This window comes from Enterococcus sp. CR-Ec1 (assembly GCF_002850555.1).
GTDB classification, from domain to species: domain Bacteria; phylum Bacillota; class Bacilli; order Lactobacillales; family Enterococcaceae; genus Enterococcus_D; species Enterococcus_D entomosocium.
Genome location: NZ_CP025223.1, coordinates 2,966,294 through 3,022,252, shown reverse-complemented (window position 1 = coordinate 3,022,252; position 55,959 = coordinate 2,966,294). Strand labels below are relative to the sequence as shown.

Annotated in this window: 59 protein-coding genes (2 of these 59 only partly in view); 41 read left to right on the top strand and 18 right to left on the bottom strand. The window is 43.7% G+C overall.

Annotated features, from left to right (window positions below; all coding sequences use genetic code 11):
• From CXM95_RS14425 to CXM95_RS14390, 8 genes are all read left to right on the top strand, one after another.
• Positions 1–272: the 3' portion of a PTS lactose/cellobiose transporter subunit IIA gene (locus CXM95_RS14425; protein ID WP_005234093.1), read on the top strand. The gene continues 70 nt to the left of window position 1, outside the view; 272 of the gene's 342 nt are visible here — the last part of the coding sequence; the start codon falls outside the window, past its left edge; it ends in the stop codon at positions 270–272.
• A gap of 156 nt (positions 273–428) precedes the next feature.
• Positions 429–1,769 (top strand): hypothetical protein, encoded by a 1,341-nt coding sequence (locus CXM95_RS14420; RefSeq protein WP_086297968.1) that lies wholly within the window; start codon positions 429–431, stop codon positions 1,767–1,769.
• Positions 1,770–1,989: 220 nt separating this feature from the next.
• Complete coding sequence (gene guaD, locus CXM95_RS14415) at positions 1,990–3,354, top strand: guanine deaminase (protein WP_101699314.1); 1,365 nt, start codon at positions 1,990–1,992, stop codon at positions 3,352–3,354.
• A gap of 40 nt (positions 3,355–3,394) precedes the next feature.
• A complete protein-coding gene (locus CXM95_RS14410; RefSeq protein ID WP_086317423.1) occupies positions 3,395–4,678 on the top strand; it encodes a uracil-xanthine permease family protein in 1,284 nt (427 codons plus the stop codon).
• Between the two features lie 328 nt (positions 4,679–5,006).
• Positions 5,007–5,624: a LysM peptidoglycan-binding domain-containing protein gene (locus tag CXM95_RS14405; RefSeq protein WP_034878363.1), complete on the top strand. Its 618-nt coding sequence runs from the start codon at positions 5,007–5,009 to the stop codon at positions 5,622–5,624.
• Positions 5,625–5,911: 287 nt separating this feature from the next.
• Positions 5,912–6,313, top strand: coding sequence for an MmcQ/YjbR family DNA-binding protein (locus CXM95_RS14400; protein ID WP_008380641.1), 402 nt, complete (start codon positions 5,912–5,914; stop codon positions 6,311–6,313).
• A 229-nt stretch (positions 6,314–6,542) separates the two neighbouring features.
• Complete coding sequence (locus tag CXM95_RS14395; RefSeq protein ID WP_005234099.1) at positions 6,543–8,252, top strand: ABC transporter ATP-binding protein; 1,710 nt, start codon at positions 6,543–6,545, stop codon at positions 8,250–8,252.
• Between the two features lie 2 nt (positions 8,253–8,254).
• Positions 8,255–10,024 (top strand): ABC transporter ATP-binding protein, encoded by a 1,770-nt coding sequence (locus CXM95_RS14390; protein ID WP_086297962.1) that lies wholly within the window; start codon positions 8,255–8,257, stop codon positions 10,022–10,024.
• Positions 10,025–10,231: 207 nt separating this feature from the next.
• Here CXM95_RS14390 and CXM95_RS14385 read toward each other — a convergent pair whose 3' ends face one another.
• Positions 10,232–10,549, bottom strand: coding sequence for an RNHCP domain-containing protein (locus CXM95_RS14385; RefSeq protein ID WP_008380645.1), 318 nt, complete (start codon positions 10,547–10,549; stop codon positions 10,232–10,234).
• A gap of 514 nt (positions 10,550–11,063) precedes the next feature.
• Here CXM95_RS14385 and CXM95_RS14380 point away from each other — a divergent pair.
• A complete protein-coding gene (locus CXM95_RS14380) occupies positions 11,064–11,381 on the top strand; it encodes a hypothetical protein (protein WP_008380648.1) in 318 nt (105 codons plus the stop codon).
• A gap of 107 nt (positions 11,382–11,488) precedes the next feature.
• On the opposite strand, the gene CXM95_RS14375 is transcribed toward CXM95_RS14380, so the two are convergent.
• Positions 11,489–12,280: an L-threonylcarbamoyladenylate synthase gene (locus CXM95_RS14375; RefSeq protein ID WP_016612737.1), complete on the bottom strand. Its 792-nt coding sequence runs from the start codon at positions 12,278–12,280 to the stop codon at positions 11,489–11,491.
• Between the two features lie 325 nt (positions 12,281–12,605).
• Between CXM95_RS14375 and CXM95_RS14370 the strand changes: the two genes are divergently transcribed.
• Together CXM95_RS14370 and CXM95_RS14365 are read left to right on the top strand one after the other, a co-directional pair.
• Complete coding sequence (locus CXM95_RS14370; protein WP_016612736.1) at positions 12,606–13,526, top strand: cation transporter; 921 nt, start codon at positions 12,606–12,608, stop codon at positions 13,524–13,526.
• A gap of 58 nt (positions 13,527–13,584) precedes the next feature.
• The gene (locus CXM95_RS14365; RefSeq protein WP_005234105.1) at positions 13,585–14,421 is read left to right on the top strand and encodes a YitT family protein; all 837 of its coding nucleotides are present in this window, start codon (positions 13,585–13,587) and stop codon (positions 14,419–14,421) included.
• Positions 14,422–14,518: 97 nt separating this feature from the next.
• On the opposite strand, the gene CXM95_RS14360 is transcribed toward CXM95_RS14365, so the two are convergent.
• On the bottom strand, positions 14,519–15,187 hold the full coding sequence (locus tag CXM95_RS14360) for a GntR family transcriptional regulator (RefSeq protein ID WP_005234106.1): 669 nt from the start codon (positions 15,185–15,187) through the stop codon (positions 14,519–14,521).
• A gap of 188 nt (positions 15,188–15,375) precedes the next feature.
• Here CXM95_RS14360 and CXM95_RS14355 point away from each other — a divergent pair, with 188 nt between their 5' ends.
• From CXM95_RS14355 to CXM95_RS14335, 5 genes are all read left to right on the top strand, one after another.
• Positions 15,376–16,971: a mannitol dehydrogenase family protein gene (locus CXM95_RS14355; protein WP_086372333.1), complete on the top strand. Its 1,596-nt coding sequence runs from the start codon at positions 15,376–15,378 to the stop codon at positions 16,969–16,971.
• A 3-nt stretch (positions 16,972–16,974) separates the two neighbouring features.
• Positions 16,975–18,051, top strand: coding sequence for a mannonate dehydratase (gene uxuA, locus CXM95_RS14350; RefSeq protein ID WP_086372332.1), 1,077 nt, complete (start codon positions 16,975–16,977; stop codon positions 18,049–18,051).
• Positions 18,052–18,067: 16 nt separating this feature from the next.
• Positions 18,068–19,456, top strand: a complete 1,389-nt coding sequence (gene uxaC / locus CXM95_RS14345) for a glucuronate isomerase (protein WP_101699313.1) — start codon at positions 18,068–18,070, stop codon at positions 19,454–19,456.
• Positions 19,457–19,595: 139 nt separating this feature from the next.
• Positions 19,596–19,922, top strand: coding sequence for an MGMT family protein (locus CXM95_RS14340; RefSeq protein WP_101699312.1), 327 nt, complete (start codon positions 19,596–19,598; stop codon positions 19,920–19,922).
• Positions 19,919–20,626, top strand: a complete 708-nt coding sequence (locus CXM95_RS14335; RefSeq protein WP_101699311.1) for a GntR family transcriptional regulator — start codon at positions 19,919–19,921, stop codon at positions 20,624–20,626. The genes CXM95_RS14340 and CXM95_RS14335 overlap by 4 nt, the downstream gene beginning before the upstream one ends.
• Positions 20,627–20,720: 94 nt before the next feature.
• Here the strand turns inward: CXM95_RS14335 and CXM95_RS14330 are convergent, their stop codons facing one another.
• Positions 20,721–21,920, bottom strand: coding sequence for an enolase C-terminal domain-like protein (locus CXM95_RS14330; RefSeq protein WP_101699310.1), 1,200 nt, complete (start codon positions 21,918–21,920; stop codon positions 20,721–20,723).
• A 290-nt stretch (positions 21,921–22,210) separates the two neighbouring features.
• Between CXM95_RS14330 and CXM95_RS14325 the strand changes: the two genes are divergently transcribed.
• Positions 22,211–24,040 carry a glucose PTS transporter subunit IIA gene (locus tag CXM95_RS14325; RefSeq protein WP_008380669.1) on the top strand — a complete coding sequence of 610 codons (1,830 nt, stop codon included), beginning with the start codon at positions 22,211–22,213 and terminating at the stop codon, positions 24,038–24,040.
• 51 nt (positions 24,041–24,091) lie between these two features.
• Here CXM95_RS14325 and CXM95_RS14320 read toward each other — a convergent pair whose 3' ends face one another.
• The 3 genes from CXM95_RS14320 to CXM95_RS14310 form a co-directional block, all read right to left on the bottom strand.
• Positions 24,092–24,862: an ABC transporter permease gene (locus CXM95_RS14320; RefSeq protein ID WP_005228499.1), complete on the bottom strand. Its 771-nt coding sequence runs from the start codon at positions 24,860–24,862 to the stop codon at positions 24,092–24,094.
• Positions 24,855–25,790, bottom strand: coding sequence for an ABC transporter ATP-binding protein (locus CXM95_RS14315; protein ID WP_005234114.1), 936 nt, complete (start codon positions 25,788–25,790; stop codon positions 24,855–24,857). Before CXM95_RS14315 ends, CXM95_RS14320 begins: the two co-directional genes overlap by 8 nt.
• 176 nt (positions 25,791–25,966) lie before the next feature.
• Positions 25,967–26,215, bottom strand: a complete 249-nt coding sequence (locus CXM95_RS14310) for a helix-turn-helix domain-containing protein (protein WP_008380673.1) — start codon at positions 26,213–26,215, stop codon at positions 25,967–25,969.
• Positions 26,216–26,408: 193 nt separating this feature from the next.
• On the opposite strand from CXM95_RS14310, the gene CXM95_RS14305 reads away from it, so the two are divergent.
• Together CXM95_RS14305 and CXM95_RS14300 are read left to right on the top strand one after the other, a co-directional pair.
• Positions 26,409–26,672 carry a hypothetical protein gene (locus tag CXM95_RS14305; protein ID WP_005228502.1) on the top strand — a complete coding sequence of 88 codons (264 nt, stop codon included), beginning with the start codon at positions 26,409–26,411 and terminating at the stop codon, positions 26,670–26,672.
• Between the two features lie 13 nt (positions 26,673–26,685).
• The gene (locus CXM95_RS14300; RefSeq protein ID WP_086297939.1) at positions 26,686–27,603 is read left to right on the top strand and encodes a LacI family DNA-binding transcriptional regulator; all 918 of its coding nucleotides are present in this window, start codon (positions 26,686–26,688) and stop codon (positions 27,601–27,603) included.
• A 60-nt stretch (positions 27,604–27,663) separates the two neighbouring features.
• Here CXM95_RS14300 and CXM95_RS14295 read toward each other — a convergent pair whose 3' ends face one another.
• On the bottom strand, positions 27,664–28,437 hold the full coding sequence (locus tag CXM95_RS14295) for a MerR family transcriptional regulator (protein ID WP_101699309.1): 774 nt from the start codon (positions 28,435–28,437) through the stop codon (positions 27,664–27,666).
• Positions 28,438–28,551: 114 nt separating this feature from the next.
• On the opposite strand from CXM95_RS14295, the gene CXM95_RS14290 reads away from it, so the two are divergent.
• From CXM95_RS14290 to CXM95_RS14270, 5 genes are all read left to right on the top strand, one after another.
• The gene (locus tag CXM95_RS14290; protein WP_005234118.1) at positions 28,552–29,433 is read left to right on the top strand and encodes an HAD-IIB family hydrolase; all 882 of its coding nucleotides are present in this window, start codon (positions 28,552–28,554) and stop codon (positions 29,431–29,433) included.
• Positions 29,420–29,776: a DUF1827 family protein gene (locus tag CXM95_RS14285; protein WP_101699308.1), complete on the top strand. Its 357-nt coding sequence runs from the start codon at positions 29,420–29,422 to the stop codon at positions 29,774–29,776. Before CXM95_RS14290 ends, CXM95_RS14285 begins: the two co-directional genes overlap by 14 nt.
• Positions 29,777–30,021: 245 nt before the next feature.
• Positions 30,022–31,488, top strand: a complete 1,467-nt coding sequence (locus tag CXM95_RS14280; protein ID WP_005234120.1) for a nicotinate phosphoribosyltransferase — start codon at positions 30,022–30,024, stop codon at positions 31,486–31,488.
• 62 nt (positions 31,489–31,550) lie between these two features.
• Positions 31,551–32,375, top strand: a complete 825-nt coding sequence (gene nadE, locus CXM95_RS14275; RefSeq protein ID WP_016612726.1) for an ammonia-dependent NAD(+) synthetase — start codon at positions 31,551–31,553, stop codon at positions 32,373–32,375.
• Between the two features lie 191 nt (positions 32,376–32,566).
• Entirely contained in the window at positions 32,567–34,387 is a 1,821-nt protein-coding gene (locus CXM95_RS14270; RefSeq protein WP_101699307.1) for an LTA synthase family protein, read from the top strand.
• A gap of 67 nt (positions 34,388–34,454) precedes the next feature.
• Here the strand turns inward: CXM95_RS14270 and CXM95_RS14265 are convergent, their stop codons facing one another.
• The gene (locus tag CXM95_RS14265) at positions 34,455–36,104 is read right to left on the bottom strand and encodes a MutS-related protein (RefSeq protein ID WP_101699306.1); all 1,650 of its coding nucleotides are present in this window, start codon (positions 36,102–36,104) and stop codon (positions 34,455–34,457) included.
• Between the two features lie 41 nt (positions 36,105–36,145).
• The gene (nrdI, locus tag CXM95_RS14260) at positions 36,146–36,595 is read right to left on the bottom strand and encodes a class Ib ribonucleoside-diphosphate reductase assembly flavoprotein NrdI (protein ID WP_005228511.1); all 450 of its coding nucleotides are present in this window, start codon (positions 36,593–36,595) and stop codon (positions 36,146–36,148) included.
• Between the two features lie 135 nt (positions 36,596–36,730).
• Between nrdI and gloA2 the strand changes: the two genes are divergently transcribed.
• A complete protein-coding gene (gene gloA2, locus CXM95_RS14255; protein ID WP_005234127.1) occupies positions 36,731–37,108 on the top strand; it encodes an SMU1112c/YaeR family gloxylase I-like metalloprotein in 378 nt (125 codons plus the stop codon).
• A gap of 93 nt (positions 37,109–37,201) precedes the next feature.
• A complete protein-coding gene (locus CXM95_RS14250) occupies positions 37,202–37,768 on the top strand; it encodes a GNAT family N-acetyltransferase (RefSeq protein ID WP_101699305.1) in 567 nt (188 codons plus the stop codon).
• Between the two features lie 4 nt (positions 37,769–37,772).
• Here CXM95_RS14250 and CXM95_RS14245 read toward each other — a convergent pair whose 3' ends face one another.
• On the bottom strand, positions 37,773–38,294 hold the full coding sequence (locus CXM95_RS14245) for an LURP-one-related/scramblase family protein (protein WP_005228514.1): 522 nt from the start codon (positions 38,292–38,294) through the stop codon (positions 37,773–37,775).
• Between the two features lie 39 nt (positions 38,295–38,333).
• Positions 38,334–39,203 carry a Cof-type HAD-IIB family hydrolase gene (locus CXM95_RS14240; protein WP_086297929.1) on the bottom strand — a complete coding sequence of 290 codons (870 nt, stop codon included), beginning with the start codon at positions 39,201–39,203 and terminating at the stop codon, positions 38,334–38,336.
• Positions 39,204–39,335: 132 nt separating this feature from the next.
• On the opposite strand from CXM95_RS14240, the gene CXM95_RS14235 reads away from it, so the two are divergent.
• The 5 genes from CXM95_RS14235 (at position 39,336) to CXM95_RS14215 (ending at position 42,888) form a co-directional block, all read left to right on the top strand.
• Positions 39,336–40,025 carry a uracil-DNA glycosylase gene (locus CXM95_RS14235; protein WP_005234138.1) on the top strand — a complete coding sequence of 230 codons (690 nt, stop codon included), beginning with the start codon at positions 39,336–39,338 and terminating at the stop codon, positions 40,023–40,025.
• Positions 40,026–40,166: 141 nt separating this feature from the next.
• Positions 40,167–41,150 (top strand): phosphate acetyltransferase, encoded by a 984-nt coding sequence (gene pta / locus CXM95_RS14230; RefSeq protein ID WP_008380699.1) that lies wholly within the window; start codon positions 40,167–40,169, stop codon positions 41,148–41,150.
• A 215-nt stretch (positions 41,151–41,365) separates the two neighbouring features.
• Positions 41,366–41,839, top strand: a complete 474-nt coding sequence (gene tsaE, locus CXM95_RS14225; RefSeq protein WP_101699304.1) for a tRNA (adenosine(37)-N6)-threonylcarbamoyltransferase complex ATPase subunit type 1 TsaE — start codon at positions 41,366–41,368, stop codon at positions 41,837–41,839.
• Positions 41,832–42,356 carry a GNAT family N-acetyltransferase gene (locus CXM95_RS14220; RefSeq protein ID WP_008380704.1) on the top strand — a complete coding sequence of 175 codons (525 nt, stop codon included), beginning with the start codon at positions 41,832–41,834 and terminating at the stop codon, positions 42,354–42,356. Before tsaE ends, CXM95_RS14220 begins: the two co-directional genes overlap by 8 nt.
• 16 nt (positions 42,357–42,372) lie before the next feature.
• Positions 42,373–42,888: a GNAT family N-acetyltransferase gene (locus tag CXM95_RS14215; RefSeq protein WP_101699303.1), complete on the top strand. Its 516-nt coding sequence runs from the start codon at positions 42,373–42,375 to the stop codon at positions 42,886–42,888.
• A 75-nt stretch (positions 42,889–42,963) separates the two neighbouring features.
• Here CXM95_RS14215 and CXM95_RS14210 read toward each other — a convergent pair whose 3' ends face one another.
• Positions 42,964–43,497 carry a 3'-5' exonuclease gene (locus tag CXM95_RS14210; RefSeq protein WP_010749886.1) on the bottom strand — a complete coding sequence of 178 codons (534 nt, stop codon included), beginning with the start codon at positions 43,495–43,497 and terminating at the stop codon, positions 42,964–42,966.
• Positions 43,498–43,581: 84 nt separating this feature from the next.
• Entirely contained in the window at positions 43,582–44,334 is a 753-nt protein-coding gene (locus CXM95_RS14205; protein WP_101699302.1) for an exodeoxyribonuclease III, read from the bottom strand.
• Positions 44,335–44,548: 214 nt separating this feature from the next.
• Between CXM95_RS14205 and CXM95_RS14200 the strand changes: the two genes are divergently transcribed.
• The 4 genes from CXM95_RS14200 to CXM95_RS14185 all read left to right on the top strand — a co-directional run bounded on the left by CXM95_RS14200 (position 44,549) and on the right by CXM95_RS14185 (position 47,525).
• Complete coding sequence (locus CXM95_RS14200; RefSeq protein WP_005234145.1) at positions 44,549–44,824, top strand: AbrB/MazE/SpoVT family DNA-binding domain-containing protein; 276 nt, start codon at positions 44,549–44,551, stop codon at positions 44,822–44,824.
• The gene (locus CXM95_RS14195) at positions 44,818–45,168 is read left to right on the top strand and encodes a type II toxin-antitoxin system PemK/MazF family toxin (RefSeq protein ID WP_005234146.1); all 351 of its coding nucleotides are present in this window, start codon (positions 44,818–44,820) and stop codon (positions 45,166–45,168) included. The genes CXM95_RS14200 and CXM95_RS14195 overlap by 7 nt, the downstream gene beginning before the upstream one ends.
• Positions 45,169–45,306: 138 nt before the next feature.
• Positions 45,307–46,191, top strand: coding sequence for a UDP-N-acetylmuramate dehydrogenase (gene murB, locus CXM95_RS14190; protein ID WP_375137363.1), 885 nt, complete (start codon positions 45,307–45,309; stop codon positions 46,189–46,191).
• A 116-nt stretch (positions 46,192–46,307) separates the two neighbouring features.
• Entirely contained in the window at positions 46,308–47,525 is a 1,218-nt protein-coding gene (locus CXM95_RS14185) for a hypothetical protein (protein WP_101699301.1), read from the top strand.
• A gap of 65 nt (positions 47,526–47,590) precedes the next feature.
• On the opposite strand, the gene CXM95_RS14180 is transcribed toward CXM95_RS14185, so the two are convergent.
• The 4 genes from CXM95_RS14180 to CXM95_RS14165 are packed head-to-tail and all read right to left on the bottom strand — an operon-like array spanning position 47,591 to position 50,562.
• A complete protein-coding gene (locus CXM95_RS14180) occupies positions 47,591–48,235 on the bottom strand; it encodes an ECF transporter S component (protein WP_005228527.1) in 645 nt (214 codons plus the stop codon).
• 2 nt (positions 48,236–48,237) lie between these two features.
• Complete coding sequence (gene coaC, locus CXM95_RS14175) at positions 48,238–48,795, bottom strand: phosphopantothenoylcysteine decarboxylase (RefSeq protein ID WP_008380717.1); 558 nt, start codon at positions 48,793–48,795, stop codon at positions 48,238–48,240.
• 31 nt (positions 48,796–48,826) lie between these two features.
• Entirely contained in the window at positions 48,827–49,576 is a 750-nt protein-coding gene (coaB, locus tag CXM95_RS14170; protein WP_087664694.1) for a phosphopantothenate--cysteine ligase, read from the bottom strand.
• Positions 49,573–50,562, bottom strand: a complete 990-nt coding sequence (locus CXM95_RS14165; protein ID WP_101699300.1) for an acrylyl-CoA reductase family protein — start codon at positions 50,560–50,562, stop codon at positions 49,573–49,575. Before CXM95_RS14165 ends, coaB begins: the two co-directional genes overlap by 4 nt.
• Positions 50,563–50,948: 386 nt before the next feature.
• Between CXM95_RS14165 and CXM95_RS14160 the strand changes: the two genes are divergently transcribed.
• From CXM95_RS14160 to CXM95_RS14135, 6 genes are all read left to right on the top strand, one after another.
• Complete coding sequence (locus CXM95_RS14160) at positions 50,949–51,491, top strand: helix-turn-helix domain-containing protein (RefSeq protein WP_008380724.1); 543 nt, start codon at positions 50,949–50,951, stop codon at positions 51,489–51,491.
• A 16-nt stretch (positions 51,492–51,507) separates the two neighbouring features.
• Positions 51,508–52,596: an ABC transporter ATP-binding protein gene (locus tag CXM95_RS14155; protein ID WP_005228533.1), complete on the top strand. Its 1,089-nt coding sequence runs from the start codon at positions 51,508–51,510 to the stop codon at positions 52,594–52,596.
• A gap of 12 nt (positions 52,597–52,608) precedes the next feature.
• The gene (locus tag CXM95_RS14150) at positions 52,609–53,418 is read left to right on the top strand and encodes an ABC transporter permease (protein ID WP_005234157.1); all 810 of its coding nucleotides are present in this window, start codon (positions 52,609–52,611) and stop codon (positions 53,416–53,418) included.
• The gene (locus tag CXM95_RS14145; protein WP_087664696.1) at positions 53,415–54,251 is read left to right on the top strand and encodes an ABC transporter permease; all 837 of its coding nucleotides are present in this window, start codon (positions 53,415–53,417) and stop codon (positions 54,249–54,251) included. The genes CXM95_RS14150 and CXM95_RS14145 overlap by 4 nt, the downstream gene beginning before the upstream one ends.
• Positions 54,248–55,321, top strand: a complete 1,074-nt coding sequence (locus CXM95_RS14140; RefSeq protein WP_101699299.1) for an ABC transporter substrate-binding protein — start codon at positions 54,248–54,250, stop codon at positions 55,319–55,321. The genes CXM95_RS14145 and CXM95_RS14140 overlap by 4 nt, the downstream gene beginning before the upstream one ends.
• A 430-nt stretch (positions 55,322–55,751) precedes the next feature.
• Positions 55,752–55,959, top strand: the 5' portion of a protein-coding gene (locus tag CXM95_RS14135) for an AAA family ATPase (RefSeq protein WP_101699298.1). It continues 752 nt past the right edge of the window; the window shows 208 of its 960 coding nt (coding positions 1–208); it begins with the start codon at positions 55,752–55,754; the stop codon falls past the right edge of the window.

Genomic DNA, 55,959 nt, shown 5'->3' with positions numbered 1-55,959 from the left:
AAAGTATTCAAAAAGGAAGAGAAGCCCAGAATCTGGCTGCACTGCAAGCAATCGAAAAAGGAAAAGAACACTATCATGAAGCCCATTTGGCACATCGGAAGTTAGTTCAACAAGAAGCTCAAGGGGACAAAGTTTGGATGTCCTTACTATTAAGTCATGCGGAAGATCTTTTGATGAGCGCAGACATCATGAGTGAGCTTGCAAAAGAGTTTCAAGGGTTGTATGAAGAAATTCAGGCAATTAAGCAAACGATTCAGTCTACTGGCTTCTAGCCGAAAATCGCAATAAGAAAAAGAAACGAAGTGTCAGTCTTTTGACAATACACTTGGTTTCTTTTTGCTTAAATTTGGCACGCAAGTTGACAGGATTGCTTGAAAGTGTAGGATAGAAGAAAGATGGAACTTTAAATCAAGGCAAGGAGTCGGACGATGAAAGTTTTAAAATCCCATACCGCACTTTTGATCATCAGCAATACGATCACGATCATCCCGTATCTTTATTTCTTATCTTTGAGCAAAGAGCAGTCGCTAAGTGCAGCATTAGCCTTTGCGCTCTTTTATACCTTTCGCATGACAGGGGTCTTTTTCTTACAGACGCTTACGGCGCTTTTTGCACCATCATTGTTAGCAGCCAGTGTCTTGATCGGCGGCGCCGGCGCATTGGTAGGTATCTTGAGCACTTGGTGGAGCGCTGCACTCTTGCCAGCTGCTGGTTTGTTGGGGATCAGTGCTTCTTGGTTGCCGCCAGCTGACCTGATGGTACGCCAAAAAGCCAAGCTCACTGAACAGCCGCTGAAAAATGATTGGAAGGAGGCGCTGTTCTTTCTTTTCGTTTTATTGTTTGCCTTACGGTTGCCTGATGACCTTCAAGGCATTGGTCTATTTGGCAGTTATCTTGCACTCTTTATGCTGGCGGCTAAGAGTAGTCAAACCTTCAAAAACCTCCCAAAAAGACCGCTGATGCAGCGCAACCAGTTATTCAATAAGCAATTTTTGTTGTATTTCTTTTTCTTTCTCTTACTGTTTGGCTTGCGAGCCGCCAGGCTGATCAAGTCGAATGCCCTCTTTGAGTGGGCGATCACTGGTTTCTTGTTTCTCTTTGCTTTGCTACTGATCACTTTAACGAAACGCAGTAAGTCGTGGAGACAGCCGCTTCACTTGAACATCCTCACCTTTATTCGGGGAGTGATCGGTAACTTTCTTTTTCTTTTCGGCTCGGTCTATGTTACCGGTCGATTTGGGGCACAAGCGCTAAGCACGCACGTTTACTTACCATATGCACTGGGCCTTTTTGGTGCCATGTTTCTCGGAGGAAAACTCGCTCATCGTTTAGAAAAACAGCTGGTACCAACATATTTACTTGGGCTGATGGCAGGTGTTCTTCTGTTCAGCAGCGACACACTGATTCCAATAAGTTTATTTGTCATTAGCTTCTTTAATGCGGGATTGAATCAATGGCTCACGAAACAGTATTTGGCGGCAAAACCGGAAGCAATTGAACAGCAGAGTTTAGCCAAGTATGCCACACAAAGCAAAGGGAGTCTGGTACATCAATTTCTTTTGATGACACTCCTGTTTGTCATTCTTCGTTTTGAACATCAGCCGTTGGCTTTCTTGTTTCAGCTATCAGGAACGACGGCAACGAATCAGACCTCAAGGATCCAAAGCTTTTTAGAGCCAGCAAAATGGGGCTCGATTGCAGGATTACTGTGTTTGCTAGTAGGTGGATTGGTGGTATTTCGCCGACAATCAAAGAAAACAAAAGAATAAGCGTCTTTAGCAGTCACTATCTTGATTCAAGACAGTGGCTGCTTTTTTTGAAACCGCATAAAAACCGAACGTTCAGCGTTTTATCTTCCTTTATGATAGTGAATTTTATTGCACTATTTTCGAATAGCGTTAAAATAAGAACATCGTGTTAGTGAAAAAGGAACATTAAATGAACGGCTTTTTCCTGACAATGTCTTAGAGAACGGGGGAAATCAAACAAATGGCAACCATTCGCTATTTTAAAGGAGATGTTTTCCATACGCCAACTGATGGAAAACTAGAATATATAGAAGATGCATTGATTCAAGTCGATGATGCAGGGATCATCACGAAAGTCACTGCCAAAACAGATCAAGGGTATGAGTCAGAGCTGGCAAAAGCATCAGAGAATCTTCAGGCTTTATCTGAAGGCCAGTGCTTTTTACCAGGGTTTGTCGATCTGCATGTCCATGCACCGCAATGGCCGCAAGCAGGGATCGCGTTAGATGAACCGTTAAATGTCTGGTTAGATGAATGCACGTTTCCGCTGGAGGCAAAATATGCCGATCCAGCATTTGCCAAAGCTGTCTATCAAGATTTGGTGGCACAGCTATTGGCAAGAGGAACGACAACGGTTCTTTATTTTGCAACGATCCATCTAGAAGCGAGCCTTCAATTGGCGAAGACTTGTGCCGCTCTTGGTCAACGGGGATTAGTCGGAAAAGTCGTTATGGACGATCCCCAAGCCAATCCTGTTTTTTATCGGGATGCGTCAACAGAAGAGGCATTAGCGGATACAGAACGTTTTATTCAAGAAGTACAAGCAATCGCAAAGACCGCACCTCAAGGCGTTTATCCTGTGGTCACTCCGCGATTTGTCCCCAGCTGTACCGATGAAGGCTTGGCAGGCTTAGGCGCATTGGCTCAAAAATATGATGTCCATGTTCAGACCCACTGCAGTGAAGGGCAATGGGAACATGACTTTGTTCAAGAACGATTTGGCAAAACGGATACCGAAGTGCTGCAAGATTTCGGCTTGTTGCGTGACAAAGCAGTGATGGCTCATGGCAATTTCATCAGCCCAGCTGACGGCGCCCGTTTTGTCGAAACCGGCGCCGCAGTTGCGCACTGTCCCATCTCAAATGCCTACTTTGCCAATGGCGTGATCCCAATCAAGCGCTTGAAAGAACAAGGAGTCACGATTGGTTTAGGAACGGATATCTCCGGCGGTTTTTCACCGAGTTTGTATGACAACATCAAACAAGCTGTGATGTCTTCGAGAATGTTAGAAGATGGCGTAGATGTCACGCTTCCCCAAAATACACGAGGAGTAGCAGATTCTCGTATATCCGTGATCGATGCGTTCTCATTAGCGACAAAAGGCGGCGGTGAGGCACTGAAATTACCTGTAGGTGTCATCAAAGAAGGCTATGCGTTTGATGTACAAGTGATCGATACGCGACAAAAAGAAAATCCTTTGCCTGACTTCGGTGTGTTCACCTCACCCGAAGCAAGATTACAAAAAATCCTGTACTTAGCAACGATGCAAAATATTCGCCAAGTCTGGGTCCAAGGAAAAAAAGTACACGAAAAACGAGGAGAATGAGACAGTGGAATCAACGAAAAATAAACATTTAACGATCGGAATGAATGAAGACATTCCCTTTGGTCAAGCAGTACTTTTAGGGTTGCAGCATGTGTTGGCAATGGACGTGTATGTGCCGCCATTTATTATCGCAACGGCGGTGGCGATGTCCTCTTCAGATGCATCAGGTTTGATCCAATCGACCTTTTTAGGAGCAGGGATCGCTTCTTTGATCCAAGTCCTCTTTTTCTTGAAATTACCCGTATGTCAAGGGCCATCCTTTGTCCCCGTTGGAGCGATCATCGGTATTTATTTTGGTGCCAACGGCATGGACACGGTGTTAGGAGCCAGCATCGTAGGTGCCACAGCAGTCATTTTACTAGGTTTTACGGGCATTTATAAGTATATCGTTCGTCATTTTATTCCTACGATCGTCAGTGGAACGATCATTATGATCGTTGGGTTGACATTGCTGCCAACGGCCTTTACCAGCAATATCTATCCTGCCACTGAAACACTAAGTGCCAATCAAAACATGTTGTTGGCTGCGATTACTGCGGCGATTTTGATTTTGTTTTCCATGTTAGGCGATTATTTTCCGGGAATGGGAAAATACTTCCGAATCAGTTCGGTCATTATTGCTTTGGTTATCGGTACCGTGATTGCTTCCTTTATGGGGGGCGTTGATTTTCAGTCGGTGGCGGATGCTTCTTTCTTTAGTCTGCCAAAACTGGTATTTCTAAACTATGGCCTGCACTTTGATGTTTCAGCGATCTTAACGATGCTAGTGATCTATATGGTGCTCCTAGCAGAAACAACAGGTACTTGGTATGCGGTCAGTTCCGTGACAGAAGAACCTGTTACGGATGAACAGATCAATAAAGGCGTGATCGGCGAAGGATTAGGCTGCTTGGTTGCCGCCTTAGTAGGAACGACCCCTGTGACTGGTTATTCTACCAATGCAGGGATCATTTCGATCACCGGGGTTGCTAGTAAAAAAGTCTTTGTGATGGCATCCGTCTGGTTTATCCTATTGTCCTTCATGGGGAAACTTTCAGCCTTGATTCACGCAGTACCTTCTGCTGTCATCGGCGGCGTGTTCGCGGTCGTCTGTGTCATTATTTTGTTGAGCGGCTTTCGGGTCATTAAGAATGAAGAGTTTTCCGAGCGTGAGTTGTATATTATCGGGGTACCATTGATTATTGCCATCGGCTTGTTGTTTATGCCAGCAGAAATCAAAGAATCTGCGCCTCAATTCTTACAATATTTATTAGATTCACCGATTGCTTTAAGCGCTATTGCGGCGATCGTCATGAATAAATTGATCCCAGTGAAGAAAAAATAGGAAGTAAATGGGGAATGAGACCTTGTCTCGTTCCTTCTTTTGTTACAAGTCTGTGTAAAAAGAGGGTTTTTTGTAATATAGGAAAGGTTTTCTAAGGTTAACTGGTTTACCTGAAAACAAAATAACTGTAATGTTAAAAATTACAGCAGAGAAAAGCTTGATATGATAGTCTTTTTCAATTCTTACGAAACGTAAGGCAACTGTCGTTTTCGTAATCATCTGTAATGATTTCTTTACCTATGAAATATTCTTCGGTGTTAGACTTGTTTATGCGCTTGAGTCATCTCAAATGACGCAAAATGAGTTTCAAAGAAGGAGATTTAATTATATGAAGTCTTTAAAAACTGTTTTACTTAGTACAGCTGTCCTTGCCGGTTTCGGCCTTTTCTTAGGTGGGAAAGACGCCTTTGCAGACGAACAATACACTGTTCAATCTGGTGATACATTATCAACAATCGCTACTAACTTTTACGGTTATAGCTCTGATGATACGATCAGTGCGATCGTTGAAGCAAACGAGATTGCTGATAAAAACTTGATTTTTGTTGGGGAAGCATTGATCATCCCTACAGATGGCACTGCCACTTATACAGAATCTGCAAACACGACTGCTGCAGCAAGTGTACAACAACCAAGTGAACCAGCAGCTTCACAATCAAGCAACACACAATCTGCTGCTGCAAGCACACAAAGCAGCTCAAGCTACAGCTCTTCAGCTAGCGGCTCAGAAGCTTCAGCAAAAGAATGGATCGCAAACAAAGAATCTGGTGGTTCTTACACAGCGACAAACGGACAATACTACGGCCGTTACCAATTAACCAACTCTTACTTAAATGGTGACTATTCAGCTGCTAACCAAGAAAAGGTTGCCGATGAATATGTTGCATCACGTTATGGTTCTTGGTCTGCTGCCAAAGCATTCTGGGAAGCAAATGGTTGGTACTAAGATTCTAAAATGAATCTTGTCCATGACATCTAGTAATCAATTGCCCTTATTGGCGAGTACATCTTACTCGCTGATAAGGGTTTTTTTGTATCTTCTGAGAGAGATGAATGAATGTAACGCCGCATGCAACTCTCAAGAGTCATTTTCAGGCAACATGCCATTGATAAAAAATCCCTTTTTACACGGCAACCATGTATAATAGTAGGAAATAGAGCAGAAAGCGATTCAATCTGTCAAAATTGAGACAGAAAATGACGGTTTTGATAGTAGAAAGTGAGGGAAACACAATGAGTACATCGATTGAAGAAAAAATTGCACAAAAAATGCAGCGATTTCAAGCATTTGGGGAAGGCTTGCCGGGAGCCAAAGTCTATTACCGCGAAGATTGGGATGCAATCTACTTTGATTTAGTAGGAAAACAGTTTGGGATCATGAGTCCGCAAGCAGAAGAAACAGCATTTTTGACTTTGAAAAATCTGCCCGAGGTCAACGAAACGCTGCGAGAGCAATTTCCTGACGTCATCATTCCGGGGTATTATGCCAATAAGACCCATTGGAATACCATCAAGTTGGCATCTGATGCCTTGATGGAAGAAAACATCGAACAAATGATTTTGGTTTCCTACGATCTAGTCAAACAAAAACTGACAAAAAAACAAAAAAGTGAGCTGGAAAACAGCGAATCGTAAGTCAAAGATTTAGCGCCAGAAAATAAGGAAGACCCTCTTGAGGATCATCATAATCCCTTTATTATTCGTTATTTTCGCCAACATTTATGCAATATTTTCAAAGAGCTTTCATGAAAGCTCTTTTTGTTTTATTTGTTCGCTTGTTTCTAGTCGTGATCCATGGTAAATTGTTGTGCAACCGAAATTTTTTGGCAGTCTTTTCTGCTAAACACAAAGGAGTGGTACGTATATGGATCTGGTCTTACGCCATGTCAAAAAGTACAAAGCGGCAACCAGCATTGCCTTATTATCGGTCATTTTAATGGTCGTTGCTGCATTATGGCAGCCAAAGCTCTTGCAGCAAGTGCTAGAATCAATTATTACCGAAAACAATGATGAAATGAAAAAAATTGGTGTGCAGTTGATTGGGCTAGCATTGCTAGGACTTGTTGCAGGGATCATCAACACGGTTTTTTCTGCGAAAGTGGCGCAAGGCGTTAGTGCCGATATTCGAGAAGAAATGTTTCGGAAAATCCAGACTTTCTCATTTGGTAATATCGAAACCTTCTCGGCAGGAAACTTAGTGGTGCGTTTGACCAATGACATCACGCAAATTCAAAACTTAGTGATGATCTCACTACAATCGTTGTTTCGCATCCCGTTCTTATTTATCGGTGCCTTCATTTTGGCGATGACAACCATGCCGCAACTGTGGTGGATCATCGTCTTACTGATTATCGCTGTTCTAGTGATTACGGCACTCTCCTTTACACGGATGGGGAAACACTTTATGATTATCCAAAACTTGATCGACAAAATCAACGGGATCGCCAAAGAAAATTTGATGGGGATTCGTGTGGTGAAATCCTTTGTCCAAGAAGACAACCAACTGCAAGGCTTTTCCAAAGTCAGTGAAACGTTAACGAAGCATAATATTATTGTAGGAACCCTGTTCTCTGTAATGATCCCCTCCTTTATGCTGGCGGCCAACTTAGCAGTGGTCGGCGCGATTTTCTTTGTCAGTGATCTAGCGAAAGATGACCCAACCTTGATTGGGGGAATTGCCTCATTCATGAATTATTTGATGCAAATTATGATGGCGATCATTATCGGCGGCATGATGATGATGATGACTTCACGGGCTGCAGTTTCGCTAAAACGGATCAAAGAGATTCTAGATACCGAACCGGATCTGCAATACCAAGATGTCCCAGAACAAGAATTGTCTGGAAGTGTCGCTTTTGAAAACGTCAGCTTCCGTTACCCTGGGGATGAAAAAAATGCCCTAACGGCTATCAGTTTTACCATCAAACCTGGCGAAATGATTGGGATCGTAGGAGCGACTGGTGCCGGCAAATCAACACTGGCGCAGCTGATTCCCCGTTTGTTTGACCCAACGGAAGGTGTCGTGCGGGTTGGCGGCGTTGACCTAAAAGAAGTCAATGAACAAAGCTTGCGTAAAACGGTCGCCTTTGTCTTGCAAAAAGCGATCCTCTTTTCAGGAACGATTGCCCAAAACTTGCGGCAAGGGAAAAAAGATGCTTCAGAGTCTGAGATGTCTCGGGCAACAGAAATCGCCCAAGCCAGTGAATTTATTCAAAAATTGACAGCGGGTTTTGAAGCGCCGGTCTCCGAGCGCAGCAGCAATTTTTCTGGAGGACAAAAGCAACGCTTATCGATTTCTCGAGGCGTGATCGGTGAACCGAAAATTTTGATTTTGGATGATAGTACGAGTGCATTAGATGCGCGTTCGGAGAAATTGGTTCGCGAAGCGTTTGAAAAACAATTAAAAGACACGACAACAATCATTATCGCGCAAAAGATTGCCTCTGTTGTGAAAGCCGACCGTATCTTCGTTTTAGATAATGGACGTCTGGTTGGTGAAGGAAGCCATGAATTTTTAGCCAATAACAATGCCATCTATCAAGAAATCTTCGCAACACAGAAAGGAGAGGAGTAACCATGACAGATTTGTTCAAAGCGAGTAAATTTTTCTACCATTACTTAAAACAATACAAGTGGTCGTTTCTATTCATTTTTGTAACGGTGATTCTGGCAACGTATCTGCAAGTACAAGCGCCAGTCTTTATCGGAGAAGCGTTCCAGGAATTGGCGAATTATGTTGGCGGTTTGATGCAAGGGGTCGATGATAAATCGGCTTTTCTATCGATCATTTGGAAACTGTTGATTTTTTATGTCTTAGCCAGTGCAGCTAATTTTGTCTATAGTATCTTGTTCACGCAAGTGGTGGGGAAATCAACCAACAGAATGCGGATCGGTTTATTTAATAAACTGGAAAAATTGACGATCAAATTCTTTGATTCTCATCAAGACGGTGATATTTTGAGCCGTTTCACCAGTGACTTGGATAACATCCAAAACAGTCTGAACCAAGCATTGTTGCAAGTGCTGACCAATGTAGTCTTAATGGTGGGGATCTTGATCATGATGTTCCGTCAAAACGTTGAATTGGCATGGGCAACGATTGCTTCTACCCCGATTGCGGTGTTGATCGCGGTGATCGTGATCCAAAAAGCCCGCAAATATGTCGATCTGCAGCAAGATGAAGTCGGAAAATTAAACGGCTATATCGATGAAAAAATCAGTGGTCAACGAATCATCATCACCAATGGACTGCAAGAAGAAACCATCGATGGTTTTCTGGTCCACAACCAACAAGTCCGGGAAGCTACCTACAAAGGGCAAGTCTACTCTGGGCTGCTTTTCCCCTTGATGCAAGGGATGTCCTTGTTGAACACGGCAATCGTGATTTTCTTTGGTGGCTGGTTAGCATTGAACGGTGACTTAGAACGTTCCGTTGCTTTAGGATTAGTTGTGACCTTTGTCCAGTATTCGCAGCAGTATTACCAACCATTGATGCAGATCTCTTCTGGTTACAGCATGATTCAGTTGGCGATCACCGGTGCGCGCAGAATCAATGAAATGTTTGATGAACCTGATGAGGTCAAACCAAAAGACGGGATCAAAGTGAAGGACATCAAAGAGGCGGTTGCTTTGAATCATGTGGACTTTGGGTATGACAGTCAAAAATTGGTCCTAAAAGATGTGTCGATCACGGTCAACAAAGGCGAAATGGTCGCATTGGTCGGACCGACTGGTTCAGGAAAAACGACCATCATGAACTTGTTGAATCGCTTCTATGATGTGAATGGTGGTTCTGTGACCTTTGACGGCATCGACATCCGGGAGCTAGACTTGGATCTGCTGCGTTCTCAAGTGGGAATCGTTTTGCAAGAATCCGTGCTGTTCTCAGGGACGATTCGTGAAAACATTGCTTTTGGGAAACCAGAAGCGACCGAAGCAGAAGTCATTACAGCAGCGAAACAAGCCAATATCCATGAGTTTGTTATGACGTTGGAAAAAGGCTATGACACGGAGATCACCGAAGAGAACAATCTTTTCAGTACTGGTCAAAAACAATTGATGAGTATTGCCCGAACGATTCTGACTAATCCAGAATTGTTGATTTTGGATGAAGCCACCAGTAATGTCGATACCGTGACCGAAGCGAAAATTCAACGAGCAATGGATGAAGCAATCAAAGGACGAACCAGTTTTGTGATCGCCCATCGCTTGAAGACAATTTTGAATGCCGATCGCATCGTTGTCTTGAAGGACGGCGAAGTCATTGAAGAAGGCAATCACCATCAATTGGTGGCGGCTGACGGCTTTTATGCGGAACTGTATCACAATCAATTCGTTTTTGAATAAGCGCAAACCAACGTAAAATCATCAAGAAGACACTAGCAGGACAGCCCGCTGATTTCGTCAACCAATCGACGAGACAGCGGGCTGTTTTTTTAGGTTAAAGTAAGCACTTCTTATGACGACAATGTCTATGAGCAGTTAGTGGTATAAGGGGGCCGTTGTTCTGATTACCAAAAAAGACCAGCCTGAAGCATGGTCTTCTTTGGCTGTTTAGTGATACGCAGCGGTTTGAGCCAACCACTCAATAAAATGGTCAGGCTGTTGCGTATCCTGTGCCACGATATTCCACTGCTGGTTTTTGCAGCGAGTGCATTGATGCAGCAGCTGATAGCCTTTTTTGGAATGTTGGCGATAATCGATGGGTCGCATCAGGCCATGGCAAGTATTTTGACGATCACCCGGGCGAATATCCACGTGTAACGAGTAGAGACACTGAGGACAATGGTTGCGGTAAGAACCATTGGTCAAGGGTGCCACAGGCGTACTGCAGTTTTTACAAACAAAGGTCGTATTTTCACCTTTTCTCATTTTGCTTTCCTCCAAAAGAATGATTTCTTTTGAGAGAAAAGGGTTCCGTTCGTTCTTCATCAGGCTTCTTTGGCTAGGGACACATTCACCGTCCGTAACGATTACTTCTGCTTCCAGCTTCATGCGATTTCGCAATCCGTACCACGCTTAGTTTTTTCGTTTTGTGCTAAGCACTGTGTTGCGGCAGCCCACAACCCAGCAGTAAGTGTAGTCCAAAGTCACTGTCATTGGCGTCGTCCCCTAGAAAGCAATTGAGGAATGCTTTTTCATAGAGTCCCTCCTATGTGTTTATGAGGGGATTATAGCAGAAATAGAGTTGGAATTCTATGACAGAGAAAACCTGATCGTAATTTATCTCCTTTTTTATCTTTAAAAACAACAAAATGTAGATTATAATGCTAATTTATGACAAAATGTTCGTATGTAGGTTTCGCTCAATTTTATTTTGGTCACTGAAGAAGAGACACGGAATCACAAAATGGAGGAAGGATGACCTAACGAAAGGAGAACAAAAATGTTTGGTACGAACAAGAAATCTGAAAATTCGAATGGCACACAAGGCAAGAAACGAAAAAAGCGTTTGACTGTAGAAGACCTGATCAACCAGTATATTGTAGAAAAAGAGGTTCATGAATTGAGTGAGGAACTGTCTGTTCAGATCTTTAATGACTTATCTGCACACCGAATACATTTCATGGAGATCCCCAACCTTAGTTACAAAAATCTCGGAGCAGCTATCCAAATCGACCAAAACTGGATTAAAATCAAGCAACAAGATACGATCATCAAACAACAGGCACAGATCATTCAGCTTTTGAAAGAAACACGATAGAAGAAAAGTATTTTTTTCTATTGAAAAACCGAAGAACGAGCTGAGCGTTTTTCCTTGAATAGGAGGGCCGTTAGCTGGTTCTTCGGTTCTTTGTTGACGATGAAAGATTAATAATACTCCCCGTGGCGATAGTCCCATGAGTTGAAGTGATCAGAAAGGTACATTTGGATTTTTTCAACATCGAGTCCTTTACGGATCAAGACAGGTGCGGGAGTGATGGAGCGTTGGTCTCCTTGCTCTGGAATCAAGTTACCGTCTTTATCAACGAAAGAAACCATGACTCCTTGTTCGTAGCGGGTTTCCAGCGTTTTGTCTGGTTGGATCGATGCAACATAGTCGTTGCCTTCAATGATTAGATCGGCTTCTTGCGCGATTTGTTCGCCGATCCCTTCAACAAGTCCGCGGTTTCCTTTGCCTGAAGGGTTCGCTGAGCTGGCGAAAAGCAATTTCTTTTTTTGATCCCAAAGTTCTTTTGAGATCTGCTCACCAGGGACACCGAATTTGATCACGAAACAGCTGGTTCCCCGAACGTCCGTCATCAATTCTTCTGAACCATCTTTTGGGATATAGGCTTTTCCTGATTCTTTCCAAGGCAAAATCGCACCGAATAACACGTCATTGTTCCAACACGTTTCATAAACGGCGGCGGTTTCCGCATTTAATTCGGCTAATTCATGTAGCTGCTCCAATGAGCTGCAAAGAACGACACCTGGTTTGTTACGCTTGCGATTCTTTGCTGAAAACTTGCGTTCCAGCCCTTTTTTATCAGAGACGGCAATGATATAGCCGACTTTGGTTGGGCAGACGATCACTTTGCCTTCTTCATTCAAATAGTTGATCGCTCGTTGGTTTGGTTCTCCTGTCCATGGGACTTGTTTTGTTTCATTCACTCTCTTCATCCTCCCTGTCTTCCAATGAATCGCCGTTATGAAAAATATAACGGAATATTCTGAAAATTCTGATTGAATATGGTTACCCTTGATGATAAGGGAATCAATCCGCGTAGTCAAGGGGATTTACACCAGAATGTAAAAAGAGTGGGATAGAAAGATCGAATATGCATCACTAGAGAATAGAGTGAATGATTGACAGCAATACTATTTTTTTCCGCTTTGTATGAAAAAATCGACTGTTTTTTATGTTATTTATATGGGAAGATAGGCTTATAGATAGAAGAATGCAATCAAATTGATAGTTTCTTTGAAAAAAAGAAAGAGGAGTATCATGAGTGAAAAGAAAAAAATACGCAAGCTTTTGCTGGCATCGATTGTCGCTGGGAGTATCTATGGCGGCGGTGCCTTGCTTTTTGGGTTACTGGTCAGTTATAACGTCCTCTTGTTAGATGGTGTTTATACATTGATTGGTGCAGTGATGTCACTGATTGCTTTGTATGTGGCAAAATATATCCAAGCCCAAGACTTTGAACGTTTCCCATTCGGCAAAGAAGCGTTGATGCCGTTGGTTGTTTTTATTCAATATAGTATCATCTTGCTGATCTCAATTTATGGAATCATTGAATCTGCTTTTAGTTTATTACACGTCAGTGATGGCATGATTGATCCAATCGGTTTGTATTTCTCGCTGATTGGTACGATCTACTGTTTCTCTTTTTACTTGTACTTAAAAAAGAAACCACTGACTCATCCCTTTTACTGGGTAGAACTAGAACAATGGCGTTTCGGCTTTTTCTTTAGTCTGGGTGTCGTCGGTTCATTTCTTGTGTCATGGCTGATTCAAGCCAGTCCCTATGGAAATTTCGCGATGTATGTCGACCCAATCATCTCCATCGGGATCACCTTGTTCTTTATTCAGCTTTCGATTAAAGAGTTGAAAGCGGCCATTCTGGAATTGACTTCTTCAACTCCGAAAGAAGAACTACGAGAGTCCATCATGACGATCGTTGAAAAAGAACTGCGCGCAGAAGAAGTGGTGGACTTTGTGTTACGTACCGCCAAAGTCGGCAATCAAGTCATTGTGGAATTAGATGTGGTGATTTTACCTGCAACACCTCTCGATACAGTTGGGCGGCAAGATCCCTTGCGAGAACGATTGAATCAAGCAATCAGCCAACAGATTTCCGGTTATTCCCTCTGGCTAAACATAAATTTTGTCGGTGACATCAAATGGGCGTATAGTGAGGAGTAAGAATGGCTGCAAAGCGGCTTGAATAAACCGTGAAAATGACAGAGAAAAGAGGAAACAAATGACAATTCTGAAAACCTATGGAAAAATCACCGCAGCACTTTTCTTGTTAGCGGCAAGCATCAATTTATTTTTAGGCCCGCATCATGTGGCAGCTGGCGGTGTCAGCGGAATCGGTATTTTATTAGAGTCAGCCCTCGGTTGGGATCGAGCGGCTGTGATCATGGTCTTGAATATTCTCATGCTTATTCTTGCCTATGCCTTTTTAGGGAAGGGGCCTTTTTTGAAAGTCCTCTATGGTAGTTTTGCTTTTCCAGTAGCAATTGCTTTAGTCCCAGAATATATGGTGGCTGAAGATCGGCTGCTTTCCGTGATATTTGGCAGTGCGATTTTTGCTTTAGGAGTAGCGATTTTGTACAAAAATCAATCTTCTAGCGGTGGTACAACGATTCCACCGCTGATTTTCAAGAAATACTTTAATTTGAATCCAGCGATTGGCTTGCTGGCGACCGATGCGATCGTGGTCTCCATGAACTTGTTCGTTTTCGGGTTTGAAGAGTTCTTGTTTGCGATATTATCGATCGTGATCACCTCTGGTGTGATGACCTACATTGAAACGGGCTTTAACCGGAAGAAATCCATCATGATCTTAAGTGAGAACCACGTGAACGAGATTCGAGAAGCAGTCTTTGATAAAACAGCTCGTGGTGCCACACTATTGGCTGCCCAAGGCGGCTACCAGCAAGCAGACAAACAAGTACTGTTGATCGTGGCCAGCGACCAAGAATTTATGCAGATCAGACAAATCATTGAGACCATTGACCCAAAAGCGTTTGTGATCGTCAATAATGTCTCAGAAGTACTGGGCCAAGGCTTTAGTTATCACCCAATCGAATGAGCGTATTCTCGCTTGTTCAGCGTATGAAACCACCCTCGTCAAGTAGGCAATCTACTCGACGAGGGTGGTTTTTAAGGTCCATGATTTTCAAATAGCTTTACTCCGTAAAGTAATCGGGAAAGGCCTTTTCCACAAAAATCAAATCGTTATCAATGACATCAATGTGTTGTCCGACCAAGGGAGCAATTTTGGCTTGGTCTTTTTCTTTTAAAGTGGCTAAGATTTCTTCGTGATCCCGCAAAATAATTTCCCAAGACAATTCCTCCACCTCTAAACGTAAGAAGCGGAAGCGATTTAAAGGCAGATTGATCGTTTGTAGCCAATTCCAGACATTTTCTTTGTCGGCGATTTTATAAATCAACTGATGGAAGGCCTCGTCGAGTTGGAAAAACTCGATTTCATCCTTCAATTGGGCATAGGTCCGCTGCAAAATAACGAGTTTTTCTAGTTCTTTCAGCTGCTCTTCTGTAATGGCTTGGCAGGCCGCTACGAATACTTCTTTTTCAAGCGTCTCTCTGACAAAACGAGCTTCTTCAATTTGTTTGATACTGATTTTAGAAATATAGGTGCCGCTTTGGGGAACGACATGGATCAGTGCTTCACGGCGCAGACGAATAATTGCTTCACGGATCGGCGTCCTGCCAATGGTTAGCCGCTGCTCCAATTCCTTTTCAGATATTTTTTGACCGGGAATCAGTTTGGCGGTTAAAATCAACTCTTTGATTGATTCATAAGCTTGTGATTGAAAATTTGTAGGGTTCAACATAAACGCTTCTTTCTGTATCAGGCATTCAATTACCTTCTAAAGAAAAACTCTGAAGGAAGGTGCCTAGGGATAGTTTTGAGTAATAAAACTAGTATATAAGTTGAATAACCTTTTGTAAAGGCTTGCAATTCAGTATAGAATGAACTAGAATACTAATATATCAGTTTTAAGAAAAAGGAGGAAGTAGGATGTTTGATTTTGCTGCCTTGAAACAGGCAGGAGTTACGATGCCGATCGTTCCCAAAGAAGTGACGGATCAATCAGATACTCAGTTTCAATGGTTACACTTTGGTGGGGGAAATTTGTATCGGGCATTTCACGCAGAAGTAGCCCAAACGTTGATCGATCAACAAGCGCTGACAAAAGGAATCGTAGTTTGTGAAACCTTTGATGAACAGGTGATTGATCAAGTATATGCCCCTTACGAGAATGATATTTTAGAAGTGGTCATGCATGAAGGGGGACGGTTGGAGAAAAAATTGCTCCAGTCAACGGCGGCTAGTTATTATTGCCATCCTTCCCGCATTGCGAGTTATGAGCAAATACGCAAAGTATTTCAGGAGCCGTCACTACAGTTGGTTACCGTAACGATCACAGAAAAAGGCTATGGCTTAAAAGACAGTCAGGGGAAATTTTTACCTGTCGTACAAGCGGATCTCGCTGCGGGTCCCCATCAGGTCAACCATACAATGAGCATTTTGGCTAGCTTTTTATGGGATCGTTTTCAATCAGGGGCACTTCCGATCGCTATGGTTTCCACCGATAATTTTTCGCAAAATGGGCTCCGTTTCCAAACGGCGATTGTCACCATTGCAAAAGAATGGCAAAAGCTGGGGCATGTTTCAGAAGCGTTTGTCCGATACTTAGAAAACAACGCGCAGGTGACGTTTCCGTGGTCAATGATCGATCGGATCACGCCAAATCCTTCAACAGCAGTTGCAGAAGAATTAGCAGCAGCTGGGATCGAGCAGCTGCCAGTCATCCGTACCGATAAAGGAACGAATATCGCTCCGTTTGCTAACACAGAGACGACTCATTACCTGGTGATTGAAGATGATTTTCCAAATGGTCGCCCGAATTTGGATAAAGCGGGGGTGATCTTGACGAGTCGAGAGATCGTCGACAAAACCGATAGTATGAAAGTCACAACTTGTTTGAATCCACTGCATACCGCAATGAGTTTGTTCGGCTGTTTACTCGGTTATACATCCATTGCTGCGGAAATGACCGATCCAGATATTGTTGCTTTGATCAAAGGAATCGGCTATCGTGAAGGCTTGCCGGTAGTGGAAGATCCTGAGATCATTCAGCCAAAGAAATTTATCGATGAGGTGGTGGGCCTTCGTTTACCCAATCCGCTGATTCCTGACACTCCACAGCGGATCGCCGCAGATACCTCACAGAAAATCGCCATCCGTTTTGGCGAAACCATCAAAAAGTATGTGGAGAAAGAAGGCTCGGCTTCTGAGCTGACTTTCATTCCCTTAGCGATTGCAGGCTGGTTGCGTTATCTATTAGCGATCGATGATGAAGGCCATCCATTTGGTCCAAGTCCTGATCCCCTCTTAGCAGAATTACAAGAGATTTTACGTGAGTGTCAGTTAGGGACAGCCGCCGATGTTCAAGGGATCATTCGACCAATCCTAGCAAATCCGCAGATTTTTGGTTTGGATCTCTATCAAGCAGGAATCACTGAAAAGGTGGGTCACTTGTTCGCTAAGATGCTGGCAGGAACCGGCGCAGTCCGTAAAACATTACATGAAACAGTAGAAGGGATCGAATAAAAAATGGAAATGACATTTCGTTGGTATGGAAAAGACTACGATAAAATCAAGTTAGCAGATATCCGTCAAATTCCTGGAATGAAAGGCATCGTCGGCACACTCTTTGATTTGCCTGCTGGGGCAGTTTGGCCGAAAGAACGGATCAAGGCGCTCGTGGAAGAAGTCGAAGCAGCTGGACTTTCCCTGAAGGTGATCGAAAGCGTCAATATTCATGATGACATCAAGATTGGCTTGCCTTCGAGAGACCTGTATATCGAAAACTACAAAAAAACGATTCGTAATTTGGCAGCATATGGGATCGAAGTGATCTGCTATAATTTTATGCCGATTTTCGATTGGATCAAAACGGATCTCGATTATCGCTTAGCCGACGGTTCTTCTACGATGGCATTTGAAAAAGCAGGGATTGACAAAGACCCAGAAGAGATCGTCAAAGAAGTTGAGGAGTCAAGCTCTGGCTATACCTTGCCAGGCTGGGAACCAGAACGTTTGGCACATGTCAAAGAATTGTTTGCTGCGTATAAGGATGTCGATGATGACAAATTAAGAGAAAACTTTGCTTACTTCCTAAAAGCCATTATTCCCACCTGTGAAGAGGTCGGCATCAAGATGGCTGTTCATCCAGATGATCCTCCCTATTCGATTTTTGGTCTGCCTCGTATCGTTAAAAACCGCGATGATTTGGATTGGGTCTGCAACGTGGTCGACAGTCCGTCAAATGGTATCACACTTTGTACTGGCAGTATCGCCGAAGACCCAGCCAATAATGTCTATGAGATTTTGGCTGAGTTTTGTCGCCGGGACCGGATTCCTTTTGCTCATGTTCGTAACATTCAATACTTGGGCAATGACAAAGACTTTTATGAAGCACCGCATCTCTCCTCTGAAGGCTCGTTAGACATGTATCAGATCCTAGAAGCGATGTACAAAAATGGCTTTGACGGCTATATTCGACCAGATCATGGGCGAATGATCTGGGGAGAGAAGGGACGTCCAGGCTATGGCTTATATGATCGGGCGATCGGCGCTTCCTACTTATTAGGGTTGTGGGAAGCCATCGACAAGAGCGTGGGGCGTTAAGAAAAGGAGCGAAGAAATGTTTTTAACTGACGATTTTATTTTGAAAAACAGCTTTGCCAAACAGTTATACCATGAGTATGCAAAAAAGCAGCCGATCATTGATTACCATTGTCATTTAGATCCGAAAGAGATTTTCGAAGACCAAAACTTCACCAATCTGACCCAAGCGTGGCTGGCGGGGGACCATTACAAATGGCGCTTAATGCGAGCCAATGGTGTTGCAGAATCTTTGATCACTGGCGATGCTGATGACTACGAAAAATTCTGTGCTTGGGCGCAGACCTTGGAGGCTTGCATTGGCAATCCCTTATATGTCTGGACCAATTTGGAATTGAAGCGAATCTTTGGTATTGATGAGCGGTTGACACTAGCCAATGCAGCAAGCATTTGGGAAAAAGCCAATCAACAGTTGCAGACGAAGGAATTTTCACCACGAGGGCTGATCAAAAAGATGGCCGTTGAGGTGATCTGTACGACGGATGATCCCATTGATTCGTTGACGTATCATCAAAAGCTGGCAGAAGAATCCTTTGCTGTGTATCCTACCTTTCGTCCTGACAAAGCAATCAATCTGCAGAATTCAGAATTTCCAGCATACCTTAAGCAATTGGCTGCAGCTGCGAGCAAAGAAATCACTAGCTATCAAACGCTGGTTGAAGCATTGACCGTGCGTATTTCCTACTTCCAGCAACGGGGCTGTCGTTTAGCAGATCACAGTCTATCACGTCTTGGAGAGGAAGCCTACGATACCGCTGCACTTGAAGCGATTTTTCAGAAGCGTTTGACCACTGGAACACTGACTAATGAAGAAATCAGACAGTTTCAAACCGGCTTGCTGATTGACTTGATGCGCCAATACGCAAAGCAAGGCTGGACCGCGCAATTGCATCTGATGGCGACTCGCAACAACAATCAAAAACTTTTCCAACAACTAGGACCTGATAGCGGCGGTGATGCGATGGGGGACGATCGTCTAGTGAGCGGCTTAAGTCGGACATTGGCGCAGCTTCAGGCGGAAAGTTTATTGCCGAAGACGATTTTGTATTCACTGAACCCCAAAGATTATCCAGTGTTGACTGCGCTGATGGGGGCGTTCCAAGAAGAGAGCAAAGGCAAGCTGCAATTAGGCTCTGCTTGGTGGTTCAATGATACGTATTCTGGTATGCGATATCAGTTGACGACCCTAGCAGAAGGCGGGATTCTTGGAAACTTCGTCGGCATGCTGACGGATTCTCGCAGCTTTTTGTCTTATCCACGCCACGAGTATTTCCGGCGGATTTTGTGTCAGGTGATCAGTGAATGGGTAGAAGACGGACAACTACCAGCAGATGAAATATATTTAGGGCAGATCGTCGCAGATATCTCATATCACAATGCGAAAACCTACTTTGATTTTCCAAACTAATGACTACTCGATTCGTTCTTGGCTTGCTAGAGAAGGAATCGAGTGTTTGGATGGCTATTGCTAAAGTTGCGTCTGTTCATTTACTATTGGCAGGGAATCCAGTACTATGATAGAAAGAATCAAAGAAGGAGCGAACAGTATGAATCCATTCTATGAAGAAGTCTATGCGCTGGCGCGGCAGATCCCTTTTGGTAAAGTCGTCTCCTATAGTCAGATTGCGTGGAAATTGGGACAAATCAACGGCGCGCGAGCAGTCGGTCGAGCGATGCGCTTGAGTCCTCAGGATGTCCCTGCTCATCGAGTCGTGCGGGCAGATGGCGTCTTAGTTGGTTCCTCCGCCAATGTGCGAAAAGCAGCACTCGTCAATGAAGGGGTGGTCTTCAAAGCCAGTGGTCGTATCGATATGAAGGCTTGCAGTTGGTCCATGAGCGAGATCGCTCCCGCTCAAATGAAGGAGCCATTATGAAAAAACGTGAATTTATCGTGCAAGATCTGTTGAGTAAAATCTATCAGGAAGAATTTTCTGCCGGCAAATTACCCAACCAAAGAACCCTTGCGCAAACCTATGGCGTTTCTCGGTTTACGATCCAGCAAGCAATCAAAAACCTTGAAGAGATCGGGATCGTCAAAGTGGTACAAGGTTCAGGGATTTTTATCCATGAAAAATGGGTCAAAAACCCAATGATCTTTAATTCCTTGACCCGCACTCCTTATGACCGCATCCATTCCAAAATGATTTCCTTGAATAAGGAGGCAGCAACGTTGGATGAACAGCAGATTTTCCAAATAGGCCCAGACGAGGAAGTCTGGACCTTTGAACGAGTGCGGATCGTCAATTACAAAATCGAACAGCTGGAAACCTCTAAATTGCCCGTCAGCCTATTTCCCGAATTGACACAGGAAATCGTGGAGCACTCGATCCAACGCTATGTCGAAAGCTGCGGGTACCGTATTTCCCACTACATCACCAGCTATACCCCCATCACCACATCGACCGCTCAATCGGGCATTTTATTGTGCAAGCGGGGGACGCCGGCAATGCAGATCAGCAATCGGGCGATTTTAGAAGACGGCCGCGTGTATGAGTTCAGCAATATCGTTGCCATTGATTATGCCGTGACCTACATCCGTCCCTTTGACCGTGAGATCCATCGCTCACGCATCGATTGATTTGGAAAAGCAAATGTGCCAGTTGCGTCTTTTTTATCCAGAAAGAACAAAAGACATCCCCTGTCGGTTGGACAGGGGATGTCTTTTGTTGTGTTTAAGGAGTGATCAATGTGCCGTCTGGTGTACGGCTCTGGGTCCATTCATGAGGACGGTAAACCACGGGAAATTCCGCAGCTGCTGCTTCATCGAACGTGATTCCGATCCCACTTTTCTCGATCGGATAAAAATAGCCGTTTTCAGGTTGCGGACTGCCACCAAAGACCGACTGGGTATTTGCTGGGATCGCAATCGTTTCTTGGATCGCGGCATTGTGCAGATGGATATTTAGATGGGTGTTGACGGCTAAGCCGACAGGGCTGATATCAGACGGCGTGTGCCAAGCGATCCGAATGCCCATCGCATCGCAGAAGTGAGCCAATTTCAATGCTGGCGTGATCCCACCGATTTGTGAGACATGGGCACGCATAAAGTCAATCTGTTGATTTTTGACTAGCTCTTGCCATTCCATCGGATTATTGAACAATTCGCCGGTCGCGATCGGGGTCGCCGACTGGCTGCGGAGTTGCTGCAACCACTTGTTTTGATCCGGCGGCAAAATATCTTCTAGGAAAAAGAGATTAAAAGGTTCAGCGGATTTTGCAAATTGAATCGCTTGGTTTGGATGCAGCCGTTCATGCACGTCATGCAGCATTTGAAATTGATTGCCGTATCGTTCTTGGATCGCAGCAAACATTTTCAGTGTTGTGTCCATGTAGTCTGTTTGATCAAAATAGGAACCAGCGATGGGCTGATCGGGTGTTTGCAGTTGGCTAGGATTTCCACCATAAAAGCCTAATTGGCAACGGATATAGCGATACCCCTCAGCCAAGAAGCGATCGATTTCTTGATAAAGGCCTTCGAGATTATCTGCCACGGCATGGGTATAGGCGGGAATCGCCGTACGCGCTTTTCCACCTAACAGTTGATACAATGGCATATCGGCTAATTGTCCCTTGATGTCCCATAAAGCCATGTCGACTCCTGAGATGGCATTGTAGGTGATCGGACCATTCCGCCAGTAAGAGTTGACATTCATCACTTGCCAAAGATCTTCGATTTGATTGGCATCGCGGCCAAGTAAGAGGGGGCGTAAATACTCGTCAACGACGGTTTTTACGGCTAGTGGGCGAAACTGGAAGGTTGCGCAGCCTAACCCAGATACGCCTTTGTTCGTTTCTACTTTAACGACAACAAGGTTATGGCGATCAGGTTTGATCGCAAAGGCTTTGACGTCGGTGATGATCGTTGGTGTCATTTCATTCACTCCAATTTTTGTCTCTAGTTGCTATAGCCATTGAAACATGCTTGGCAACCGCTGTCAATTTGGTCTAATAAAAACTAGATATACACCATAAAACCAGTCCAATTTTTTACTTTTTTATAATAAAACGTTGATATATAGCGTTTTTATTCTGTTTTTATCAAAAAAGGACTGGTTTTACAAGTATGTGTGAGCATGCTACTATGTGTGTGAAAACGGAAACACCTGAAAGGGCGCCCGTCAAAAGGATCAGGACCGTTAGCAAACAACAGGGGGAAAAAAAGATGACCAAAGAAGACATCGTAAAACAGATTATTAAAGATGTTGGCGGATCAGAAAATATCAACAATGCATGGCACTGTATGACTCGCTTGCGTTTTGATTTAAAGGATGAGAAGAAAGTCGACTATGCGGCGTTAGAAAAAACACCCAAAGTCGTAGGAACAAAATATCAAAGCAATCAGCTGCAAGTAGTGATAGGAACGGATGTTGCTGATTATTATGCACCTTTAGCCAAAGAATTAGGTCTTGATGAAGCGAACCAAGGGGGAACATCAGAGAAAAAAGGGGCCGTTTCCTTATTTATGGATACCGTTTCTGGCGTTTTTGGTCCGATCGTTCCAGCTATCGCTGGCGCAGGAATGATCAAAGGATTAATGGCTGGATTGGTGGCTTTGAATGTCATCTCTAATCAAACAGACACCTATTTAGTGATCGACATGATCGCGAGCGGCGTATTTACATTCTTGCCATTTTTTGTTGCTGCCTCAGCCGCTCGGATTTTTAAAACCAATCAATATTTAGCGATCGCAATCGCGGCAACGCTGCAATTTCCAACGATGACCAATGCGGTAGCCGAAGGAAGTATTTCCGCCTTTCGCTTGTTCGGCATACTGCCAGTACCCGTCTTTAACTATGCAGGAACAGTGATTCCCATTATCTTTGCCGTGCTGGCGCTCAGTTATATTTACCGTTGGGTCGATAAACTCTTACCACAAGTGCTGCGTACCGTGTTTACACCGACGATTTCGTTGTTTGTCGCTGGTATCTTGACATTAACGGTCATTGGCCCAATCAGTATCCATCTAGGAAACTTACTGGCTGCTGGCGTGGCTGGTTTATTCACTATCTCGCCTGTCTTAGCAGGAATTGTGGTAGGGGCGATTCGACCAATTGCAATCTTCACGGGATTGCATCATGCCATGACCCCGATCGCTTTGCAAAACTTCGCCAATCAAGGGTATGACATGTTGATGCCAATGATGTTTATGGCAAATATGGCAATCACCGGCGCAACAGCAGCTATTTATTTCAAAGTCAAAACCAAAGAAGAAAAATCGATCATTCTATCTTCGGCGGTTTCTGGCTTATTAGGGATCACAGAACCTGCGTTATTCGGGATTTTGTCGAAGTATAAAAAAGCCTTTATCGCAGCAACAGTTGGTAGTTCTGTGGCGTCTGCCTTCATCAGTTTCTTCGGTGTTCGGATTTATGGATATATTCTTTCAAGTATCTTTAGTTTGCCAGCCTATATTGGGGAATACTTTATCTATGCTGTTTTAGGGATCATCTTGGCAATCGGCTTATCCTTTGCAATGAGCTGGTTCTTGGTACCAAATCAAGCAGCCGAAGGCGATCGTTACACCAACGAAGTGGATCTGCATGCCGTGACCCATGGAGAATATGTCCCATTAGAAGATGTACCAGATGAAGTTTTTTCAACGAAAATGATGGGAGAAGGCTATGCCATCGAGTCACAAGATGGGCAAATCTTTGCACCGGTCAGTGGCGAAGTCACCACTGTGTTCCCTTCAAAACATGCCGTCGGGATCAAAACCCAAAACGGCGTTGAAGTTCTTGTGCATATGGGGATCGATACAGTCTCACTTGGCGGACAAGGCTTTGATGTCTTTGTCAAAGCTGGGGAGCAAGTCACTCCGCAAACCAAACTGGCACAAATGGATCTACCTTATATCAAGCAGCAAGGCAAAGAAACCATGGTGATCGTTTTGATCACCAACATGGATCGCGTGCAGCAATTTTCTGGAAGTACTGATTTAGAAGGCAGACACCAAGCCGGTGCATTGCTGGAAAAAGTCGTTTTGAATGCCTAATAAAAAAAAAAGATGAGCTTCATTAATGAAGTTCATCTTTTTTTATTGCAATTAACTACGCAGCCCGCGGCCTTTTTGGATCAAGTACCAGCATACGCTGTATAAGACAACAATGAACAAGACCAAAATACCGATGGATAGGAAAATTGGGACATCGATGGTGCCTAAAAAGCCGTAGCGGAAACCAGAGATCATATACACGATCGGGTTGACTTTGGAGATCGTTTGCCAAATCGGCGGCAGCATGCTGATGGAGTAAAAGACGCCTCCAAGATAGGTCAATGGTTGTAAAACAAAGGTTGGCACGATGGAAACATCGTCAAAGGATTGGGCGAAGATCCCATTTAGCAACCCTGCTAATGAAAATAAGATGGCGGTCATGACTAGGGTTAAGACAACGATGACCCAAGAATACACATGTAATGGCACGAAGAAAAGGGAAATGATGGTCACCAATGTGCCCACCAAGATACTACGGCCAAGTCCGCCAAAGACAAAGCCCCAAATGATGACGTGAGTAGGAACCGGCGCCACTAAGAGTTCCTCAATGTTTTTTTGAAACTTCTGTGAAAAGAAGGAAGAAGACACATTGGAGTAAGAGCTGGTGATCGTCGACATCATGATCAGCCCAGGAACGATAAATTCCATATAAGAAAAGCCGCCCATTTCGCCGATGCGGCTGCCAATCATTTTCCCAAAGATAATGAAGTATAAGGAAGTAGTGATGACGGGTGGGACGAGGGTCTGCACCCAAATCCTTAAATAGCGGTTGGTCTCTTTGACCGCTAAACTTTTTAAGGCTGTAAAATAAAGACTAAACATGGTTTTCCTCCGCTTCGTGTGCTTCTTCGGTGATTTTCAAAAATAGTTCTTCCAAGCGATTGGATTTGTTGCGCATGGAGAGGACATTGATCCCTTGCTGGCTGAATTGAGCAAAAAGATCGTTGACGCCTTGGTCTCGAGCGACTTCAACGGCGATGGTCTGTTCATCTTCCATTTGGATCGGATATCCAGTGATCGTTGGTGCTTGTTTGATCGGTGCGATATCAAAAAGAAAGGTTTCAAATTGCAGTTTTGCCAACAAGGATTTCATGCTGGTGTTTTCGATCAGTTCACCAGATTGAATGATCCCGATGTTGCGGCAAAGCATTTCCGCCTCTTCTAAATAATGGGTCGTCAAAATGATCGTTGTGCCATTTTGGTTCAGCTCCCGCAAAAAGCTCCACATTTCCCGACGCAATTCGATATCGACACCTGCCGTCGGTTCATCCAAAATCAATAGCCGTGGTTCATGCATCAGGGCACGAGCGATCATCAAACGGCGTTTCATCCCGCCCGACAGCATCCGCGCACGAACATTGCGTTTTTCCCACAAATTCGACTGCTTCAAGTATTTTTCGCTGCGCTTGATGGCTTCGTTGCGGGGGACACCATAATACCCAGCTTGATTGACCACGATCTGCTGGACCGTTTCAAAGGGATTGAAATTGAATTCTTGGGGAACCAAACCAATCTGTTGTTTGACTTGGACCAATTCTTTGTCTAAATCGTAGCCGAAGACTTTGACGCTTCCGGAAGATTTATTGACAAGAGAGGTGATAATGCCGATGGTGGTGGACTTTCCAGCGCCGTTAGGGCCTAACAAGGCATAAAAGTCGCCTTCTTCCACCGTCAAATTTATGCCCCGCAACGCTTCAACGCCGGTGGCATAGACTTTGCGTAAATCGGTTAGTTCTAGTGCATAGGTCATGTTTGTTTGAACTCCTTCTATGTATGATGGTTTATTCTATCATTTTTTTTCAAGAAGAACCGCATGATTTGATTTTTTTCATTTGATTAGATAACAATTGTTGCTAATCGATGAAAAGTGGGAAAGAGGCAAAAGAAAAAACGACCATTTGATCGTTTTTTCGATAAAGTCGATTGTTAGCATAAATACCGTTCTGGTCGTTCTGTCTGTCCTAATAAGTAATCGACAGAAACATTATAAAGGGAAGCTGCGTGTAGCAGCGTCAATACATCGGGTAAGCAATCGCCTGCTTCGTATAAGGTGTAATCGGGGTAAGACACATCGAGATGCTGGCATACTTCTTTTGGGCTCAATCCGCGTTCTTCTCTTAAAAACTTGAAGCGGCAACGCAAGGTGTCTAATAAAAAAGCTTCTTCTAATGTCACTTTGCGGTCCTCCTTAAAAAATTGCGCTTCCTTTCGCACTGTTCTCTTTTTATTGTACCAACAAAAGCAAAATATGCGAAGTAATTCACATGAAGGTCGAACGGTTTTTGTTAAAAAGTGAAACAAATGACTTGCTCTGAGACGCGTTTCATACAGTATGCTTGATTTATAAAAAGGAAGGCGGGATGAAAAAATGAATACATACATGAAGAAAAATGGTGCGGAATGTTGTTATGTAACGTTGGCTTTTGATGGACAACAACTGGTATTGACGAAGCCAAAAGGGTTCTTTCAAGAACGATTAGTAGAAATTCCTGTGGATGAGATCAGTCACTTGACGTGTGATGAACACTTCGGGTCTCAGCGGATCGGTTTTATTCATCACAATGATTACTATGAATTTTATACATGTGGGTTAAGTGTGATAGACTATATGAAAGAACAATTATTCGTTTAAGGAGCAGTGAGTCATGGCAAACATTCGGGATATTGCACGCTTGACCGGCTATTCGGTCTCCACAGTTTCACGAGTCATTAACAACAATCCGTATGTCAGTGAAGAAAAGCGTCGCAAGATCCTGGCTGTCATGAAAGAGGTCAACTATATTCCAAATTACACCGCGCGGGCATTGAGTGTTGGCAAAACCCAAAATATTGGTGTGATTCTGCCATTTGTCAATCATCCGTACTTCGATCGCTTGTTGAGCGGCATCACAACAGCAGCGTTTGCTCGGGGCTATAAGGTGACGCTTTTAGCCACGAACTATGATCCGCAAGTAGAGGAAGCGTATTTGCAAGAATTTGCGGCGAAAAGCTTTGATGCCTTGATCATTGCCTCGCGGGCGAATCCGATCGAAACCTTATTGCCTTATCGTTCTTACGGTCGCATCGTCTTTTGTGAGAATATCTCGTATTTGACTGACGGTTGCACCTATATTGATCGAGAGGAATCGATCAAAGAAGTCTTTACGTATTTTAAGGAACAAGGTATCCAGAAAATCGGCGTGACATTGGGACGTAGCCGCAAGCTCAGCAGCAATTCAAAAATCACGGTCCGTTTGGCTCATGACTATTTTTCGACTTTTTCCGAAGACTTGATCTTTTGGGATTGTTTGACGGAAGAAGATGGCAAAGAAGCAGCTGCTTATTTTGCAGATAAAGGGGTCGAAGCGATTTTCACCAATGGGGATCATGTTGCTGCTGGGATCCAGTCGCAGGCGCCGGGAGAATGGCTCGTGATTGGACGGGACAATTTATACATCAGCGAGCTGCTACAGCTTTCAACGATCGATCATCACTTGCAAGCTTGCGGGGAGACTGCCGTCCAATTGGCGATAATGGAAAAAAGCGGCAACTATCGCATGCCCTATGAGTTCATCAAACGATAGCATAGACGAAACGATGCGCAAACAAAGCCCCTGAACGGGCAGTGCTTGCGCATCGTTTTTTTAATGGGATTCGGTGTAATGGTCAATGATCTGTTTCAACAGCTGGGCGCTACCGACGCCCGCTTTTTGATCGTAATAGGCGGTAAAACGCTCGTCTTGAACGTACATTTCCCCTAAAGATCGGTGATATTCTACTGAGTAAAAGGGCGCTGCTTGTTTAAGCCATGCTTGATGTGCAGCAAAAGCCATTTGGGCTTTGTCAGAAGGGATTCGTTTCCCTTCCTTTTCATTCAACAGCTCTTTTAATAGCTGCAATAAGCGGTTTTCGTTGTCGGTCAGTGCTTGATAATCGACTTGGGTCATCTGCTGCCACTTTTGGTTGCTTTGTTCGATGATTTCCTCACCGTAGGCTTCTCGTAATTCGGCACCGTAGTTCGCTTCGTTTTCACGAATTTTTTGTTCCTTAAAATAACTGAATTTCTCTTGATCGGTCATCGTCTTTTCTCCTTCATAATAATCAATTGTTTGCGCTAAGGTGGTCAAAAGACTGTCCAGGGCTGCTCGCTCTTGTAAAAGCTGTTGGTAATGCTGCAACAAGACCGTTTGGATCGATGTTTGCGGCTCATCCAAGATCCCGCGGATCGTTTCTAATGACAGCCCAAAAGACTTAAAATATAAAATCTGCTGTAGGCGATCGACTTCCTGCCTCCCGTAGATACGGTAACCAGCTGAGTTGGTGCGTTGCGGTTGTAACAACTTGATCTGATCATAATACCGCAGGGTACGGCTGCTGACTCCTGACAGTTTGGCTAAGGCACTGATCGTATATTCCATCGGCTTTTCCCTCCTTACACCTGTATCCTAAAGGTTGACGTAACGACAAAGTCAAGAAAATTTTTTTGCGTTTTTTAAAATGTGCTATAATTATAACAAAGAAAGGAAGATAAGATGCAAATAGTTTTTTCTGATATTGATGGGACGTTCCAAGAAATGGGGCACCCGATTCATGAGATCAATAAAGAAGCCATCCGTTGTTTGCAAGCCCAAGGGGATCACTTTGTGTTTGTCACAGGGCGAGGATTTGAGCTTGTTCAAGATATGATGGCGGAAGAAGGCCTTTCCTGCGATGTGATTTTCGGAAACGGCGCCGGTCTGATGATAAAAGGAGAAGCGCCTGTTTTGACGCATACCTTACCCTATAAGACATTGGCACAAGTGATTGGTATCTTAGAGACAGAAGCGGTTTTTTATTTCTTACATACTGACCATGGCATCATTTCCCCACAAGCGCATTTGTATGAAGCGCAATTTCAAGAAAGCCGTAAGCAGTTACTCGCGGAGTTAGGGGAGCGAGGGCAAATCATCGCTGACTACAAATACGAGTTCTTCTACAACGAATGCCTTCATAAAGACGACGTGTTGCAGTTTATGAAGGAACATCCAGAGATAAAGGTCATCAAAATCGAACTGATGGAAGCGTCAGACGAAAAAAGAGAACGGCTGCGGGCGATGATCCAGTCAGAAACGGCAGCGATTTTTCAATCCTTTGTCCAAACACTGGAAATCGTTGATCCATTGGCGACCAAAGGTGCGGCGATCCGTAGCTTTTTAGAAGCTTTTCCCGCTGCCAAAAGCTACGGGATCGGTGATGGTGAAAATGACCTTGCGATGTTTGAAGCGGTGGATGTTTCTTTGGCTGTAGCAAATGCCAGCCCAGCGATCAAAGCAGTTTGTGATCGAACCATTGAGCGCGCGGAAGACGGCGGTGTTGGCCGCTTTATTTTAACAGAATTAGTTTCGAGAGAGGATGTTGTGCATGAAGTTGATTGAAACCCCAGTAAACCAAAATCTAAATATGGAAACTTTTTACCCGAACATCTCCAAGTATCTATTCGACAAAATAGCGATCAAATACTATAAATTGTATTCGCTTGATCGGACGCAGATTCTCTATGTGGATAGTTTTGATACGATTTCTTTAGTATTGATCAACAATAAAAAGAAAATCAGTCGGGAAGAAGTCGATACAGCGATTCATCGTTTGCTGAAGGTCGATCGCAAAGGCGTGACCGTCAATATCAATATTCGTAAAGAAATGGAAGCAAGAGGCATCACCTTTTCTAAACCGAGAAAAGATGTCATTCTTGTTCAATTTCCTGTGAAAGAACACTAGTTGAAAGAAGTTGGGACATGCACGTTGCAAGAGCAATCAAACGTTGAACAAAGGGGCGACCTTATACGAGCGCGTAAATAATGCGCAATAAGTAGGAGGTTGACCCATGCTTTTGAGCAATTTGTTCTCAGATGGATTGCCTTGTACTGGCAAAAACCCAACTTTTTTTTGAAAAAAACAAGATTTTCTGTCTTTTGTGTTTTTTTTGCTATAATGAGAAGAAGTAAGCTAGAGGGAGTAAGAACATGCAGAAATTATTTAAAGATGACAGCTTGACGCTACACACTGATCTCTACCAAATCAACATGATGCAAACCTATTGGGAGTTAGGCAGAGCCGATCGTAATGCGGTGTTTGAATGCTATTTCCGTGACATGCCTTTTGAAAACGGCTATGCGATCTTTGCCGGTCTGGAACGATTGATCGATTATTTGAACGATTTATCCTTTTCAGAAACGGATATTGCCTACTTGCGAGAAATCGGCGGCTACCCAGAAGCCTTTTTAGAGTATCTAAAAGAGTTCAAGTTTGCTTGTACCGTTCGTTCAGCGTTAGAAGGCGATTTGGTCTTCAACAATGAACCGATCATACAAGTAGAAGGGCCGTTGGCACAAGCGCAGCTGATCGAAACGGCGTTACTAAATATGGTCAATTTCCAAACCTTGATCGCCACGAAAGCTGCCCGCATCAAATCCGTGATCGGCACGGATCCCTTGTTGGAATTTGGTTCACGGCGGGCACAAGAATTGGATGCAGCCATTTGGGGGACTCGAGCGGCCTATATTGGCGGAGCGGATGCGACGAGTAATGTGCGGGCAGGGAAGATTTTTGGCATCCCAGCCAGCGGAACCCACGCCCATTCCCTCGTGCAATCCTACGGCAATGACTATGATGCATTTATGGCATATGCCCAAACCCACAAAGATTGCGTATTCTTAGTCGATACCTATGATACATTGCGTTTAGGTGTGCCAAATGCGATTCGTGTGGCCAAAGAGATGGGGGATAAAATCAATTTCTTAGGTGTGCGGATCGACAGCGGCGATATGGCGTATATCTCGAAAAAAGTCCGTGAACAGCTGGATGAAGCGGGATTCACGGAAGCCAAAGTCTATGCTTCCAATGATCTAGACGAAAATACGATTTTAAGCTTGAAAATGCAAAAGGCGAAAATCGATGTGTGGGGTGTCGGCACCAAGCTGATCACCGCTTACGATCAACCGGCATTAGGCGCGGTTTATAAACTGGTTGCCATCGAAAATGAGCAGGGAGAAATGATCGACACCATCAAATTATCCAGCAATGCCGAAAAGGTTTCGACCCCTGGAAAAAAACAAGTCTGGCGGATCACCCGTAAATCGGACGGCAAGTCCGAAGGCGATTATGTCACGCTATGGGAAGAAAATCCCCAAGCTGCAGACGAACTGTTCATGTTCCATCCTGTTCACACTTTTATCAACAAAACAGTGACGAACTTTGATGCGCGACCATTGTTGCAAGACATCTTTGTAGATGGCCAGCAAGTGTATCAAGTGCCTGACTTAGAACACGTCAAAGCCTATGCGACGAATTGCTTGGATTCCCTTTGGGATGAGTACAAACGTGACTTGAATCCACAGAAATACCCAGTCGATCTCTCGCAAGAATGTTGGGATCATAAAATGCGGACGATTGAAAAAGTACGTAAACAAACCAATGGCGCGATTTTGTAATCCGCAACTGCGCTGGTCCTAGGATCAGTCAGCTGCTTCAAAAAATAAGAGGAGGCGTTTCTATGACCATGCAACAAGAAATTATCAAAGAATTAGGAGTCTTACCGACCATCGACCCGAAAGAAGAAGTTCGTAAGAGTATTGATTTTTTAAAGGCGTATCTGCAAAAGAATTCGTTCTTGCATACGTTTGTCTTGGGGATCAGTGGTGGGCAAGATTCGACATTAGCTGGCCGGATCGCGCAATTGACGATGGAGGAAATGCGCAGTGAAACCGGGAATCCCAACTATCAGTTCATAGGGGTACGCTTACCTTATGGGGAACAAGCAGATGAAGAAGATGCCAAAAAAGCCATTGAATTTATCAAACCAGATATTGAGCTGCGGGTAAACATCAAAGCCGCCGTCGATGCCCAAGTACAAGCGGTGGAAGAAGCAGGCTTAGCGGTTTCTGACTTTAATAAAGGCAATATCAAAGCCCGTCAACGGATGATTACGCAATATGCCATTGCGGGTGAAAAAGCAGGAGCTGTTCTGGGTACGGATCACGCTGCTGAAAATATCACCGGCTTCTTTACGAAATACGGCGATGGCGGTGCCGATATCTTACCACTGTTTCGTTTAAACAAACGCCAAGGCCGCCAACTCTTGCAATACTTAGGCGCACCAGAAGCATTGTATACAAAAGTCCCAACTGCGGACTTGGAAGACGGCAAACCTTTAGTGGCAGATGAAGCAGCTTTAGGAGTGACCTACAACGACATCGATGACTATTTAGAAGGCAAGGAAATTGCGGCTGAAGCCCAACAAACCATTGAAAACTGGTGGAACAAAACGCAACACAAACGCCACTTGCCAGTCACGATTTTTGATGATTTTTGGAAATAAACGAAACCAGTGATTCCGTTCCATTCAGATAGAAAGAAGAGTCTAGGGGGCAAGAAACCTTAGACTCTTTTTTATGAGGGTTGCTTTCTTTAAAAATAACAAAAGCTTCTTGCCCTGGCTTTACTTTCTTGTCTTGAAAGCATAAAATACGAGGGTACCTAGAACGTGTAGAAAAGGAGGAATGTTCCTTCGTGAAAATAAATAGCCATCCTTATCTGAAGATCGCATTAAAAGGCATCGCCATCGTCCTGTTGATCATTTTCAGTAATTTATATTTGCAATGGTGTCAAAACAATCTTTCCGTTGAATTAGCCTTGAAATTTGCCTTTTCGTGGCATACAGCAAAGTTTTTCTTGGCTTGTGGGGTGCTACTGCTGGTGTATGGGGTGTTTGCCAGTTTGGCAGGTTCAGTACTGATCGGGGGCATCTTTTATAGTGTCGTCATCGGAATCTTAGGGTACGCCAACCATACGAAGATGGTCTATCGCCAAGAACCAATCTATCCTGATGATTTAAAGATGGTCACTCAATTCGACCTTCTACGAACCATGATTGGCAATGGCGCGTTTTTCTTAGCCATCCTCTTTGCTCTGGCGGCGATCGGGGCGATCGGCTGGAGTATCTATCGCAGCCGCAAATTAAACCGGCGTTTACAAGTAATGCGAGGGGCAGTGCTGGTCGTATGCTCGCTGGGCTTAGTCTATGTTTCACACTTCAACGACAGCAACAACCTTCTACGCAAAGCCTACAATCAGACGGCGCTCTGGATTCCGTATTCACAAAAAATGAACTATTACAATACGGGATTTATCGGTGGGTTTTTGTACAACTTGCGGGTAGATGCCATGACGAAGCCTGAGGGGTATTCAAAAGAAGCGATCCAAGCGATTGCGGATACCTACAATGCACAGGCGGCGGAGAAAAATCAAGACCGTGAAAGCGAAGCACCAAATATCGTCTATGTGATGAGCGAGAGTTTTTCCGACCCGAGCCATTTAAATGGCTTATCGATCACCGGCGATCCGTTGAAAGACTATTACCACGTCGCCGATCAAACCATCAGTGGAAAAATGCTTTCGCAAAATTATGGAGGCGGTACGGCAAACATCGAGTTTGAAGCGTTGACTGGTTTTGCCATGGGCCTATTGAATCCACAGATGACAACGCCTTACACGATGCTAGTGCCGAAATTGACGCAACTGCCATCCTTGGTTTCTTTCTTGGAACAATCAGGGTATACGGCAACGGCGATCCATCCTTACGATACATCGATGTACAAACGCAAGGATGTCTATGGGGTGATGGGGTTTGAACAGTTTATCGATCAAGATACGATGACCTATACCGACAAAATTGAAAATAATCCTTATATCTCTGATGAGGCGGCCTACAAAGAAGTGCTGGCTTTGTTGGAAAACGATCAGCAACCGCAATTTGTCCATTTAGTGACGATGCAGACCCATATGCCTTATGCTGGCAAATACGATACGTTGAATTACCAAGCGAGCGGTCCTGGCAATATGGCTTCTTTGGAAAACTACCTGCAGGATATCTCTTATAGCAGTACAGCATTGAAAAACTTTGTGGCTGAATTAGAGCAGCTGGATCGGCGAACGCTGGTCGTCTTTTGGGGAGATCATTTACCAGGCATTTATGCCGATGAGATCAAGGATCAAAATGAAACGGCTGCCCTGCATGAAACCGAATTTTTGATGGTTGATTCGCAAGGGAATTTTGCGCCAGAAAATGTACCAGTAACAAGTCCTTTTTATTTTGCGCCGAACCTATTAGAAGCCAGTGATCAACCAACCAGCGGGTTTTACCAGTTGTTGTTGGCCTTGCAAGATGAGTTGCCGGCTTTTGAACTGGGTCAATATTATCAAGAGGGACAATGGCAGACGACTCTTGCGTTGGATCAAGAAGCCCAAGAAATCTATGATGCCTACAATTTGATCCAATATGATGTGCTACAAGGAGAGCAATACAGTTTAACGACTGGTTTGTTTGACTAAATGAAACATAAAATAGCGCCTTATCCTGTGACTGACACTGGGATAAGGCGCTTTTGTTTGTGTGAAGTTATAATTCCTGCCATTTACGATTTTGATCAAAATCATTGGCGGCGGCGTAGGCGTCTTGAACGATCGTTTCAGGGTAGCCCATGACTTTTAAGAGGGCGATCGCGTTGCGGCTCAAGGCAGGACCGGATTTGACCTTATAATCAAAGGAGATGCCGTCATCTTCCGTGACTTGTTCAGAAAAATGAATGTTGCGGCAATCATTTTTCAAAATTTCAGTCAGCTCAATATCATGGGTAGCGACAAAGGCCAATGATGGGTAGGCTCGCAACCAATGGATGATGCTGGCAGAAGAAGCGATTCGTTCCACCGTATTGGTTCCTTTTAAAATCTCATCAACAAAACAGTAGCAGCGCTGTTTCGTGGCAACGGTATCTAGCAGGCGTTTGATGGATTTGATCTCCGCCACGAAATAGCTGTCGCCTTCAAATAGATCATCTTCGACAGCCATCGAGGTAACGACGTGACCAGGAACCATCGTAAAGGTTTCAGCTACTGCTGTCTGGATCGTTTGTGCCAAAATACAGTTGATGGCGACACTTTTGACATATGTCGATTTGCCTGAGGCATTAGAGCCAGTTACAAGGGTATTGTGGGTCCAAGTGACATCATTCATGACTGCTTCACTCAGAAGGGGATGATACGTACCCGTTGCTTCTACACCTCCGCTTGTTTGGAAGGTCGGTAGGCAAGTGATGGGCATATACGTGCGAAAATTTAAAATGGCGGCTGCGACTTCCAATTTTCCCAGCAAATTCCACAGATCCATGGCTGCTTGTTGGTGTTTGGCCAGAGTAGTGGTGACCGTTTGATAGGAAATAAACGGCAGCATAAAAATGATATTGATGTATTCAAACAACATGTCTCCTTCGCTGCCGTTTTTGGCACGAAACGAGAAAGCGAAACGAGTGATCTTCTTTAATGGTGCCAAGGATTGTTTGAGCTCATCTTGGAGGGGCGTGTTGATTTTAGCGATCTGACTGCCACAGGCAATCGTTTGAACCAAATAGCGCATGCTGTTCAGTTCTGTTTCCAGCTTGGCTTTTTTGATGGAGTAATAGATCGTATTGAAAACGACACTAATCAACGTCAACAGGAGGCCTTGGACAATCCCCAGCAGGAGCAGCAAGATGCCGACTAATGGCAGCACACCTAAAAAGACAAAGAACGGCAGAGAACCGATCGATTGCGCCGCTTCATTGGCCAAGTAGGCTTTCGAAAAATTATCATCTTGTTTTCCTAAACGAGCAAACGTATATTGGGATTGTTCGCGTGCGGCACTGTCAGCAGCAAAAAAGTCGATCAATTTGGTCAGCTGTTTGTCCGGCTTGAAGTGGAAATTGCGTAATTGCTGGTACAACGCTTCTGAACCAACACTGGAAAACGTCAGATTAATGGACTCAAACAACGAAAAGCCATCCAAGTCATACCAAGTGATGTCATCGACCTCGCTATCAAAATCGTGAAACTTCTTCTCAGTCAGCCAAGCTTTTTTCAAACTCGCTTCTTTATCAAAGCGGGGCTGACGGGGAAGTTTTCCCCAAGCAAGCCGAACGTAACGACGTACTTTGTATCGATTCCAGATATCTAGTGCGGTCAAGATGAGAATGCTGGCGAGTATGATCAAAATGACCATCGTTTGTGGTTCCATATGCAAAAGTCCTCCTAATGGCTAATGAATGCTGGCTAAAGCTAAGTGTTGCTGTGGGCAGGATCGATTTCTTTTAAACAAGCATAGATCCGTTCAATATCTTGGGTCGTGCCTCGCAGCTCGAAATCCGCTAAGAACGGAATCGAAAATTGTTCCGCATATTGCTTTGCGGTCAAGCAATATTGATAATTAAAGTTTTTGTTGCCGCTGCCGATCACGCCTAAGCAAAGAGCGGCGTTGTTTTCATAGTCAATGTATTCCCGCATGGTTTCTGTAAGGATCTCCTGATCGCCGTTATCGACGCCGTTTCCACCTTCTAAATAGGTAGGGACAAAAACCACATAAGGTTCGTCTTCTTGTTCAAAGACACTATTGTCATGAATTTCTTTGGCTTCCCAAGTGCTCGGTGTGTCTTGCTGATCTGCATAGGCCAACAAGCGGTTGACGAATGCACGGGTATTTCCAGAGATTGAAATATAAAGTAGTTTCATTTTTTCATCACCTTCCGCTTTCTAGTATAACAGAAACCATTTATGAAAAGAGGAGAACTTCGGCAGTCTTTTCTAGTAAAATGCAGCCAAAGGCTTTAAACTGAGAGAGGAGTCCAATACAAAGGAGTGGCAATAATGTTTTCAAAAATGCATCATGTGGCGATCATCGCTAGTAATTACCAACAGACCAAAGAGTTTTATGTAGAAAAATTAGGCTTTGAAGTGATTCGTGAACATGCGCGTCCAGAAAAGAAAGATGTAAAAATCGACTTGCGCTTTGGGGAATCAGAAATAGAACTGTTTGTGGTGGAAAACCCACCAGCAAGACCAAGTTTTCCCGAAGCAGCTGGCTTGCGACATTTGGCCTTTGCGGTGGAAAATATTGAAGCAGTCGTAGCGGAGTTAGCCACTAAAGGGATTGTGTGCGAACCGATTCGTTTTGATACCTTCACCAATAAGAAGATGACCTTTTTCCAAGATCCAGACGGCTTGCCGTTGGAATTACATGAATAAACAAGGAAGACTTTGTGTTGATCCTTTGTCGATTCAACTTGGTTTTTCTTGAGAGAATTGTTATTCTATGTATAGAAGCAAGGAGGAAAAAACGTGATAAGATTTGCAAAAGAAGAAGATCGTTTTGTCATGGCTGAACTCGTTTTAGTCATTTTAAAGGACATGGAATTGCCGTTTGTCAAAGAGATCGGAGAAGCCAAGACCTTAGAGATCTTGGCAGATGCCATGCTAGAACCCGATTATCGTTACGGCTTTCGCCGTGCGCTAGTCAATGAGATCGAAGGAGAAGTTGCTGGCGTCGCCTTTGGATACCCAGACAAAGAAGAGGCGACGATCGATCAGCCTCTAGATAAAGTGCTGGAACAGTACGGTTTGAGTAAAGACATGAAGCTGTTTATCGATGAAGAGACTTTACCAAATGAATGGTACTTAGATACCATCTGTGTGGCTGAGAAATTTCGGGGCAAAGGCGTCGGCTCAGCCTTGTTAGAAGCATTGCCGAAAATTGCTTCTAGAGATGGTTATGAGGTGATCGGCTTGAGTGTTGACCGAGCAAATCCCCATGCGAAGCGGCTCTATGAAAAGCACGGATTTGAAGTCGTGGCCCAAAGAGAGATCAGTGGCCATCTTTACGACCATATGCAAAAAAGAACCAGCTGATTTTTCAGCTGGTTCCATTTGTTAGTCGAAGCTCAAGAGGATGGTCTTTTTTGCGGTGCCGATTGTACAGCCAGTAATCCATGACGGCCGCAATACAGATGCAGACCGGCGCATCCCGGTCATCGACAACATCCAGTACATAATAATCCCCCGTCAACAAGGTCGCTTTGTCCATCTCCATAATCTTTTTATTGAAATGATGGATCCCATAGCGATGATTATAGATATCGCCGTGGACCGCCCAGTGAAGCTGCTGGATATAGTAGAAATCACCTGGCCAGTTAAAGATTTTTTGCAGTGTACCGACTTTCTCAAAGTCTTTGTAGATCTCAAAGCGTGTACCAAAAGTAAAGCTGATTTGTTTGATACTAGCGACCATTTGCCCATTTAAACGGTAAAGGGAGAGGGCATCGCCCTTGGTTCCCCAACGTCCCACCATCAAAAATAGTGATTTGCCTGTTTCATCTTTGACAATGGTTCGTGTGACTCTGCTAAGTTGCCTATCTTGGATGAAAAATTCTGACATACTTACGCCTCCTCATGTATCCCCAAAAAGCTGCGTGGTTTAAAGATTTTCATCAATTGCCCGAACGATTGCTTTGCCGACACCAGCCTCAATATTGGTGTCCGTCAAATACTTCGCGACTTCTTTTACCTCTAACTCGCCATTTCCCATTGCAAAACTAACGCCTGCCAGTTGCAGCATACTTACATCATTTAAGTTGTCACCGATCGTCATCACTTCCGCCAGTGAGATCATCCGATCTTTGGCGACATGTGCCACTGCGATTCCTTTTTGCGCGTTTCGGTGGTTGATCTCAATATTGTTTTGTCCAGAAGAAGTCACCACTAAATCGCCGTACCCATCGATGATTTTCGTGATAGGACCCAATACCCGCGCACCATCTTGATGGAAGCAGATCACTTTCAAAAATTCTAATTCTTCGATCGAAAACAACTCACTGAAATCATCGACATAATTGATCGGTAAAAATTCTAAACGGGCAGCTGTCATAGCAATCGCCATCTTATGAGTGAGATGGGGCATTGCTTCTGCCGTATGGATCGCAAAATTTTCGATCCGACGTGTCTGACTTTCCGAATAGATCCCATTGCTCGTTGAGATCTCAAAATAGATGTCGTTTTCTTTTAGTAGGTCGATCAACGAACGAGTTTGTTCATGGCTGATCGGCACAGTAAATAATGAATTACCCGCTTCGTCATAGACTTGGGCCCCATTCAAGGTGATCATTGCACAGTCGATCCCGGCTTCTTGCAGCGGCGGCAATGCCTCTTTACGGTTACGGCCAGTTGCGACCATAAATTCGATTCCTTTGGATTGGGCATATTTGATTGCTTGGATATTTTCTTCTGAAATCTGCATACTGGCATTTAAAAGCGTACCATCCATATCAGAAGCAATTAATTTGATCATTGTCAGCGTCCTTTCTTAATCGTTTCTACAAATAGTGTACCATAAATCACGGATTTTTTTTCTTTCGAAGAGTAATTCTTGTTTCTAAGGGGAGGGATTTGTTATCCTAGAAGAAAACAAAGGAGATTCGCCATGAAACGACTATTGGACAATGATTGGCAAGAACAATTGCAGGAATCATTTGAGCAACCCTATTACCAACAACTACGGGCTTTCTTGAAACAAGAATATGCCCAGCAAAAGATCCATCCAGCGATGGATCATATTTATGAAGCACTTAAACTGACACCATACCATGACGTAAAAGTTGTCATCTTAGGTCAAGATCCTTATCATGGCCCTCACCAAGCCCACGGACTGTCGTTTTCCGTGCAGCCGGGGGTCAAAATACCGCCTTCCTTACGCAATATTTACAAGGAATTAGCCGATGACTTAGGGATTGCACCTGTGTCCCATGGCTATCTTGTGCCATGGGCGCAGCAAGGGGTCTTATTGTTGAATACCGTATTGACGGTACGTGAGGGACAAGCCTATTCACATCACGGGCATGGCTGGGAGCAGCTGACAGATACGATTATCGAAAAATTGAATCAACGAGAAAAACCGGTCATTTTTGTGCTTTGGGGCAAACCCGCTCAAAAGAAAGCCGCTTTACTAGATACCAGCAAACATATTATTATAACAGCGCCTCATCCAAGTCCGTTGTCGGCACATCGAGGATTCTTTGGTTCAAAGCCTTTTTCTAAGATCAATCAAGCGTTGCTTGCATTAGGGGAAGAACCGATTTCTTGGGCGTTACCGGAAAAAATAACACAGTTGTAAAACTGTGTTATTTAGAACTGGTGTTTTTGTGAAAAAGGTAACGATATTTAAAATAATCGACTAATACAGGATTTTTATCTGTTCTTTTTTTCGCAGTTATTGTACAATGGAAGGGTATAAAAAAACTGGAGGTCTTTACCCGTGGAATTATTCGAAAGTTTAAAATTTAAAATCGTGCGTCGTCATATCAAAATCGTTTTTCCAGAAGCAACAGATCCTCGTATCTTAGGTGCTGCTAGCCGTCTACGTTCAGAAGAATTGATTGAACCCGTTTTGATCGGTAACCCGGTTGAAATCGAAAAAGCAGCAGAAGCTCGCGGAATCAACGTATCAAACTTTGAAATTTTAGATCCTGAAAATTATGATCGTTGGGATGAAATGGTTGAAGCTTTTGTGGAACGCCGCAACGGCAAAGCAACGAAAGAACAAGCAGAAGAAATCTTAAAAGATGTCAACTATTTCGGTACAATGTTGACTTACATGGGCATTACTGAAGGAATGGTTTCCGGAGCGATCCATTCTACGGGTGATACAGTAAGACCCGCTTTACAAATCATCAAAACAAAACCAGGTGTGAGCCGTACAAGTGGTGCTTTCTTAATGGTTCGTGGTCGTGACCAAGAAAAATACTTGTTCTCAGACTGTGCCATCAATGTAAACCCAAATGCACAAGAACTAGCAGAAATCGCTGTTGACTCAGCGAAAACCGCTGAATTATTTGAAATCGATCCAAAAGTTGCTATGTTAAGCTTCTCAACGAAAGGTTCTGCGAAAGCACCGGAAGTAGATAAAGTCGTTGAAGCAACAAAAATCGCCAAAGAATTGGCACCAGAATATCAAATCGATGGAGAATTGCAATTCGATGCTGCGTATATCTCAGCAGTTGCGCAATTGAAAGCTCCTGAATCTGAAGTAGCAGGTAAAGCAACCGTCTTTGTTTTCCCCGATTTACAATCAGGAAACATTGGCTACAAGATCGCCCAACGTTTCGGTAACTTTGAAGCGATTGGACCAATCTTACAAGGGTTGAACAAACCAATCTCTGATTTGTCCCGTGGTTCAAATGAAGAAGATGTCTACAAATTATCAATCATTACTGCGGCACAAACATTAATGGAAAAATAAGCAGCCAATCGCTGCACTTATGAAAAACTGATCCCTTGAGGGTCAGTTTTTTGTTTTGCTTTTGGAAAGTTGAGGGCAGCAAAGCAGGGGGCGTCCGTATGAATCAACGATCCAGTGGTCGTCGGGAAATTTTCCTTAAGCTCCTTCTTTACAATTCCTTGAAAAACAAGCTATACTAGCAACTAGTAAATTAGATTGATCAAAGGATGGGGACTATGTTTACCATTAACGACTTAGAAGCAACCGCAGCATTTGCAAAAATCATTGGAGAAGTAGCCGAGCCAGGGGATAATCTGGTATTGACGGGCGACTTGGGTGCTGGCAAAACAACATTGACGAAAGGCATCGCCTTGGGGTTAGGGATCGAGCAACTGATCAAAAGTCCGACCTATACGATCATTCGTGAATATACCAATGGGCGGCTACCCCTGTACCATATGGATGTCTATCGGGTGGAATACGGTGCAGAAGATTTAGGACTGGATGATTATTTCGAAGGAGATGGCTTGTGTGTGATCGAGTGGGGCAACCTCTTAGAAGCCTCCCTGCCAGAGGATTATTTAGAACTGATTTTGGAAAAAGATGATACAGATGAACAAAAACGTCTTGTGAAATGTCATGCATATGGCTCCAAAGCAACCGCCTTTTTGCAACGGATCACAACCAAATGGCAGGCAGCCCATGAGTGAGATCCAATTACAGATCAAAGAAGCCACGGGTGCTGATGCGAAAGCCGTGTTAGCAGTCAGTCAACAGCTAGGAGAAGAAACGGATTTTCTCTTAATGGACGAAAGCGGCTTGGCGTTGCCAGAAGCCCTATTGGCAGAACAGTTGGATGCTATCTATGAACGGGAGGACTATTTGCTGTTGTTGGCATTTGATCAAGAACAATTGATCGCCATGGCATCAGTCAAAGGCAACGAAGAGTGGCAATTAGCCCATGTCGGGGAGATCGGTATCTCGATTTTAAAAGACTATTGGGGCTTGGGTTTAGGTTCGCTCCTGATTGAAGAATTACTGGACTGGGTAGTAGAAGTTGGCGAATTGACCCGCATCGAGTTGACCGTCCAAGCGAGAAATCTACGAGCGATCCATCTGTATCAAAAATTTGGTTTTTTAACAGAAGGCTGCATGAAAGAAGCAGTGCAAACCCGCGAGGGGCAAAAAGTTGACGTCTTGATGATGGCACGTCTTTTTGAATCATAAAAAAGGAGTGAAGGAAATGGAGTTTCGGGAACCGACGATCGCAGACTGCGATCAAATCGAAGCGTATCGGCAAGCGTTTGAGAAGAATCAAGAAGTCATCCACGGTGGGGCAGGACTTGTAGAAAGTCCGACAGCCAAAGACTGGCTAGAGGGATTGGCGGATTTTAAAACAGCAGAAACGGTACCAGAAGGATTCGTCCCCGCCCGTACCTATCTGGCTATCCAAGATCAAAAAGTGGTCGGTCTCTTGAATCTGCGTCTGACACTTAATGCGTATTTGCGCCAAATTGGCGGACACATCGGGTATTCGGTGCACCCAGACCATCGAAAGCAAGGCATCGGCTCGGCAATGCTGGCACAGTCATTGGTAAAGGCCAAACAATTTGGCTTGAACAACGTGTTAGTAACCTGTGAAGAAGCCAATCGCGCCTCCGCCAAAGTCATTGAAAACAACGGAGGTAAATTGACAGAAAAAGCCATTGATCCTGAAGATGGCGCTGTAATCTGTCATTATTGGATCGACCTGACCTGAAATGAATGCTTCCTTAAATGAAAACGTGCGTCCTAAAGTCAGCATTGCGCTAGACTTTAGGACGCACGTTCTTATTTATTTGACTAAAACCAATTTTTTTAATGGATCGATGCCAAATTCTTCTTCTTGACGCAATAAGATTTGGGCACATGCCCGGCTATCTTCCAAGGCATCATGGTGGTTTAGTAAAGGAATCTGCAATTGCTCACAAACCGTATTTAATTTGTGGTTCGTAAATTCTGGATACAGTTTGCGGCTTGTTCGTACCGTGCACAAGGAAAGATAGTTTGGTTGTGACAACCCATAATAGTCAAGACACCCCGCCAAAACGCCGGTATCAAAACCAGCATTATGCGCAACGATCAGACTGTTTAATTGATAATATTGTTGGATTTGTTTCCATACGTCAGGAAACTTAGGCGCTTCTTGCACATCTTCTGGACGGATGCCATGAATTTGAATGTTTTTCCAAAAAAATTCCGTTTCCGGTTGGATCAATGTGTAATATTCGCCCACGATTTTGCTGTCTTGTACCATGACTAGTGCAAGGGAACAGGCACTATGCTTTTGATAATTTGCTGTTTCAAAGTCCATTGCGATAAAATTCATCAGACTCACCTCATTGCCATTCTAGCACAAAATCAAAGAATGAAAAGCGAACAAACGTTAAGAAAAACTGAAGTTTTCCTACGGTTAGTTGAGATCCAGTTCCACCGGACAATGGTCACTGCCGATGATATCTGTATGGATCTTGGCGTCTAGCAAGCGCTCATTTAAGTCATCCGAAACGACAAAGTAATCGATGCGCCAGCCGGCATTGTTTTTGCGAGCGTTGAAACGGTAGCTCCACCAAGAATAAATGCCTTCTGCATCTGGATAGAAATAACGGAACGTATCGGTAAAGCCAGCAGCCAAAAGAGTTGAAAACTTTTCCCGTTCTTCAGGTGTAAACCCAGCACTTTTTTGATTGGTTTTCCAGTTTTTGATATCGATATTTTTATGGGCAACATTCAAATCACCACAGAGAATCACTGGCTTTTGTTGTTTCAATTCAGTCAAGTAAGCCAAAAAGGCATCTTCCCAAGTCATGCGATAATCCAAGCGGCACAATTCATTTTGGGAATTCGGTGTGTAGCAAGTAATCAAGAAAAATTCAGGATACTCCAGCGTGATGACGCGACCTTCCGTATCATGTTCTTCGATTCCTAATCCATAACGGACGGATAGTGCAGGTTCTTTTGCGAAAATCGCCGTGCCAGAATAGCCTTTCTTCTCCGCATAATTCCAGTATTGATGATAGCCTGGTAAATCCAATTCGATCTGACCTTCTTGCAGCTTTGTTTCTTGTAAACAAAAGAAATCAGCATCGAGGGCTTCAAACACTTCAGAAAAATTTTTTTTAACGATGGCCCGTAAACCATTCACATTCCAAGAAATAAATTTCATTAAGACTCCTCCTTATTTTCCACTACGCCTCCCATTTTACCTAAAAAAGCCAGAAGCGCAAAGCAAGTGAGCGGAATAAGGAAAACAAGGAGGAAGAATGAGGATTAAATTTGGATGCTAGAGAAAATTCGTTTGTGGTACGAAAAAGGATTAATAAATCCTTACTTTTCCTTACGTTCTATGTTACAATCATTTTGAAAAGGGGGCAGTTCACATGACGATCAAAGCGCAAGTTTCAGCGAAAATGACTTCGAAAAATCAAATAACTATTCCAAAAAGTGTGCGGCAAAAGTTAGGCTTAAAAGAGAATCAGCGAGTAATTTTTGAATTTACTCCAGAAGGCGAGATCAAGGTAACAGGCGAAAAAGCAGCACCTTCCTTTGAAGATTTTTGGAAACAAGAATTAGCGATCGTAGAAGAAACGGGGAAATTTGATACAGGTGAGATGTTTTTTGGAGAAGATTTAGGTGAGGAGAATATTGAATGGTAAGACAAGGAGATATTCTTTTTATTGACTTAAATCCCACCAAAGGAAATGAAATGGCAAAAAAAAGACTGTGTGTGGTGGTTAGTAATGATTATTATAACAAGAGTTTCAATACCGTCTTAGTGATGCCAATCAGTAGCTCAAAAAAATATGTAGAAGAAAAATTCGCTCGATCGAATGCGTTTCAAACAGTTACCGAAACACAAAAGAGTAAAGTTCAAGGGACGATTCTTTGTCAGCATATTCGCAGTGTGGACCTCTTGCATCGCAGCAACTTAGAAGTAGTCGATAAAGTCACTACGGAGATGAAAGAACGATTATCTGAAATAACAAAACACTTTTTTTGAAGTTTACTCTTTATTAATCAGGTCATTCGATTATTAAGCTTTTCTTTGATTCACCAGAGGTAGCAACTTTTCCTTGAACATGCTAAAATAAGTGAGATGTTTATTGTGAAAGGAAACCTTCTCGTGAATAAAGACTTGATGATTGCGCAATTCCCTGAAATTGCCTTATTAAAAGATGAACCCTTATTGAACTATACGTATACAAAAACTGGTGGACCGGCAGACATTTTGGCTTTTCCCAAAACAGCAGAAGAGGCTAAACAGCTGCTTGATTATTGCCGAGAACAAGCGATTCCTTGGATCGTCTTAGGAAACGCCAGCAACTTGATCGTCCGTGATGGTGGTATTCGTGGCGTGGTGATCATGCTGTCGGAAATGAACCAAATCGTTGTAGACGGCACTTCTTTGATCGTCGATGCTGGAGCAAAGTTGATCGATACGACCTATGTCGCTTTGCATGAATCCTTGACTGGTTTTGAATTTGCCTGCGGGATTCCCGGCAGTGTCGGCGGTGCCGTCTTTATGAATGCAGGCGCCTATGATGGCGAGATCCAAGATGTCTTTGCGTCCTGCGACGTTTTGCTGGCTGATGGTCAAATCGTGACATATACCAAGGAAGAAATGGAATTTGCTTATCGGCATAGCAAATTGCAAGAGCAAAAGATGATCATTTTGAGCAGTCGCTTTGATCTAGCAAAAGGCGATCAAGAGCAAATCAAAAAGCGAATGGATGAACTGACAGAATTGCGGCAATTGAAGCAACCGCTAGAATACCCCTCTTGTGGGAGTGTCTTCAAACGCCCAGTCGGTCATTTTACCGGCAAGCTGATCCAAGATGCAGGCTTACAAGGATTGAAATGGGGCGGTGCCCAAATTTCGGAAAAACATGCGGGCTTTATCGTGAATGTCGATCAAGCGACAGCCACGGATTACGTTGAACTGATCGCTCATATCCAACAAGTCATCAAAGAAACTTTTGATGTCACCTTAGAAACAGAAGTCCGAATCATCGGCGAAGAATAGATTAGCGAAAAGATTGTCCCGCGGGGCAATCTTTTTTTCATGAGAGCTAATAAAAAGAGCTTAGGATTGTAAGCTTTCGCAGTCTTCGGTACAATAAACGAAAAGGAGTGAGCAGGATGAAAAAGTGGGGACGCATCATTTTGTTTGTTGGGTTCGCCTTTCTTTTCGGTGGCTGTACGAAATTACCGCAAGAACAGTTTGCCGAACAGTTGACGAATCAGCAAGCAACGAATGCTGGTGAATTCCAAGCGACGATCGATACCTTTGAGATAGGCAACAGCAGCGAATACGGTCAAGAAGCCGATAGGTATGCCTCTATGTTGATGTCACAGTTAGTCGGCTCGTCATTTAAAGGGGACTTCGTCCAAGACAAGGAAACCAAAGCGATTTTACTCAATCTGGCAGTCGCTTATGGGGGGCAGGAGCTGCCGATCAAGCTGATCGTCGATCCTGAAAAACAAGAAGCGTATGTGTCAGCTGAAATCTATGAAACACTGCAAGGGTATATCAGCGCATTTGGTGATGACAGTTATGGAACAACACCAGACGCTGGGGAATATGAGGGCAAGTACCTGCGCATCGATCAAGAAACCTTAGATTCTTACTTTGAAGGAACTTTTGCAGAGGACGACGAGGAGACAACCGAAGCAGAAAAAGCGCCTGAAAACCTCTTTACCATGAACAGTCTTTTTCATAATGAGACGTTTGCAGACTATTTGAAAACCTTCGAACCGGATGCTTTCAAAAGAGATGGAGATACGATCAGCCATACGTTTACCAAAGAAGAATTGGCAGATTATGCAACCTATGCCCAAGAACACGGTGCCGATCAAAAGCAAGTCGCCGAATTAGAAACGATGCTGGAAGAAGTCGAGCAGTTTGACTTAGCTATGACCGTCAATACGAAAACAAATCAGCAGAAAATGGCTTTTCACTTCGTGCAAGCGGATGAGCTGCAAACGACTATCGGAGCTACGGTGACTTTTACAGGAAAGAAAAGTGATACTGCCGTTGCGATCCCCACAGCGGAAGAATTGATTGACCCAGAAGAATTGTTTTCTCCCTATGATTATGGCTGGGATGACAGCTATGACGATGGGTATGAGAATGATTATGATGATGAGTACTGGGATAGCTATGATGAAGCCGATGATTGGTCTTCTTATATGCTGACGGATGAGGAGTTCGAGGAACTGCTACTGCAAATCAAGCAAGAGCTGCCTTATTTGACCCAAGCAGATATCGATGATTATCTGACATTTTATGAAGAGTATTTGACCCAAGAGCAGTATCAAGAGCTTGTCGAAGCACTCCAGATGACACAAAGTTTATGAGTCACTCAAAAGGGAAGCGACCGCCTAAGTTAGCCAAAAAGCTAACTTTAGGCGGTCGCTATTTTTTAGATTCGATTTTTTTTGCGGTTCATGACTAAGCGCAAAAGAACGGTTCCAACTGCCATCGTGGCGATTCCCGCTACAATGGCTTCAGGCACGCCTTGGGCGAAGATCACACCCAAAATCGCTGCGTAAACAGCATTGCCGGCTTTTCCCACAACCTCCGCATATTCTTGCTGGAACAAGAAGTAGATTAAGTTCATTACCAGGATCGTATTCGTCAAACCTCCGGCAACACCAGCAATCAGTAGCGAAAGACTTTGCTGTTTGTTTTTCCAGATTTTTTGACAGCCTTTATAAACAAAATAAGGAACGACACCAATCAAAATACGGGGAATCAGCGCTACGAGGATCGCTTTCCAACTTCCTTGATCACTCCCATAAATCGGTACGAAAGGAGAGAAGACAAAAGAAAGAGGGGTGATGATCCACGTCGAACGTACCATACTGATGATCCCAAAGGCACCGCCTAAAAAGCCGCCGATCCGAGGGCCCAATACAATGGAAGCAATGATGACAGGAATGTGCATCGTTGTCGCATTGATTGGTCCTAAGGGAATAAATCCAAGAAAGGGTACCGATGCTAAAAGAATCAAGATTCCTAAAAAGAAAGCTGTTAAGACAAGTTCAAAAGTTGATATTTTTTTCATTGTTAGACACTCCGTACTTCCAAAGCAGTCAATGCTTTTTCGAGAATCGTTTCTGTTGCTGCTAATGCGCCTCTGCCGAAATCACCGCAAGCCAGTAACGCTTCACGGGGTTCAATCTCTTGAAAGCCGACTTCTTTCAAAATCCCCAAATTTCTTTGAACAATCGGGTTTTCGTACATGACGGTATTCATGGCTGGTGCAATCAAGCGGGGCACGGATAACGGCAACGCTAAGGCAACTGTTGAGATCAAATCATCGGCTAACCCATGCGCCAGCTTGCCAATACTGTTAGCACTGGCTGGGGCGAGCAAGAAAAGATCGGCTTGTTTGGCTAGTTCAATATGATTGATCCGATCTGGTTGGCGCTCTTGCATAACATCCACATGGATCGGGCGTTTGGATAATGACTGTAGAGTCAAAGGCGTAATAAATTGTGTGCTATTTTGAGTCATTAAGACATCCACTGCATAGCCCTTTTTGGTTAATTCATTGGTTAGGTCGGCTGCTTTGTATGCAGAGATACTGCCGCTGACGCCAAGCAGAACGTGTTTTTGTTTCATGTTTCTTTCTCCTTTTCTAAAAAACATCTAGCTAAGCACGCAGGTCATTGCGTAATGTGTCAACGATCAAGGTTGCGATCTCAGCTTTTGTGCGGCCAGTCCCGATTTGTCCTTCTTGTGTCAAAAGGTGTCCGACATGCTGGTTTCCAGAAATTTGCGTCAAGTCGTTGGCCAACACATAATCCGCTTGGCTAGCCAGCAGACTTTTTCGTGCGACCGCAAACAACTCGGCTTCCGCTACGTCTACTAATAATTTGAATCCGACTAATAAGGTTGTCGGCTGTAATGCTTTGATGGTTTGGATCACTTTCGGGGTTTTCTTCAACACTAAAAACAAATGATCAGTATTGGAAGAAACTTTGCCTGCCGTTGATTCAGATTGTGAGAGCACGTGTGCCATCAATGCCGGAGTGACCTGGTTGTCATAAGCTGGTAGGGCATCGTTGATTGCTTCATAAAACGCTGCTTCTGAAAAATGAGCAGCAGGGGTGAAATCACTGACTGCCATACTGTGGATCACAGCAGCATACGAATGGGTCGTCAATAAATCGGTCAACTGCGTCAATAAGTCCGTGGTCCCTTCAATGAAATGACAGGTAACGCGTGGATCGGTCGGCGGTTGTTTGGCAGTTTTCGTCGTAACGTAATCGATGGCCACCTCAGGGTATTGCAGCCATTCCTTGGCAATGGCTTGACCAAGTGAGCCCGTGGAATGATTCGTGATTGCACGGACATCATCGATTTTTTCGGAAGTACCGCCAGCCGTAATCAAAATTCTCATTGCGCTTGTGACACCTCAACGATCGTCCGTCCTTGGTGCGTACCAGCTAATAAAGCTGCCAATGTTTCTGGCAAGTCTTCCAAAGTGATGGCTTTCGTGTAAAGCTGATCGATCACATTCCACTCACCCGCTAATTTCTCCCATAATGCCGAGCGGATCTCATGGGAAACATTGACCGAATCGATCCCAATTACGCGAATCCCACGCAAAATAAAGGGTAAGACAGTCGTTTCGATTTTGATCCCACCAGCATTGCCGCATAAGAAGGCACCGCCCCCATAAGCGATTTGCGGAAGCACTGCCGCAAGCAATGGACCGCCAACAGTATCGATGACCGCTGCAAACGATTGTTTTGCTAATGGTTTGACCTTTTCGGGTACCACTTCATCCGGACGGACGATTTTCGCTGCGCCTAGGTCCAACAACCATTGCGCATCGGTTTTCCGAGATAGCGCCACTATATTTGTATAGCCCAGTTTTTTCAATAAAGCAATGCTGACACTGCCGACGCCACCGCTAGCACCTGTCACCAAAATAGCAGCGTCTTTTGCTAAGTGCAGCTGTTCTAATTCTTGCACCGCTAAAGCTGCTGTGAACCCAGCCGTGCCATAGGTCATACTGTCTTTTGCTGAAAAACCAGCAGAACGTTTCACGAGCCACTCGGCTGGGACCCGTTGAAATTGACTGTAACCGCCTGGGTGAGAAACCCCTAAGCCATAACCTGTCACTAAGACTTGGTCGCCTGGGGCAAAATCAGCAGACTGACTGTCCACGACTTCCCCTGCTAAATCGATTCCCGGCGTCATCGGATACGTGCGGATCACGCCGCCATTTTCTTTTGCTGCCAAGGCATCTTTGTAATTGACATCTGAGTAATCAACACGGACAAGCACATCGCCTGCTGGCAGCTCGTCAAGGGTTGCAGTTGTGAGTGAAGCAGTAAAATTTGGTTCATTCATGACACGAAAGGTAGAGAAATTCGTCATTTCAGACACTCCTTTGATGGTTTGTACTCATAATACCATAAGTTTTATTTTTTTAACCAGCGAAGCAAGAAAAGGTAGGTCTTCTTATCAAAAAATCAGCAAAAACAGATCATTATTAAATCTACCTTTTCTTCGTTAAAATAGAAGTTGTTCTTTTAAACCTTTGAAAAGCGAAAATGACGGGACCGCCACTCCTTTCCTTTATAATACAAGCGTTTAGCGTCACTCCTTTTTTTGATCAGAGAGAAAAGATTTCAAAAAAATGAAGAAAAAAGGCTTGTGTTTTTTGCAATTATTTGTATACTAGAAAAAGTGAAATTAAACATGAAGTTTACTTATAGCAAACTTTTTTATTTGAAGTTGTGTCAATCAAAGGGGGAATGAACATGGAGATTGGCGAGAAGCTGCGCAATTTGCGCGTTCAAAAGAATTTGACCCAAGAAGAATTAGGCGAGCGGACCGATTTGACGAAAGGCTATATCTCACAGTTGGAGCGTGATTTGAGTTCGCCTTCTATGGAAACTTTTTTTACGATCTTAGAAGTTTTAGGCGTGACACCAGAGGAATTTTTCCGAGAAGAAAATGCGCAGCATCAAGTGGTTTATCGCGAAGAAGACAGCACGCTTTATTATGATGAAGAAAATGGCTATGAATTGAAGTGGCTGATTCCCGATTCCAATGAAAAAGAAATGGAGCCAGTCTTGCTGACCTTTGATAAAGCGGGCGAATACAAGACCTTTGAACCATCGTTAGCAGAAACATTTATCTATGTCTTAGAGGGCAGTGTGGCGTTGTCGTTAGGAGAAACGCAGTACAAGGCTCGTAAAGGCCAATCGATTTATTATCAGGCGACTGAGCCGCATCAATTAAAAAATATTGCGGGCAAAAAAAGCCGTGTGCTTGTAGTCGTGACAGATTCTTATTTATAGTACAGGAGGAAAGAGTGTGGGAAAAACAATAATTTCATTCAACAATGTGGTGAAGCGATTTGATGATGATGAAACAGTTTTGAAAAAAGTGAGTTTTGATATTGAAGAAGGTCGCTTTTATACATTGTTAGGTCCTTCAGGTTGTGGAAAAACAACCATCTTACGCATCATTGCGGGTTTTTCGGACGCAACAGAAGGCGACGTTTATTTTGATGGACAAAGAATCAATGACGTTCCTGCCAATCAACGGCAAGTGAATACTGTCTTTCAAGATTACGCCTTATTCCCACATATGAACGTTTTTGAAAATGTGGCATTTGGTCTGCGAATCAAAAAATTACCAAAAGATGAAGTGAATAAAAAAGTCTTAGAAGCGTTGCGGCTAGTGCAGCTTCCTGGTTATGAGAATCGTGAAATCAGCGAAATGTCTGGAGGACAACGCCAACGGGTCGCAATCGCACGAGCGATCGTCAATGAACCCAAAGTATTGCTTCTTGATGAACCATTGTCCGCATTGGATTTGAAATTGCGAACTGACATGCAATACGAACTGCGGGAATTGCAGCAGCGACTAGGCATCACCTTTATTTTTGTCACCCATGACCAAGAAGAAGCGTTGGCGATGAGTGATGAGATTTTCGTTATGAACAAAGGGAAGATCGTCCAAAGCGGCACACCGGTGGATATCTACGATGAACCAATCAACCATTTTGTGGCGGATTTTGTCGGTGAAAGCAACATCGTCACAGGTACGATGATCGAAGACAACTTAGTGGAATTTGTCGGCAAGCAATTTGAATGTGTCGATGGCGGGATGCGGCCGAATGAAGCCGTTGAGATCGTGATCCGTCCAGAAGATTTGAATTTGACGACGGCGGAAAAAGGCAAGCTGGTCGTTGAAGTAGACACGCAATTGTTCCGAGGCGTGCATTACGAGATCATTTGTTACGACGAACAAGGCAACGAGTGGATGGTTCACTCTACAAGAAAAGCCACTGAAGGAAGCAAGATCGGTCTTTCCTTTGAACCAGAAGACATCCACGTCATGCGTTTCAATGAGTCCGAAGAAGATTTTGATGCTCGTTTAGAGAGCTACGAAGATTAGGAGGGAAAGCTAATGACGAAAATGCGTCGTTTTTATGCGATACCCTATGTCTTTTGGTTATTGCTATTTGTTATTGCACCAGTCTTATTGATCATCTACCAATCTTTTTTTGATATGAACGGCAACTTTTCGCTGGTCAATTATCAAAGCTACTTAGGTTCGGGAAAATATTTGATCATGACCTTAAACTCGGTTTGGTATGCCTTTTTGATCACCTTGATTACCTTAGTGATCAGCTACCCGACAGCGTATTTCTTAACTAAGCTGCGCCACAAAGATTTGTGGCTGCTGTTGATCATCTTACCAACGTGGGTCAACTTATTGTTAAAAGCCTATGCGTTTATTGGGATTTTCGGCATTCATGGCAGTGTCAACAACTTCCTAGAAATCATGGGGGTTGGACCAAAGCAGATTTTGTTTACTGACTTCAGCTTTTTGACGGTTGCCGTCTATATCGAACTGCCCTTTATGATCATGCCGATTTTTAATGCCTTAGAAGAAATGAATCCCTCTTTGATCAGTGCCAGTCGCGATCTAGGGGCAAACAGCTATGATACTTTCCGACGAGTGATTTTCCCTCTTTCGTTAAACGGGGTAAAAAGCGGCGTCCAAGCCGTCTTCATTCCATCGCTCTCCCTCTTCATGTTGACCCGTTTGATTGGGGGCAATCGCGTGATCACGCTTGGTACGGCGATCGAGCAGCACTTTCTCGTTACCCAAAATTGGGGCATGGGTTCGACCATCGGCGTCATTTTGATCATCGCCATGTTCCTCGTGATGTTGTTTACGGGAGAAAAGAAAAAAGGAGGGCAACGTAAATGAAAAAATTTCGCTGGTCGAATCTTTATCTGATCGTCGTCTTTATTCTTTTGTACGTGCCGATCTTTTATTTGATTTTCTATTCCTTCAATGAAGGAGGCACCATGAATGCTTTTACGGGTTTCACTTTTGAACATTACCAATCCGTCTTTCAAGATACCCGCTTGATGATCATCGTGTTGAACACCTTTATGCTGGCATTTTTATCAGCATTACTGGCAACGATCATTGGCACATTTGGTGCGATGGGCATCTACTATACCCGCAAGCGCCGAACGAGAACGGCCTTGTTGAGTTTGAATAATATTTTGCTGGTTTCACCAGATGTCATCATTGGCGCCAGTTTCTTGATTTTCTTTACGATGATCGGCAACTTGTTCCGTGGGTTTAGCTTAGGCTTTTTCAGCGTGTTGCTTTCGCATATCGCCTTTAGTATCCCGATCGTGGTATTGATGGTCTTGCCGAAATTGCAAGAGATGAACGATTCAATGATCGATGCTGCCCGTGATTTAGGCGCGAATAATTTTCAAGTCATCAAAAATATCATTTTGCCTTTCTTGACACCGGGCATCATCGCCGGCTATTTCATGGCCTTTACTTATTCACTTGATGATTTTGCCGTGACATTCTTTGTGACGGGCAATGGCTTTAGTACCTTATCAGTAGAGATCTATTCTAGAGCACGTCAAGGAATCAGTTTAGAAATCAATGCATTAAGCACACTTGTCTTCTTATTCTCCATGATTCTGGTGGTAGGCTATTACTTTATCAGTAAAGAAAACGGCTCGAAGAAATTACGTAAAAACCGCCGTGTGGAGGTGGCAAATCTGCGATGAAACGACTACAATCTCTGATTATCGGTATTGTTGCGATCGTCCTGATCTTGCTCTTTGGTGTCCGTGAATTGGAACGCACCTCTGGTATGGCAGGTGCTGAGGTCGTCAACATCTACAACTGGGGCGACTACATCGACCCTGATTTGATCAGTAAGTTTGAAGAAGAGACTGGCTACAAAGTCAATTATGAAACCTTTGACTCAAATGAAGCGATGTTCACGAAGATCCAACAAGGCGGTACGTCCTATGACATCGCCATACCGAGTGAATACATGATTGAGAAAATGATGGAACAAAATCTTTTAAAACCATTGGATCACAGCAAAATCAAAGGGCTAGACAATATCGACCCTCGCTTTTTAGACCTGAGTTTTGATCCGGGCAATCAATATTCGATCCCTTATTTCTGGGGAACACTGGGGATCGTCTATAACGATAAATTCTTTGATGAAGGTGAGATCACCCAATGGGACGATCTTTGGAAACCCGAATTAGCAAACAGCATCATGCTGATCGATGGCGCGCGTGAAGTAATGGGATTAGGTTTGGACAGCTTAGGCTATTCTCTAAACAGCAAAGACGATGATCAGCTGCAAGAGGCATTCAATAAGCTGCGGACCATGACCCCAAACATCAAAGCCATCGTCGCAGATGAAATCAAGATGTACATGGCCAATGAAGAAGCATCGGTTGCGGTCACATTTTCTGGGGAAGCAGCCGACATGATGTACGAAAACGAACACATTCATTATGTGATCCCTTCGGAAGGCTCCAACCTGTGGTTTGATAATATGGTCATTCCTAAGACCTCACAAAACGAAGCCGGTGCTTACGCCTTCTTGAACTTTATGCTAGAACCCGAGAATGCTGCACAAAACGCAGAATACATCGGCTATTCCACACCTAACCAAGAAGCCATGGCCTTACTGCCAGACGAGATCACCGAAGACGAACAATTCTACCCATCCGATGAATTGATGGAACACCTCGAAGTCTATGAAAACTTAGGTGCTGAGTATCTTGGCATCTATAATGATTTGTTCTTGGAATTGAAGATGTATCGCCGATGATTGGAAAACTCAGTGAAAACGCGTTAAATCAACAAAAATTCAGGAGAATAAGCCATCGTTTTTACTGCCAGTTTTCCAAAATTCTACCAAAAGCGACGAAATTGTCGCTTTTTTGGTGTTTTCTACCAGAGAATTCTACCAGAGATTTTTGGCTAGAAAGCTTGATGTATGTAGGGTTGAGCACATACATTTTTTAAAGAGAAAAATCATCATTTAAAAAGTATTATTAAAAATTATTTTTTTTAGCTAGGAATGGGAGATAAAAACATCTACTGGAAAAAGACTGATTGTAAGCTAGAGTATATTCTATGATTAATCAGAATTATTTAATTCAAGTTTATAGATAAAATGTATAGATTGACTTTATGTTTTATGGAGAATACAATTAAAATAAGGCTTATTATAAGTACGACACGTGGGAGGTGTTTTTATGGCTACTGCAGACCAAATAAAAAGTTTAATAAAAGCTCATCTAGATGGAAATGATGAAAAATTTAAAACGGTTGTATTACAAATAGCTGCATATGAAGCAAAGAAAAACCATGTGAATCTTGCTCAAGATCTAAAAAAGTTAATTGATAAACCACGTATTTCTAGAGCTAGTATTATACCAATAACTCAAAGTAATCCCATGTTAC

What these genes read in the sequence shown, in the direction of transcription:
- CXM95_RS14420 (WP_086297968.1), top strand. Translation starts at nt 429, where the DNA reads ATGAAAGTTTTAAAATCCCATACCGCACTTTTGATCATCAGCAATACG.
- guaD (WP_101699314.1), top strand. Translation starts at nt 1,990, where the DNA reads ATGGCAACCATTCGCTATTTTAAAGGAGATGTTTTCCATACGCCAACT.
- CXM95_RS14410 (WP_086317423.1), top strand. Translation starts at nt 3,395, where the DNA reads ATGAATGAAGACATTCCCTTTGGTCAAGCAGTACTTTTAGGGTTGCAG.
- CXM95_RS14405 (WP_034878363.1), top strand. Translation starts at nt 5,007, where the DNA reads ATGAAGTCTTTAAAAACTGTTTTACTTAGTACAGCTGTCCTTGCCGGT.
- CXM95_RS14400 (WP_008380641.1), top strand. Translation starts at nt 5,912, where the DNA reads ATGAGTACATCGATTGAAGAAAAAATTGCACAAAAAATGCAGCGATTT.
- CXM95_RS14395 (WP_005234099.1), top strand. Translation starts at nt 6,543, where the DNA reads ATGGATCTGGTCTTACGCCATGTCAAAAAGTACAAAGCGGCAACCAGC.
- CXM95_RS14390 (WP_086297962.1), top strand. Translation starts at nt 8,255, where the DNA reads ATGACAGATTTGTTCAAAGCGAGTAAATTTTTCTACCATTACTTAAAA.
- CXM95_RS14385 (WP_008380645.1), bottom strand. Translation starts at nt 10,549, where the DNA reads ATGAGAAAAGGTGAAAATACGACCTTTGTTTGTAAAAACTGCAGTACG.
- CXM95_RS14380 (WP_008380648.1), top strand. Translation starts at nt 11,064, where the DNA reads ATGTTTGGTACGAACAAGAAATCTGAAAATTCGAATGGCACACAAGGC.
- CXM95_RS14375 (WP_016612737.1), bottom strand. Translation starts at nt 12,280, where the DNA reads ATGAAGAGAGTGAATGAAACAAAACAAGTCCCATGGACAGGAGAACCA.
- CXM95_RS14370 (WP_016612736.1), top strand. Translation starts at nt 12,606, where the DNA reads ATGAGTGAAAAGAAAAAAATACGCAAGCTTTTGCTGGCATCGATTGTC.
- CXM95_RS14365 (WP_005234105.1), top strand. Translation starts at nt 13,585, where the DNA reads ATGACAATTCTGAAAACCTATGGAAAAATCACCGCAGCACTTTTCTTG.
- CXM95_RS14360 (WP_005234106.1), bottom strand. Translation starts at nt 15,187, where the DNA reads ATGTTGAACCCTACAAATTTTCAATCACAAGCTTATGAATCAATCAAA.
- CXM95_RS14355 (WP_086372333.1), top strand. Translation starts at nt 15,376, where the DNA reads ATGTTTGATTTTGCTGCCTTGAAACAGGCAGGAGTTACGATGCCGATC.
- uxuA (WP_086372332.1), top strand. Translation starts at nt 16,975, where the DNA reads ATGGAAATGACATTTCGTTGGTATGGAAAAGACTACGATAAAATCAAG.
- uxaC (WP_101699313.1), top strand. Translation starts at nt 18,068, where the DNA reads ATGTTTTTAACTGACGATTTTATTTTGAAAAACAGCTTTGCCAAACAG.
- CXM95_RS14340 (WP_101699312.1), top strand. Translation starts at nt 19,596, where the DNA reads ATGAATCCATTCTATGAAGAAGTCTATGCGCTGGCGCGGCAGATCCCT.
- CXM95_RS14335 (WP_101699311.1), top strand. Translation starts at nt 19,919, where the DNA reads ATGAAAAAACGTGAATTTATCGTGCAAGATCTGTTGAGTAAAATCTAT.
- CXM95_RS14330 (WP_101699310.1), bottom strand. Translation starts at nt 21,920, where the DNA reads ATGACACCAACGATCATCACCGACGTCAAAGCCTTTGCGATCAAACCT.
- CXM95_RS14325 (WP_008380669.1), top strand. Translation starts at nt 22,211, where the DNA reads ATGACCAAAGAAGACATCGTAAAACAGATTATTAAAGATGTTGGCGGA.
- CXM95_RS14320 (WP_005228499.1), bottom strand. Translation starts at nt 24,862, where the DNA reads ATGTTTAGTCTTTATTTTACAGCCTTAAAAAGTTTAGCGGTCAAAGAG.
- CXM95_RS14315 (WP_005234114.1), bottom strand. Translation starts at nt 25,790, where the DNA reads ATGACCTATGCACTAGAACTAACCGATTTACGCAAAGTCTATGCCACC.
- CXM95_RS14305 (WP_005228502.1), top strand. Translation starts at nt 26,409, where the DNA reads ATGAATACATACATGAAGAAAAATGGTGCGGAATGTTGTTATGTAACG.
- CXM95_RS14300 (WP_086297939.1), top strand. Translation starts at nt 26,686, where the DNA reads ATGGCAAACATTCGGGATATTGCACGCTTGACCGGCTATTCGGTCTCC.
- CXM95_RS14295 (WP_101699309.1), bottom strand. Translation starts at nt 28,437, where the DNA reads ATGGAATATACGATCAGTGCCTTAGCCAAACTGTCAGGAGTCAGCAGC.
- CXM95_RS14290 (WP_005234118.1), top strand. Translation starts at nt 28,552, where the DNA reads ATGCAAATAGTTTTTTCTGATATTGATGGGACGTTCCAAGAAATGGGG.
- CXM95_RS14285 (WP_101699308.1), top strand. Translation starts at nt 29,420, where the DNA reads ATGAAGTTGATTGAAACCCCAGTAAACCAAAATCTAAATATGGAAACT.
- CXM95_RS14280 (WP_005234120.1), top strand. Translation starts at nt 30,022, where the DNA reads ATGCAGAAATTATTTAAAGATGACAGCTTGACGCTACACACTGATCTC.
- nadE (WP_016612726.1), top strand. Translation starts at nt 31,551, where the DNA reads ATGACCATGCAACAAGAAATTATCAAAGAATTAGGAGTCTTACCGACC.
- CXM95_RS14265 (WP_101699306.1), bottom strand. Translation starts at nt 36,104, where the DNA reads ATGGAACCACAAACGATGGTCATTTTGATCATACTCGCCAGCATTCTC.
- nrdI (WP_005228511.1), bottom strand. Translation starts at nt 36,595, where the DNA reads ATGAAACTACTTTATATTTCAATCTCTGGAAATACCCGTGCATTCGTC.
- gloA2 (WP_005234127.1), top strand. Translation starts at nt 36,731, where the DNA reads ATGTTTTCAAAAATGCATCATGTGGCGATCATCGCTAGTAATTACCAA.
- CXM95_RS14245 (WP_005228514.1), bottom strand. Translation starts at nt 38,294, where the DNA reads ATGTCAGAATTTTTCATCCAAGATAGGCAACTTAGCAGAGTCACACGA.
- CXM95_RS14240 (WP_086297929.1), bottom strand. Translation starts at nt 39,203, where the DNA reads ATGATCAAATTAATTGCTTCTGATATGGATGGTACGCTTTTAAATGCC.
- CXM95_RS14235 (WP_005234138.1), top strand. Translation starts at nt 39,336, where the DNA reads ATGAAACGACTATTGGACAATGATTGGCAAGAACAATTGCAGGAATCA.
- tsaE (WP_101699304.1), top strand. Translation starts at nt 41,366, where the DNA reads ATGTTTACCATTAACGACTTAGAAGCAACCGCAGCATTTGCAAAAATC.
- CXM95_RS14220 (WP_008380704.1), top strand. Translation starts at nt 41,832, where the DNA reads ATGAGTGAGATCCAATTACAGATCAAAGAAGCCACGGGTGCTGATGCG.
- CXM95_RS14215 (WP_101699303.1), top strand. Translation starts at nt 42,373, where the DNA reads ATGGAGTTTCGGGAACCGACGATCGCAGACTGCGATCAAATCGAAGCG.
- CXM95_RS14210 (WP_010749886.1), bottom strand. Translation starts at nt 43,497, where the DNA reads ATGAATTTTATCGCAATGGACTTTGAAACAGCAAATTATCAAAAGCAT.
- CXM95_RS14205 (WP_101699302.1), bottom strand. Translation starts at nt 44,334, where the DNA reads ATGAAATTTATTTCTTGGAATGTGAATGGTTTACGGGCCATCGTTAAA.
- CXM95_RS14200 (WP_005234145.1), top strand. Translation starts at nt 44,549, where the DNA reads ATGACGATCAAAGCGCAAGTTTCAGCGAAAATGACTTCGAAAAATCAA.
- CXM95_RS14195 (WP_005234146.1), top strand. Translation starts at nt 44,818, where the DNA reads ATGGTAAGACAAGGAGATATTCTTTTTATTGACTTAAATCCCACCAAA.
- murB (WP_375137363.1), top strand. Translation starts at nt 45,307, where the DNA reads ATGATTGCGCAATTCCCTGAAATTGCCTTATTAAAAGATGAACCCTTA.
- CXM95_RS14185 (WP_101699301.1), top strand. Translation starts at nt 46,308, where the DNA reads ATGAAAAAGTGGGGACGCATCATTTTGTTTGTTGGGTTCGCCTTTCTT.
- CXM95_RS14180 (WP_005228527.1), bottom strand. Translation starts at nt 48,235, where the DNA reads ATGAAAAAAATATCAACTTTTGAACTTGTCTTAACAGCTTTCTTTTTA.
- coaC (WP_008380717.1), bottom strand. Translation starts at nt 48,795, where the DNA reads ATGAAACAAAAACACGTTCTGCTTGGCGTCAGCGGCAGTATCTCTGCA.
- coaB (WP_087664694.1), bottom strand. Translation starts at nt 49,576, where the DNA reads ATGAGAATTTTGATTACGGCTGGCGGTACTTCCGAAAAAATCGATGAT.
- CXM95_RS14165 (WP_101699300.1), bottom strand. Translation starts at nt 50,562, where the DNA reads ATGACGAATTTCTCTACCTTTCGTGTCATGAATGAACCAAATTTTACT.
- CXM95_RS14160 (WP_008380724.1), top strand. Translation starts at nt 50,949, where the DNA reads ATGGAGATTGGCGAGAAGCTGCGCAATTTGCGCGTTCAAAAGAATTTG.
- CXM95_RS14150 (WP_005234157.1), top strand. Translation starts at nt 52,609, where the DNA reads ATGACGAAAATGCGTCGTTTTTATGCGATACCCTATGTCTTTTGGTTA.
- CXM95_RS14145 (WP_087664696.1), top strand. Translation starts at nt 53,415, where the DNA reads ATGAAAAAATTTCGCTGGTCGAATCTTTATCTGATCGTCGTCTTTATT.
- CXM95_RS14140 (WP_101699299.1), top strand. Translation starts at nt 54,248, where the DNA reads ATGAAACGACTACAATCTCTGATTATCGGTATTGTTGCGATCGTCCTG.